Source organism: Nonomuraea marmarensis (genome assembly GCF_043197025.1).
Classification (GTDB): Bacteria; Actinomycetota; Actinomycetes; order Streptosporangiales; family Streptosporangiaceae; genus Nonomuraea; species Nonomuraea marmarensis.
Genome location: NZ_JBICRM010000021.1, coordinates 110,459 through 167,058, shown reverse-complemented (window position 1 = coordinate 167,058; position 56,600 = coordinate 110,459). Strand labels below are relative to the sequence as shown.

50 protein-coding genes and 1 riboswitch (2 of these 51 running past the window's edge) are annotated in these 56,600 nt (G+C 69.3%); of the genes, 23 read left to right on the top strand and 27 right to left on the bottom strand.

Annotated elements, in window-relative coordinates; genetic code table 11:
• Positions 1 to 380 carry the 5' end (the start) of a PhzF family phenazine biosynthesis protein gene (locus ACFLIM_RS30730; RefSeq protein WP_393171377.1) on the bottom strand. The gene continues 385 nt to the left of window position 1, outside the view, so only the first 380 of its 765 coding nucleotides appear in the window; its start codon is at positions 378 to 380; the stop codon falls past the left edge of the window.
• A gap of 168 nt (positions 381 to 548) precedes the next feature.
• Between ACFLIM_RS30730 and ACFLIM_RS30725 the strand changes: the two genes are divergently transcribed.
• On the top strand, positions 549 to 932 hold the full coding sequence (locus ACFLIM_RS30725) for a cell division protein SepF (protein ID WP_393171375.1): 384 nt from the start codon (positions 549 to 551) through the stop codon (positions 930 to 932).
• Positions 933 to 957: 25 nt separating this feature from the next.
• On the opposite strand, the gene ACFLIM_RS30720 is transcribed toward ACFLIM_RS30725, so the two are convergent.
• From ACFLIM_RS30720 to ACFLIM_RS30700, 5 genes are all read right to left on the bottom strand, one after another.
• Entirely contained in the window at positions 958 to 2,289 is a 1,332-nt protein-coding gene (locus tag ACFLIM_RS30720) for a hypothetical protein (protein ID WP_393171373.1), read from the bottom strand.
• A 120-nt stretch (positions 2,290 to 2,409) separates the two neighbouring features.
• Positions 2,410 to 4,134, bottom strand: a complete 1,725-nt coding sequence (gene argS / locus ACFLIM_RS30715; protein ID WP_393171371.1) for an arginine--tRNA ligase — start codon at positions 4,132 to 4,134, stop codon at positions 2,410 to 2,412.
• Positions 4,131 to 6,434, bottom strand: coding sequence for an HAD-IC family P-type ATPase (locus tag ACFLIM_RS30710; RefSeq protein ID WP_393171370.1), 2,304 nt, complete (start codon positions 6,432 to 6,434; stop codon positions 4,131 to 4,133). The genes argS and ACFLIM_RS30710 overlap by 4 nt, the downstream gene beginning before the upstream one ends.
• A 41-nt stretch (positions 6,435 to 6,475) precedes the next feature.
• The gene (gene plsX, locus ACFLIM_RS30705; protein ID WP_393171368.1) at positions 6,476 to 7,495 is read right to left on the bottom strand and encodes a phosphate acyltransferase PlsX; all 1,020 of its coding nucleotides are present in this window, start codon (positions 7,493 to 7,495) and stop codon (positions 6,476 to 6,478) included.
• Between the two features lie 173 nt (positions 7,496 to 7,668).
• On the bottom strand, positions 7,669 to 8,226 hold the full coding sequence (locus tag ACFLIM_RS30700) for a DUF1707 SHOCT-like domain-containing protein (protein ID WP_393171366.1): 558 nt from the start codon (positions 8,224 to 8,226) through the stop codon (positions 7,669 to 7,671).
• 179 nt (positions 8,227 to 8,405) lie between these two features.
• Between ACFLIM_RS30700 and ACFLIM_RS30695 the strand changes: the two genes are divergently transcribed.
• Positions 8,406 to 9,722, top strand: a complete 1,317-nt coding sequence (locus ACFLIM_RS30695; protein WP_393171365.1) for a KamA family radical SAM protein — start codon at positions 8,406 to 8,408, stop codon at positions 9,720 to 9,722.
• A 391-nt stretch (positions 9,723 to 10,113) separates the two neighbouring features.
• Entirely contained in the window at positions 10,114 to 11,091 is a 978-nt protein-coding gene (locus tag ACFLIM_RS30690; RefSeq protein WP_393171363.1) for a hypothetical protein, read from the top strand.
• Between the two features lie 593 nt (positions 11,092 to 11,684).
• On the opposite strand, the gene ACFLIM_RS30685 is transcribed toward ACFLIM_RS30690, so the two are convergent.
• From ACFLIM_RS30685 to ACFLIM_RS30675, 3 genes are all read right to left on the bottom strand, one after another.
• Positions 11,685 to 11,840 (bottom strand): hypothetical protein, encoded by a 156-nt coding sequence (locus ACFLIM_RS30685; protein WP_393171361.1) that lies wholly within the window; start codon positions 11,838 to 11,840, stop codon positions 11,685 to 11,687.
• Between the two features lie 368 nt (positions 11,841 to 12,208).
• The gene (locus tag ACFLIM_RS30680) at positions 12,209 to 13,075 is read right to left on the bottom strand and encodes an ABC transporter ATP-binding protein (RefSeq protein ID WP_393171359.1); all 867 of its coding nucleotides are present in this window, start codon (positions 13,073 to 13,075) and stop codon (positions 12,209 to 12,211) included.
• Positions 13,068 to 14,003, bottom strand: coding sequence for an ABC transporter permease (locus tag ACFLIM_RS30675; RefSeq protein WP_393171357.1), 936 nt, complete (start codon positions 14,001 to 14,003; stop codon positions 13,068 to 13,070). Before ACFLIM_RS30675 ends, ACFLIM_RS30680 begins: the two co-directional genes overlap by 8 nt.
• Positions 14,004 to 14,476: 473 nt before the next feature.
• On the opposite strand from ACFLIM_RS30675, the gene ACFLIM_RS30670 reads away from it, so the two are divergent.
• The 5 genes from ACFLIM_RS30670 (at position 14,477) to ACFLIM_RS30650 (ending at position 20,199) form a co-directional block, all read left to right on the top strand.
• Positions 14,477 to 16,114, top strand: coding sequence for a peptide ABC transporter substrate-binding protein (locus ACFLIM_RS30670; protein ID WP_393171355.1), 1,638 nt, complete (start codon positions 14,477 to 14,479; stop codon positions 16,112 to 16,114).
• A 125-nt stretch (positions 16,115 to 16,239) separates the two neighbouring features.
• Entirely contained in the window at positions 16,240 to 17,184 is a 945-nt protein-coding gene (locus ACFLIM_RS30665) for an ABC transporter permease (RefSeq protein ID WP_393171353.1), read from the top strand.
• Positions 17,177 to 18,151 carry an ABC transporter permease gene (locus tag ACFLIM_RS30660; RefSeq protein WP_393171351.1) on the top strand — a complete coding sequence of 325 codons (975 nt, stop codon included), beginning with the start codon at positions 17,177 to 17,179 and terminating at the stop codon, positions 18,149 to 18,151. Before ACFLIM_RS30665 ends, ACFLIM_RS30660 begins: the two co-directional genes overlap by 8 nt.
• Before the next feature lie 13 nt (positions 18,152 to 18,164).
• Positions 18,165 to 19,193 carry an ABC transporter ATP-binding protein gene (locus tag ACFLIM_RS30655; protein WP_393171349.1) on the top strand — a complete coding sequence of 343 codons (1,029 nt, stop codon included), beginning with the start codon at positions 18,165 to 18,167 and terminating at the stop codon, positions 19,191 to 19,193.
• Positions 19,186 to 20,199: an ABC transporter ATP-binding protein gene (locus tag ACFLIM_RS30650; protein ID WP_393171348.1), complete on the top strand. Its 1,014-nt coding sequence runs from the start codon at positions 19,186 to 19,188 to the stop codon at positions 20,197 to 20,199. The genes ACFLIM_RS30655 and ACFLIM_RS30650 overlap by 8 nt, the downstream gene beginning before the upstream one ends.
• A 33-nt stretch (positions 20,200 to 20,232) precedes the next feature.
• Here the strand turns inward: ACFLIM_RS30650 and ACFLIM_RS30645 are convergent, their stop codons facing one another.
• The 4 genes from ACFLIM_RS30645 to ACFLIM_RS30630 form a co-directional block, all read right to left on the bottom strand.
• Positions 20,233 to 21,417, bottom strand: a complete 1,185-nt coding sequence (locus ACFLIM_RS30645) for a lipid-transfer protein (RefSeq protein WP_393171346.1) — start codon at positions 21,415 to 21,417, stop codon at positions 20,233 to 20,235.
• Entirely contained in the window at positions 21,414 to 21,818 is a 405-nt protein-coding gene (locus ACFLIM_RS30640) for a Zn-ribbon domain-containing OB-fold protein (RefSeq protein WP_393171344.1), read from the bottom strand. Before ACFLIM_RS30640 ends, ACFLIM_RS30645 begins: the two co-directional genes overlap by 4 nt.
• 26 nt (positions 21,819 to 21,844) lie before the next feature.
• Complete coding sequence (locus tag ACFLIM_RS30635; protein ID WP_393171342.1) at positions 21,845 to 22,978, bottom strand: S8 family serine peptidase; 1,134 nt, start codon at positions 22,976 to 22,978, stop codon at positions 21,845 to 21,847.
• 276 nt (positions 22,979 to 23,254) lie between these two features.
• Positions 23,255 to 24,061 carry an SAM hydrolase/SAM-dependent halogenase family protein gene (locus tag ACFLIM_RS30630; RefSeq protein ID WP_393171340.1) on the bottom strand — a complete coding sequence of 269 codons (807 nt, stop codon included), beginning with the start codon at positions 24,059 to 24,061 and terminating at the stop codon, positions 23,255 to 23,257.
• A 116-nt stretch (positions 24,062 to 24,177) separates the two neighbouring features.
• Here ACFLIM_RS30630 and ACFLIM_RS30625 point away from each other — a divergent pair, with 116 nt between their 5' ends.
• Genes ACFLIM_RS30625 through ACFLIM_RS30615 form a run of 3 tightly spaced genes read left to right on the top strand, consistent with a single transcriptional unit; the run spans position 24,178 to position 25,898 of the window.
• On the top strand, positions 24,178 to 24,477 hold the full coding sequence (locus ACFLIM_RS30625; RefSeq protein WP_393171338.1) for a DUF3263 domain-containing protein: 300 nt from the start codon (positions 24,178 to 24,180) through the stop codon (positions 24,475 to 24,477).
• Between the two features lie 39 nt (positions 24,478 to 24,516).
• Entirely contained in the window at positions 24,517 to 25,287 is a 771-nt protein-coding gene (gene otsB / locus ACFLIM_RS30620; protein WP_393171336.1) for a trehalose-phosphatase, read from the top strand.
• A 35-nt stretch (positions 25,288 to 25,322) separates the two neighbouring features.
• Complete coding sequence (locus ACFLIM_RS30615; RefSeq protein WP_393171334.1) at positions 25,323 to 25,898, top strand: hypothetical protein; 576 nt, start codon at positions 25,323 to 25,325, stop codon at positions 25,896 to 25,898.
• A 6-nt stretch (positions 25,899 to 25,904) separates the two neighbouring features.
• Here the strand turns inward: ACFLIM_RS30615 and ACFLIM_RS30610 are convergent, their stop codons facing one another.
• Positions 25,905 to 27,329, bottom strand: coding sequence for an alpha,alpha-trehalose-phosphate synthase (UDP-forming) (locus ACFLIM_RS30610; protein ID WP_393171332.1), 1,425 nt, complete (start codon positions 27,327 to 27,329; stop codon positions 25,905 to 25,907).
• A gap of 31 nt (positions 27,330 to 27,360) precedes the next feature.
• Here ACFLIM_RS30610 and ACFLIM_RS30605 point away from each other — a divergent pair, with 31 nt between their 5' ends.
• From ACFLIM_RS30605 to groL, 5 genes are all read left to right on the top strand, one after another.
• Positions 27,361 to 27,915 carry an RNA polymerase sigma factor gene (locus tag ACFLIM_RS30605; RefSeq protein WP_393171330.1) on the top strand — a complete coding sequence of 185 codons (555 nt, stop codon included), beginning with the start codon at positions 27,361 to 27,363 and terminating at the stop codon, positions 27,913 to 27,915.
• A gap of 79 nt (positions 27,916 to 27,994) precedes the next feature.
• Positions 27,995 to 28,136: riboswitch (SAM riboswitch) on the top strand.
• 13 nt (positions 28,137 to 28,149) lie between these two features.
• Positions 28,150 to 29,382: a threonine synthase gene (thrC, locus tag ACFLIM_RS30600; protein WP_393171328.1), complete on the top strand. Its 1,233-nt coding sequence runs from the start codon at positions 28,150 to 28,152 to the stop codon at positions 29,380 to 29,382.
• Positions 29,383 to 29,405: 23 nt separating this feature from the next.
• Complete coding sequence (locus tag ACFLIM_RS30595; protein WP_185068974.1) at positions 29,406 to 29,681, top strand: MoaD/ThiS family protein; 276 nt, start codon at positions 29,406 to 29,408, stop codon at positions 29,679 to 29,681.
• 244 nt (positions 29,682 to 29,925) lie between these two features.
• Complete coding sequence (locus tag ACFLIM_RS30590) at positions 29,926 to 30,126, top strand: cold-shock protein (RefSeq protein WP_068927743.1); 201 nt, start codon at positions 29,926 to 29,928, stop codon at positions 30,124 to 30,126.
• Between the two features lie 352 nt (positions 30,127 to 30,478).
• Entirely contained in the window at positions 30,479 to 32,104 is a 1,626-nt protein-coding gene (groL, locus tag ACFLIM_RS30585) for a chaperonin GroEL (RefSeq protein ID WP_393171325.1), read from the top strand.
• Between the two features lie 126 nt (positions 32,105 to 32,230).
• Here the strand turns inward: groL and ACFLIM_RS30580 are convergent, their stop codons facing one another.
• Positions 32,231 to 32,761, bottom strand: coding sequence for a YbhB/YbcL family Raf kinase inhibitor-like protein (locus ACFLIM_RS30580; RefSeq protein WP_393171323.1), 531 nt, complete (start codon positions 32,759 to 32,761; stop codon positions 32,231 to 32,233).
• Positions 32,762 to 32,847: 86 nt separating this feature from the next.
• Entirely contained in the window at positions 32,848 to 34,920 is a 2,073-nt protein-coding gene (locus tag ACFLIM_RS30575) for a HelD family protein (RefSeq protein WP_393171322.1), read from the bottom strand.
• A 111-nt stretch (positions 34,921 to 35,031) separates the two neighbouring features.
• Here ACFLIM_RS30575 and ACFLIM_RS30570 point away from each other — a divergent pair, with 111 nt between their 5' ends.
• Positions 35,032 to 35,367, top strand: a complete 336-nt coding sequence (locus ACFLIM_RS30570; RefSeq protein ID WP_393171321.1) for a hypothetical protein — start codon at positions 35,032 to 35,034, stop codon at positions 35,365 to 35,367.
• 204 nt (positions 35,368 to 35,571) lie between these two features.
• Here the strand turns inward: ACFLIM_RS30570 and ACFLIM_RS30565 are convergent, their stop codons facing one another.
• The 3 genes from ACFLIM_RS30565 to ACFLIM_RS30555 form a co-directional block, all read right to left on the bottom strand.
• A complete protein-coding gene (locus tag ACFLIM_RS30565) occupies positions 35,572 to 37,224 on the bottom strand; it encodes a DNA repair helicase XPB (RefSeq protein WP_393171319.1) in 1,653 nt (550 codons plus the stop codon).
• Between the two features lie 126 nt (positions 37,225 to 37,350).
• A complete protein-coding gene (locus ACFLIM_RS30560; RefSeq protein ID WP_393171317.1) occupies positions 37,351 to 37,707 on the bottom strand; it encodes a hypothetical protein in 357 nt (118 codons plus the stop codon).
• Between the two features lie 83 nt (positions 37,708 to 37,790).
• Positions 37,791 to 39,269 (bottom strand): class I adenylate-forming enzyme family protein, encoded by a 1,479-nt coding sequence (locus ACFLIM_RS30555; RefSeq protein WP_393171315.1) that lies wholly within the window; start codon positions 39,267 to 39,269, stop codon positions 37,791 to 37,793.
• Positions 39,270 to 39,617: 348 nt separating this feature from the next.
• Between ACFLIM_RS30555 and ACFLIM_RS30550 the strand changes: the two genes are divergently transcribed.
• The gene (locus tag ACFLIM_RS30550) at positions 39,618 to 40,964 is read left to right on the top strand and encodes a hypothetical protein (RefSeq protein WP_393171313.1); all 1,347 of its coding nucleotides are present in this window, start codon (positions 39,618 to 39,620) and stop codon (positions 40,962 to 40,964) included.
• A 6-nt stretch (positions 40,965 to 40,970) separates the two neighbouring features.
• On the opposite strand, the gene ACFLIM_RS30545 is transcribed toward ACFLIM_RS30550, so the two are convergent.
• Positions 40,971 to 43,355 carry a helicase-associated domain-containing protein gene (locus ACFLIM_RS30545; RefSeq protein WP_393171311.1) on the bottom strand — a complete coding sequence of 795 codons (2,385 nt, stop codon included), beginning with the start codon at positions 43,353 to 43,355 and terminating at the stop codon, positions 40,971 to 40,973.
• A gap of 45 nt (positions 43,356 to 43,400) precedes the next feature.
• Between ACFLIM_RS30545 and ACFLIM_RS30540 the strand changes: the two genes are divergently transcribed.
• On the top strand, positions 43,401 to 44,261 hold the full coding sequence (locus tag ACFLIM_RS30540; RefSeq protein ID WP_393171309.1) for a hypothetical protein: 861 nt from the start codon (positions 43,401 to 43,403) through the stop codon (positions 44,259 to 44,261).
• Here ACFLIM_RS30540 and ACFLIM_RS30535 read toward each other — a convergent pair.
• Positions 44,254 to 44,871, bottom strand: a complete 618-nt coding sequence (locus ACFLIM_RS30535) for a TetR/AcrR family transcriptional regulator (RefSeq protein WP_393171308.1) — start codon at positions 44,869 to 44,871, stop codon at positions 44,254 to 44,256. The two genes, ACFLIM_RS30540 and ACFLIM_RS30535, sit on opposite strands and share 8 nt — an antisense overlap.
• Positions 44,872 to 44,905: 34 nt before the next feature.
• Positions 44,906 to 45,301, bottom strand: coding sequence for a hypothetical protein (locus ACFLIM_RS30530; RefSeq protein ID WP_393171306.1), 396 nt, complete (start codon positions 45,299 to 45,301; stop codon positions 44,906 to 44,908).
• Positions 45,302 to 45,400: 99 nt separating this feature from the next.
• Between ACFLIM_RS30530 and ACFLIM_RS30525 the strand changes: the two genes are divergently transcribed.
• On the top strand, positions 45,401 to 46,021 hold the full coding sequence (locus ACFLIM_RS30525; protein WP_393171304.1) for an HAD family hydrolase: 621 nt from the start codon (positions 45,401 to 45,403) through the stop codon (positions 46,019 to 46,021).
• A 93-nt stretch (positions 46,022 to 46,114) separates the two neighbouring features.
• A complete protein-coding gene (locus ACFLIM_RS30520) occupies positions 46,115 to 46,510 on the top strand; it encodes a cold-shock protein (protein ID WP_393171302.1) in 396 nt (131 codons plus the stop codon).
• A 31-nt stretch (positions 46,511 to 46,541) separates the two neighbouring features.
• Here ACFLIM_RS30520 and ACFLIM_RS30515 read toward each other — a convergent pair whose 3' ends face one another.
• Positions 46,542 to 48,059, bottom strand: coding sequence for an MFS transporter (locus ACFLIM_RS30515; protein ID WP_393171301.1), 1,518 nt, complete (start codon positions 48,057 to 48,059; stop codon positions 46,542 to 46,544).
• A 125-nt stretch (positions 48,060 to 48,184) separates the two neighbouring features.
• Between ACFLIM_RS30515 and ACFLIM_RS30510 the strand changes: the two genes are divergently transcribed.
• Together ACFLIM_RS30510 and ACFLIM_RS30505 are read left to right on the top strand one after the other, a co-directional pair.
• A complete protein-coding gene (locus tag ACFLIM_RS30510; protein WP_393171299.1) occupies positions 48,185 to 48,985 on the top strand; it encodes a DUF3027 domain-containing protein in 801 nt (266 codons plus the stop codon).
• Between the two features lie 65 nt (positions 48,986 to 49,050).
• Complete coding sequence (locus tag ACFLIM_RS30505) at positions 49,051 to 52,083, top strand: sacsin N-terminal ATP-binding-like domain-containing protein (protein ID WP_393171297.1); 3,033 nt, start codon at positions 49,051 to 49,053, stop codon at positions 52,081 to 52,083.
• A 79-nt stretch (positions 52,084 to 52,162) separates the two neighbouring features.
• On the opposite strand, the gene ACFLIM_RS30500 is transcribed toward ACFLIM_RS30505, so the two are convergent.
• The 4 genes in view from ACFLIM_RS30500 to ACFLIM_RS30485 are tightly spaced (at most 6 nt apart) and all read right to left on the bottom strand, a layout consistent with a single transcriptional unit that may run on beyond the window.
• Positions 52,163 to 54,367, bottom strand: coding sequence for a glycosyl hydrolase family 28-related protein (locus ACFLIM_RS30500; protein WP_393171295.1), 2,205 nt, complete (start codon positions 54,365 to 54,367; stop codon positions 52,163 to 52,165).
• 6 nt (positions 54,368 to 54,373) lie between these two features.
• Positions 54,374 to 55,192 (bottom strand): carbohydrate ABC transporter permease, encoded by an 819-nt coding sequence (locus ACFLIM_RS30495; RefSeq protein ID WP_393171293.1) that lies wholly within the window; start codon positions 55,190 to 55,192, stop codon positions 54,374 to 54,376.
• Entirely contained in the window at positions 55,182 to 56,099 is a 918-nt protein-coding gene (locus ACFLIM_RS30490; RefSeq protein WP_393171291.1) for a carbohydrate ABC transporter permease, read from the bottom strand. Before ACFLIM_RS30490 ends, ACFLIM_RS30495 begins: the two co-directional genes overlap by 11 nt.
• A gap of 2 nt (positions 56,100 to 56,101) precedes the next feature.
• Positions 56,102 to 56,600: the final stretch of an ABC transporter substrate-binding protein gene (locus ACFLIM_RS30485; RefSeq protein ID WP_393171289.1), read on the bottom strand. The gene runs 719 nt beyond the window's last position; the window shows 499 of its 1,218 coding nt (coding positions 720-1,218); its start codon lies off the right edge, out of view — the gene reads right to left on this strand; it ends in the stop codon at positions 56,102 to 56,104.

Below are 56,600 nucleotides of genomic sequence, written 5' to 3'. Positions count from 1 at the left end.
AGTGCTTTCTCCAAGCCGTCGGGAACGGGGGCGGGGGTCACCTCCTTGGCCGGGAAATCCATTGTGATCATGCCGTCCGGCCGGCGATTCACGGTAAGCGTGCCGCTGGCGGTGGAGAATTCCAGCGGGCCGGTCGCGGCGCCGGTGGAATAGAGCACGTGAGCCGTCGCCAACGTGGCGTGACCACAGAGAGTGACCTCTACCGCCGGGGTGAACCAGCGAAGGGAATCTCCGAGCAGGAAGGCGGTCTCGGAGAGGTTCATCTCGGCGGCTACGCTCTGCATCCATCGGTCAGTAACTGGAGAGTCCAGCAGGCAGACCGCTGCGGGATTACCCTTGAAAGCTGTGTCGGTGAAGGCGTCAACGGTGAAGAGGCGCATGTGGCCGATGCTATACGGGGGGCGGAAATCCAGCTGCAAGCGGGCTGCAAGCCGTACAAAATGGAATTAGGGCTGGGCGTGTCGCGTGGCGAATGCGGAATCGTCGGTTACCGTCCAATGGGTAGGGACGTGCCGATTACGGTGAGTTCCTGAGGAAAGGACAAGCCGATGGGGGCAGTGCGCAAGGTGGTGAGCTACCTTGGCCTGGGCGGGATCGACCAATACGACGAGGGCTACGACGACGACGGGCACTACGAGGACGAGTACGTCCCTGCCACTGAGCGGGCCGCCAAGCGGTGGCGCCCGAACGTTGATTCGTCACGCATCGTGATGGTCCAGCCGCTCAAGTACAACGACGCGCCGTTGATCGGTCAGCACTTCCGTGACGGGCAGACGGTGATCATGGACGTTACGGGCATGCCGATGCCCGAGGCCACGCGGATGGTCGACTTCGCCGCTGGGCTGGCCTTCGGGTGCGAGGGGCGGATCGAGCGCATCGCCGACCGCGTCTTCCTGCTCGCGCCGGCTCACGTAGAGATCGAGACGACCTAACGCGAGATCGGGCCCGTCAGGTCATTCAAGCAGCGCGCGGGCCGCGACGGATCAGCCGGGTCAGCTCGGCTGCGTCGTCAGCGGCCTGCTTCGCGCGTGTGTCCGCTTCGCGGGCATACGCGTGCAGGGCCCACACCGCCCCCTCAGCCAGCTCCTTCAGCTCGTTGACCTGGGCGGCCACGTAGCGGGCGTCGGCTTCGACGAGCTTGCGGCGCTGCCAGAGCTGCCAGCAGGACAGGCCGATCATGGCTATTCCCGCCGCCGCGAGCAGGCTGTCGACCAGCGCCGCGCCGATGAGGCAGGCCACCCCCGCCACGATCAGCACCATGGCGGCCCACGGGCGGGCGCGCGGCACGACTCCGTCGGTGACGATCGCGTCCTCGGCCGTGGCGAGCGAAGACTGTTCAGGGCCCTCGGGTCGCAGGTGGATGCGGTGGCCGAGAAGCGGGACGGTCAGCGTGGCGGGCGGCTCCAGGCGGCTGTCGGCCTCGAGCTCCTCGGCCACGCCACGCAGGATCGGCGCCGCCACGTGCAGGGCGATCGCCGCCAGGTGCGGGTCCGCGCCCGGCCGCAGGTCATCGAGCAGGTACGAGCTGAGCGAAGCCATCGGCCCGGCCGGCCCGCCCTGGCCGATCAGCGAGCGCAGTACGGCGAGCGGCTCATCCTCGGCCCAGGCCACAGCCGGGCTGCCCGAGTTGTTGACGAGCGGGGCGGAGGAGTCGTGCTCGGCCTGCCGTGCCGAGGTGATCTCCGCGCAGCGGCCGCGTAGCCTGGCCAGCCGGGCGGCGGCCACGGCAGGTCTGGCCAGCTCCGGAATTTCGGCCATTTCCGGAAAGTCGACCAGTGACGGTGGCACCACGACCGACGGCTCGCCCGGCACGAGTGCCTGCACCCACTGCTCGGGATCGGCGTGCTCCTGCACGGCCAGCGCATCGAGCTTGCGCAGCACGAAAATCTTGCCGGCGGGGCCGTATGCGCCCCTGGCGGCGGCCAGCCAGAGCGAGCGTTGCCCGTGGGAGACCGGCCGGTCGAGCGACAGGTCGCCGAAGGCGGTGCCGAGCCAGGAGGCGTGAATGCGGCTGCCCTGCCCGGACACCGCGAGTGCCAGGCAGAGAAAGAGCGCGGTCTGCTGCTGGTCGCGACCCGCGGCCTTGCTCAGCGGCTCGAGAGGGTCCTCGCCGGCGAGGATGGCGACCAGCGCTTCGACCGCCGGGGGCAACCAGTAGCCGGGCATGTCGCGGAAGCCCGGCGGGGCGGGAGGTGCGCTGCCGTTGGCGGCGAGGTGCGCCAGCAGTGCTTCGGCGTAGCGATGCAACTCCGTCGCTGCAGGGGGGCTCGCAGTCAGGTCCGTGCTCAAGGCAGAGAACTCCCCCATTTCGGCCTCAGTTCATGACCGCGTAAAGCCTAACCGTTTGGGCGCGCCAACGAGGTGGAGGCGCGCCCACGACGGATCGGGGCTCTTTGAGCTAACTGCCTGTTACATGCGCTCGGGGACAGGGACGCCCAGAAGGTCGAGCCCGGTCTCCAGCACGCGCAGCGTCAGGGCGCAGAGGGCCAGGCGGTAGGCTCTGGTCTCTGGGTCGGGCGCCTTGATCACCGGACATTCCTCGTAGAACGTGCTGTACAGGCTGGCGGTCTGGAAGAGGAAGGCGCACAGTCGGTGGGGCTCGGACTCGGCGGTCACCTGCGAGGTCAGCTCGCCGAAGCCCAGCAGGTGGAGGCCCAGCGCGCGCTCGGCGGGCGCGGCCAGCACGATGGGAGCCGTCGCGTCGGCCGGGTCGACCCCGGCCTTGCGGAAGATGGAGCGGATCCGGGCCGTCGCGTACTGCATGTAAGGGCCGGTGTTGCCGGTGAAGCCGAGCATGCGGTCGAAGTCGAAGACGTACTCGCTGTCGTGGCTGACCGACAAATCGGCATATTTCACCGCACCCATGCCGACGGCATGTGCGATCTCCTTCCGGGTGGTCTCGTCGTACCCCCGGTCGGCGATCGCGGCCGTGGCCCGGTCGATGGCCTCCTGGAGCAGGTCCATCAGCTTGACGGACTCGCCAGAACGCGTCTTGAACCTGCGCCCGTCCTTGCCCAGCATCATGCCGATCTGGACGTGCTCGGCCGAGACCGTGTCGGGCAGCCAGCCCGCCAGCTGCGCCGAGGCGAACACCATCCGGAAGTGCAGCGCCTGGTCGGAGCCTACGACGTAGAGGATGCGGTCGGCCTTGAGATCGTGGACCCGGTAGCGGATGGCGGCCATGTCCGTGGACGCGTAGCCGTAGCCGCCGTCGCTCTTTCTGATGATGAGCGGCAGCGGCTTGTCGTCGGAGCCGGTGAAACCCGGCGGGAACAGGCAGAGCGCGCCCTCGCTCATCACCGCGGCCCCGGACGCCTCCAGGTCGTCGCACGTCTTTTCGAGCATGGGGTTGTACATGCTCTCGCCGGCGAGGTCGGCGTCGGTCAGCGTGACGCCGAGCAGGGTGTAGAGCTTGTTGAAGTAGCGGACGGTGGCGTCCATGAACACGTGCCAGAGCCGCATGGTGTCGGGATCGCCCGACTGCAGCGTGGTCACCCGCACGCGCGCGCGCAGCTTGAACGTGTCGTCGCTCTCGAACTTGGCCCGCGCCGCCTGGTAGAACTCCGTGCCCATGCCGGCTTCGAGCTGGGCGACCGCGGTCTCCTCGCCGATGTCGAGCAGGTGCTCGATGAGCATGCCGAACGGCGTGCCCCAGTCGCCCAGGTGGTTTTGCCTGATCACGGTGTTGCCGAGGTGCTCGTGCAGGCGGGCCAGCGAGTCGCCGACGATCGTGGTGCGCAGGTGGCCGACGTGCATCTCCTTGGCCGCGTTCGGCGCGGAGTAGTCGATCACCACGGTCTGCGACGGCGTGATCGTGCCGACGCCGAGCCGCGGGTCGGTCAGCATGCGCCGGGCCTCGGACTCGATCCAGGAGTCGTCGAGGGTGATGTTGAGGAAGCCGGGGCCGCTGACCTCGACCGTGCCGGGAAAGTCCGACAACTCCGCCTTGATCGCCTCCGCGACCTCCCGCGGTGCCCGTCGCAGGCGCTTGGCCAGGCTCATCGCGACGTTCGCCTGGAAGTCGGCGAACTGGGACGGCCGGATCAGCGGGTCTGCGTCGGCGTGCTCCGTACCGAACGCGTGTGCCAGCGCCTGCTGGACGCGCTCGGTGAGCACTATCTGCGGGTCGGTCATGTTCTAAGGGTACCGGCGACCTTGACCGCGATGCTGATCGCCGCGGCAGCCACGATCGAGATGCCGACGGCGGTCAGGTCGTTGCTGATGTCGCCCGGTTCGAGCGCGAAGAACCGCCTGACGAAGGGCAGCGTCAGGCCGATCGCGAACACCACCGCCATCGACCCGACCAGCGCCACCCGCCACCAGTTCAGCGGCCTGGCGATCAGCACGAGCACCCACCACGTGGTGAGGAAGAGCGTGATCACCGCCGACGTCTGGTCCTCGACGAGGGTGGAGGTGCCCTTGTGCGCGGCCCAGAACGACAGCAGCACCGCCGCCGCGCACAACACCCCGGCGGGTACGGCGAAACGCAGCACCCGGCGTACGAACCCGGGCTTGGAGCGCTCGAGCGTGGGCGCGAGCGCGAGGAAGAACGCCGGGATGCCGATGGTCAGGGCGTTCGTCAGGGTCGAGTGGCGGGGCGCGAACGGGAACATCACCCCGGCCACCCCCACCAGCAGCGACAACACGATCGCGTAGAAGGTCTTGGTGAGGAACAGGTTGGAGACCCGTTCGATGTTGGCCAGCACCCGCCGGCCTTCGCCCACGACGTGCGGCAGTGTGGCGAACTTGTTGTCCAGCAGCACCACCTGCGCGACCGCCTTGGTCGCCGGGCTGCCCGCGCCCATCGCGATGCCCAGGTCGGCGTCCTTCAGCGCGAGCACGTCGTTGACGCCGTCGCCGGTCATGGCCACGGTGTGGCCTCGGGCCTGCAGCGCCGCGACGAACTCCCGCTTCTGCCGCGGGCTGACCCGGCCGAAGACGGCGTGGGAGTCCAGCAGCTCGCCCAGCTTTTGCGGGTCGTCATGGGGGAGGGTTCTGGCGTCCACCGAACGGTCGCCGTCCGGGATCTCCAGGCCGGTCGCGATGGCGGAGACGGCCGTCGGGTTGTCGCCCGAGATGATCTTGACCGTCACGCCCTGCTCGGCGAAGTAGCGCAGGGTCTGGTGCGCGTCGGGTCTGATGCGCTGCTTGAACGTGACGAGCGCGACCGGCTCCACGATCTCCGTGGTGGCGAGGTTGTCCGTACGGCAGAGCGCCAGCACACGCGTCCCGGTCGCGGCCAGCTCGGCGGCCCTGACGTAGCCGTCGCCCCCGTCGAGCAGCACGTCGGGAGCCCCCAGCACCCAGGCGCCCCGCTCGCCGAAGTCCGCCCCGCTCCACTTGCGCGCCGAGGAGAACGGCACCGTCTCGGTGGCCGACCACCCCTCCTGGGCCTGCGGGTAGCGGGCCTGGATGGCCTGGGCGGTGGCGTTCGGCTGGTAGTCGAGGTGGGCCAGGGCGGCCAGCGCGTCGTCGACCGGCTGGTCGTCACGCAGCGGGAGCACCTGGTCGAGGTCCATGCCGCCGGCGGTGAGAGTGCCCGTCTTGTCCAGGCAGAGCACGTCCACCCTGGCCAGGCCCTCGATCGCGGGCAACTCCTGGACCAGGCATTCGCGGCGGCCCAGGCGTACGACACCGACGGCGAACGCGATCGAGGTCATCAGCACCAGGCCCTCGGGGATCATGGTGACGATGCCCGCGACCGCGCCGGTGATCGCGGTGCCGAGGTCGGCCGAGTTGACGAGCTGGCTGACGATCAGCAGGGCGCCGATGGGGATGACCAGCCAGGTGAGGTACTTGATGAACCTCGCCACGCCGTCGCGCAGCTCAGAATGGGCGAGGTGGAACTTGCTGGCCTCTTCCGCGAGCTTCACCGCGTACGCGTCGGTGCCGACCTTCGTGGCCACGAACGAGCCGGAGCCCGCCACCGCGAAGCTGCCCGACAGGACATGGTCGCCCGGCTGCTTGTGCACGGGGTCGGCCTCGCCGGTCAGCAGCGACTCGTCCACCTCCAGCCCGCGGGACTCGACCACCTCGCCGTCCACCAGCAGGCGGTCGCCGGAGCCGAGCAGGATCAGGTCGCCCAGCACCACCTGGCGGGGCTCGATCAGCCGCTCCCCGCCGTCGCGCCGCACCCTGACCGGGGCCTCGTTGATCACCGCGAGTTTGTCGAGCGTACGCTTGGCGCGTACCTCCTGGATGATGCCGATTAACGCGTTGGCCACGATGACGAGCCCGAACAGGCTGTCCTGCCACTCGCCGAAGATCAGGATCAGCGCCCAGAGCACGCCGATGACGAGGTTGAACAGGGTGAAGACGTTCGCCCTGAGGATCGCGCTCAGCGACCTGCTCGACCGGCGCGGGACGTCGTTGGTCTTCGCGCCCGCCACCTGTGCCGAAGTGAGCCCGTGCGCCACCGAGGTGAGCCCGTCCACATAACCCCCCGTTTCTGTGGATCGGGTCTCACCCTAAGGGTTTACCAGAGCCTGTGGGAGCGCCCCGTGGCGGCTATCCTGTCGCCGATTCTGGCCACGATTCCCTCCGCCGACAGGTCGGCCGCGAGCTGGCAGGCGGCGCTGATCCCCTGCGCCTTGGACGAGCCGTGGGCGATGACGACGGTGCCGTTCAGGCCGAGCAGCACGGCTCCGCCGTACGCCTCCGCGTCCAGGCGGCGGCGCAGCTCGCGGATGCGGGAACGTTGCATGAAGGCGCCCAGCCTGGCCGGCCTGCTGCCGCTGATGGCCTCCCTGAGCTCGGTGAACGCGTATCGTACGGTGCCTTCCATGGTCTTCAGGGCCACGTTGCCGGTGAAGCCGTCCGTGGTGATCACGTCTACCTTGCCGGTCAGGAGATCGTGGCCTTCGACGTTGCCGGCGAACTGGAGGCCGGGGGAGCCCTGCAGGAGCTCGTAGGCGCGTTTGACCAGTTTGTTGCCCTTTTCCGCCTCGCTGCCGATCGTGAGCAGGCCGACGCGGGGGTCCTCGATGTCGTAGGCCAGCTCGGCGTACGCCGCTCCCAGGTGGGCGAACTGCACCAGCATTTCCGGCTTCGCCTCGGCGTTGGCGCCGGCGTCGAGGAGCAGGGTCGGCTTGGGGCGCGTGGGCAGGGCCACGGCGATGGCCGGTCGGAGCACGCCCTGCTGGGCCTTGAGCCGCAGCCTGCCGGTGGCCACGATTCCCGCCGTCGAGCCCGCGGACACGATCGCGCCGGCGTCGCCTCGGCGTACGAGGTGGCAGGCGACCGCGATGCTGGAACGGGGACGGCGCAGGCTCGCCAGCGCGCCTTCGTCCATCGCCAGGGCCTCCTCGGCCCGTACGATCGGGACCTCCTTGGTGGCGTCGTGGTCGGTCAGCGCCTCGTACAGCACTCGCGGGGAGCCGACGAGCACGACTTGCAGGCCGCGCTCCCGCACGGCATGCACCGCTCCCGCCACGATTTCGTGCGGTGCATGGTCACCGCCCATGGCGTCGAGCGCGATGGGCCTGGTTTCGGACAATTATCACCTCGTACGGCATCGAGCCCGCCGTCACGGTGTGTCCGCATCACAGGCATGGCACGTGCCAGGTTAAACCGGCGGGTAGGCCCTGTTGGTTCCCGCCCGGCCGCGTTCCAGTCCTGCCCCGGCCGCGCGCTGTCCGGTGGCGCGGTGCCGGTGGGGTGGGGCTGGGGTCAGTGGAGGTTCCAGTCGTCCATTCCGCGGGACACGATCACCTTCGAGAACTTCGACTTCCCCGTCACCCGGATCAGCGGTCCGTCCGCCTGGGAGCCGCCCGTCACGTTACGCTTGCCGAACATCGAGCCGCCTTCGTCGATCACATGCGCGTTGTCCGGCACGCGAACGATCAGCTTGCTGAACCACGCGTTCGTCTCAATGGTGATCTCGCGCCCAGGCAGGACCGCTTCCGACAGGTCGATGATGAGCGCCCCGAACCGGGCGGACAGCCGGGTGTGGCGGGAGGCCACCCAGCGGCCCTTGCGGACGATCTTGCTGAACTTCGAATCTATGACCTGCTGTTCGACGGCGACAGGTAGGTTGGAAACGGACACTTCGGGCAGGTCCCGAGTGATGGGTACGAGTTCGCCGACTGTCTTCGCCGTGTAGGCGACCTCGAGCCGGTCGGCGTGCTCGACGCTGGTGAGTCTTCCGGTGGCGAGCGCCTCGCCCAGCACCGCGGCCACGCGGTCCCGGTCGGCGTCTGAGGCGCGCAGGTCTGGATCGTCGGTCACGATATATGAGTGTATGCCTGTTCGCGATATGTCGCGAGTGTCCGTGAAACCTCAAGGAAAACTTGGAGCCCAGCGGAACCAGTGACGTGGCGGGACGCGTCCGGGTATTAAGAACCGTAGACGCGCGACAGGGTCGTGAGGTTTACACCCGTTCGAACAAAAAAGATGGGAAAGGCCTAGTGATCTTGAACCAAGCAGGCACCCGACGCTTCAAGGCGTACACGTCCAAGCACCTCGACGAGCTCCTGCAGCGTGCGGGGCTCGGCGACGAAGAGCGGCTGAAGGTCCGTGCCGTCGCCACGGTGCTGCCGTTCCGGACGAACGCCTACGTCGTGGATGAACTCATAGATTGGTCGGCTGCGCCCGACGACCCCATCTACCGGCTCGTCTTCCCGCAGGAGGACATGCTTCCCGCGGCCGACGTCGCCCGGCTGGCCGACCTGCTGAAAGCCGAGGCGCCCAACGCGGAGATCCAGGCCGAGGCGAATCGGGTGCGCGCACAGCTCAACCCACATCCGGCGGGCCAGAAGGAGCTCAACGTCCCGAAGATGGACGAGGAGCCGGTCCCTGGCATGCAGCACAAATATCCGGAGACTGTGCTGTTCTTCCCCAAGCAGGGGCAGACCTGTCATGCGTACTGCACCTACTGCTTCAGATGGGCGCAGTTCGTCGGTGATGCGGACCTGAAGTTCGCCTCCGACGACATCGACCAGATGGTGTCCTACATTCGGCAGCATCCCGAGGTCACCAGCGTCCTGATCACCGGGGGCGACGCGATGATCATGGGCGAGCCGGTGATCAGGCGGTATATCGGGCCGCTGCTGGAGCTGGAGCAGCTCGAGTCCATCAGGATCGGCACCAAGGCGCTGGCCTACTGGCCGCAGCGCTTCACCACCGATCCCGACGCCGACGCCACGCTCGGGTTGTTCGAGGAGGTGGTCGGCGCGGGCAAGAACCTCGCGTTCATGGCCCACTTCTCGCATCCGCACGAGCTGGAGTCGCCGCTGGTCGAGTCGGCCGTCAAACGCATACTCGGCAGCGGGGCCACGATCAGGACCCAGGCGCCGCTGATCAGGTCCATCAACGACGATCCCGCGGTGTGGTCACGCATGTGGCGGCGGCAGCACAGGATGGGGATGATTCCCTATTACATGTTCGTCGAGCGGGACACCGGGCCACAGGACTACTTCGCGGTGCCGCTGGCTCGCGCGTACGAGATCTTCAGGGACGCCTACTCGTCGGTCTCGGGGCTGTGCCGTACAGTCCGCGGGCCGTCGATGTCGGCCACACCCGGCAAGGTGTGCGTCGACGGCGTCACGGAAATCGCGGGGGAGCAGGTGTTCATGCTCCACTTCATCCAGGCCCGCGACCCGTCGCTCGTGGGGCGGCCGTTCTTCGCGCGCTACGACCCGGCCGCGGTCTGGCTGACGGATCTGCGCCCGGCCTTCGCCGAACGTTTTCCGTTCGAGCCCGCGGAAGCTCTCTTGCCCGTCTGAGCCGGTCGCGCGCGTCCATCGCGACCGGAAAATCCGCCTCCCCGGCCCGTGACAATTGTTTTCGCGACCCTTTGTTCACGGGTCGCCGGGGCGCACCTACGCGTGCCAAGCGGGTGCCGCGCAATATCGGAAACAAGACCCTCCTATTACCCGTTTTGTCTTCCCGCTCAACGCTCCCCCTTTACTCGGTAACCGGGCTGCAAACCCCTGCTACATGGGCTTTCATGCGCCTGCGGCCGATCACAACCAGTGATAGAACTGCTTGCGTAGCTCAGCCGTGACGGCACGCTTCGTGTGGTGCCCATAGCGCGCCCGCCACGGCATTCGGGGGTCATCGATTCGCATTTCCACTGCATTCGAGAGCGATCGATCACGAGCCGGGAAGGCAACCATGAATCGAGTAGTCAAGACGGCGGTCGCCGTCACAGCATTCGGCTTGGCGGCGGCTTTGGCCGTGCCGGCGCAAGCGGAAGTTCAATACAACACCGCCAGGTACGCTCCCATCGACGCACCGAGCGGCGGCACCACCGCGGGCGCCAGCCCGATCGGCGGCCTGCTGGGCGGCCTGGTCGGCGGCGGCCTGCTCAACGGCCTGCTGGGCGGCGGCGCCAAGGCCAAGTCGGGCGGCCAGATGACCGACGTCCAGCGCGACATCGCCGCGGAGAACCGGCAGCAGGCCGAAACCACCACGGCCAACGCCGCAGAGGACGTCACCCGCCACGGAGGCCCGCTGCCCGAGCTGTCGCCGATCGTAGGCGGGATCCCGCTCGGCGGGGGCGGCCTGACCGAGTCGCTGCCCGTGCTGGGCGGTGCGGCCCGCATGGCACAGCCGTCGGTCAAGGCAGGCAAGCAGAGCCAGGACCAGGCCGTCACCCAGGACGCCACCGTGCGCGGCGCAATGGGTGCGACGTCCGGCCTGCTGGACTCGTCCGTCGGGAACGCGATGGGCAAGGTGACCGGCACCAACCTGCTGCCGGGCGGCGGCACCAGCGTCACGGACATCAGCGGCGCCACGGCCAAGACCCTGAACAGCGCCACCACGGGCGTCGAGGCCCTGTCCGCCGACACCGTCCTGGCCGGGCTCACCCAGGCCGCCAGGCGCGCGCTGCCGCACGCCGCGAGCGGCGAGCTGTCCCCGATGGTCGGCCAGGTGGCACCCGCCGAGGTGGCGCCGGTCGTCGAGGCGCTGCCTGGCACCACCCAGGCCGCCTCCGTGGACGAGCTCACCCCGCTCGTCGAGGACACCTCGGGCTTCGTCACGTCCAACGGGACCAAGGCCGCCGGTTCGTACAGCGGCGTGGTGGCCGCACTGGGATGGACCACCGACGCGCTGACGAGCTCGGTGCGGGACTCCTGGATTCGCGACTAGCCGCGATGGAGGCGCTGACGAACGTGGCCTCGCCGAGGACCTGCATGACGGTTCGCGGGCGTCCTAGGTGCCGACGCCCGGGCACCGGCCGTGGCGGCGACGAGGCGGGACCGTTCGCGCGCCCCAGCTGTTCCCTGACGGCGACATTCCCCTTGACCGGGACGCCGTCACACTGACGCGCCAGGCCGATCAGGGTGCTCACAGGTGCCGAGCGCCCGGGGGCACTGGCGCGCGTGGGTTGCGAGCCCCCGCACTGGCGGGCGGCTCATGACGGGCCTGGGCGGACGCGCCCACGCCCGGGGAGCGCTCGCGCACCGCGCCGCCACTGCAGGGCAGCGGCGCCGCACGAGCCCCCCACCGCCGGCCCCGATCTCTTTTGGGGCCGGCGGTCCTATTCAAAAGCCCATCTTGTACGGCAGAGCCAAGTGAGCCGCCACCCGCCGCACGTGGCCGGTGGCCTCCAGGAAGACGCTCGCTGACCGCCACATGGCCGGGCGCCGTAACGCCGCAGTCTTGACCGTCTAAGGCTGACCTGTCACCCGCTGAGCCACCCCCGCGTGGCACCCCCGCGCCAGGCGTATGCCGTTGGACCCTCAGGGAAGGCGGACGCCGGTGCGGCGGCCTATTTGGGCCTGGAGGCGGGCCATCTGCCAGTGCAGCTCCAGGAGCTGTTCGGCGAGCTGCATCCGCGGGATCTCCGACACGTCCTCGGTGGCCAGGTGGTCAATCGCGGCCGAAAGCTCTCCCATCGCGCGCCCCCACTCCATCACCGTTCCTCAGATCGAATTGGCGTTCGAATCCTATCGGAACGGGAGGCTCGCTGTCAGTCTTTTGCCCCTCAGGTAGCTCTGGTTTCGCACACAAGATCGAAATGCTGGAAGGCCGAGCGAAACCACGGAGCCGGCCAGCGTGGGCTCGCGTAACGGCGGCCCGCCACTGAAGGGTCAGAGGCCGTTTCCTGGAGGGCCGGCAACTGTCTACGGCGGGTGGCCGACCACGGCGACGCGTAAAAGATCGAAAAGGTGTTGGGTCAGAGGCCGTTTCCTGGAGGGCCATCAGCCGAAGTGCGGCGGGTGGCAGGCCACGGCAACGCGTAAAATATGAGGATTTTGAGGGATCAGCCCTTGTTATAGGCGGCGATGACTTCCTTCGGGTCGCCGTCCATCTTGATCTTGCCCTTGTGCAGCCAGATGACGCGGTTGCAGGTCTCCTCGATGACCTTGAGGTCGTGGGCCACGAGGAACACCGTGCCGGCCGACTCGCGGATCTGGCGGATGCGCTCCTCGCTCTTCTTGCGGAACTCGCGGTCGCCCGTCGCCAGGGCCTCGTCGATGAGCAGGACGTCATGCGTCTTGGCGGAGGAGATGGCGAAGCGCAGGCGGGCGCCCATGCCGGAGGAGTAGGTGGACATCGGCAGTTGAACGAACTCATCGATGCCGGAGAAGTCGACGATCTCCTGGTATTTGTCGCGGACCTCGGCGGGCGTCATGCCCATGGCGTAACAGCCGAGGACGATGTTGCGCTCGCCGGTCAGCTCGCGCATGAGGGCCGCGTTGACGCCGAGCAGCGAGGGCTGGCCGTCGGTGTAGACGGCGCCCTCGTGCGGCGGCAGCAGGCCCGCGATGGCCCTTAGCAGCGTGGACTTGCCCGAGCCGTTGCGCCCCACGATGCCGATTGCGTCGCCGTGGTAGGCCACGAAGGTCACGCCCTTGACGGCGTGCACCTCCTTCATCTGCGGGCGGCCCTGGCGCTTGAGAATGCGCGTGAGGGCGTTGACCGCGTTGCCCTTCTCCGTGTCGCTGGCCGCACCGTAGACGCGGTAGACGATGTGGAGGTCGTCGACGATGACGGTAGGAGTGCCCGTGGGGACGTCGAGGGGCCGTTTGCCCTGAGGCTCCGGGTCGGGATGCACTCTCACATCCTCGCCGGGGACGGCGGGCTTCTCGCCCATCACCTGTGACAGCTCCTTGGTCAGTTCAGCCACGCCCGTACCTCTCCTCGGACCGCCAGAAGTACCAGAAGCCGAAGCCGAGTGCGAACACCGCCCAGAATACGCAAGACATCCACACCATCGGCGGGGGCTGGTGGCCGAACTGCGGGTTGTGCGACTTGATGAGGATCTCGCGCATCCACTCGATGAAGGATGCGGCCGGGTTGAGGTACATCACGTTCGCGACCCACTGCGGCAGGCCCGCGGAGCCGACCACCTTGTCCTGGATGGAGAAGAAGACGCCGGAGGCGTAGAGCCAGGTGCGCGTGATGAACGGCAGCAACTGGTTGAGGTCGCGCATCGTGGCCCCGAGCCTGGCGATCACCAGGCCGGCGCCGATGTTGAACATCGTCTGCAGCAGCAGCACGACGGGGATCATGAGCCAGAACCAGTTGGGCCATTCCTTGGTGGCGACCACCAGGGTGAGCAGCACGCCCATGGAGATGGCGAGCTGCTGGAGCTCCTGGATCGTGTAGGCCAGCGGCAGCGACGCCCTGGGGAAGTGCAGCGCCCTGATGAGCGACAGGTTGCCCGAGATCGACTTGGCGCCCGCGGTGACCGTGCGCTGCGTGAAGGTGAAGATGAACATCCCAGTCAGCAGGAACGCCGGGTAGTTGACGATGTTCTTGCTGCCGCCCAGGATGACCCCGAACATCAGGAAGTAGATCGCGGCGTTGAGCAGGGGGGTCAGCACCTGCCAGAGCTGGCCGAGTGCCGAGTTGGAGTATTTCGAGACGTTGCGCGAGGTGGCGTACGTCAGGATGAAGTGCCGCCGCTCCAACAGCTGGCGCATGTAGACAGGAAACCTCGGCCGCGCGATGGCACGGCGAAGTCCGTATCTCTGGGCGAGCTTGGCCAGCGGCTCCTGCCCGCTTCGGCCGCCCGCCTGGGCGTCCGCGACAGCGGATTCCGGCTGGCTCATGGCAAGGACTCTATTGGATCCCGGTCGGTGGGGTGCCTGCCGCACACGGTTGGCGGCAGTCAGTTGGACGGAGTCTTACGCCGCCGGGTTCCAAGGCGCCGTCAAGACCTGCTCAACCGTAGCCCAGCGGGCCGGGGCGCGGCGGCAAGGGCGCGAGCACAGTCGTGTAGAGGGTAGTTTTCACCGACTGTTCACGTCCAGACCCTACCTATTGGGGTCGATTTGCCGTGTTTGATGCTCATAGGGCTAAATGTCTGTGACGCTGGATAGGCGTACGTGTGACCGAACTGCAACGCGCCAGAGACTCCCTGGTGGCAAGTAGTAAGGGATAGTCGCGATCGACTGGCAGGGCGTCGGCTGGTTTGACCATGTCAGCCAAACCCGGGGGGATACCAGGACCCCTCCGTCAGGCTGCTCACGATCATCGCAGCTCAGTGCTTACGCCCACCTGTAGAGGGAGGAATTCTTTCACCATGCGTGTTACTAAGGGCGCACAGATCGTCGCCGGTACCGCGCTGCTCGCCCTCGCGGTTGCCGCGTGTGGCGGCGGTGCCTCGGAATCCGGTGGCACTGCCGCGGGCGGCGGAGAGACGCCGGTCCGCATGGAAATCGGCGAGCCGCAGGAGCTCCTGAACCCGCAGAACACAACCGAGACCGAGGGTTCCGAGGTTCTCGCGGCGGTGTTCGAGCCGTTGGTCAGCTACAACGAGAACAAGGAGCCGGTCGAGGCGGCCGCCGAGTCGGTCACCACGACGGACAGCAAGGTCTGGACGATCAAGCTGAAGTCCGGCTACACGTGGCAGGACGGCACCGCCGTGACCGCCGCGGACTACGCCCGCGCGTGGAACTACGCCGCCCTCCAGGACAACGCCATGGGCTCGTCCTACTTCTTCGGTCGCGTCGACGGTTACAACGACGTGCACCCGGGTGAGGGCAAGACGCCGACGGCCAAGGAGATGAAGGGTCTCAAGGTCGTCGACGACCTCACGCTCGAGGTCACGCTCTCGGCGCCGTTCTCGCAGTTCAAGACGATGCTCGGCTACACCGCCTTCTATCCGATGCCGAAGTCGGCCATCGGCCCCGACGGCAAGGTGACCCAGGCCTACGGCGAGCAGCCGATCGGGCAGGGCCTGTTCAAGCTGGACAAGCCCTACAAGAAGGGCACCGACCAGGCCATCGACCTGACGGTGTACGACAAGTTCCCCGGCGCCAAGCCGAAGGGCTGGACCAAGCTGCAGTTCAAGGTCTACGTGAGCTCCGAGACGGCGTTCAACGACCTGCAGGCCGAGAACCTCGACATCCACGACTCCCTCCCGCCCTCGACGATCGCCACGGCCAAGGCCGCACTCGGTGACCGCTACCATGACGAGCCCGACGCCGCGGTCGGCTACATCGGCGTGCCGCTGAAGTACAACCCGGACTTCAAGAACCCGGACGTCCGCAAGGCCATCTCGCTGGCCATCGACAGGAAGACCATCGCCGAGACGGTCTTCTCCGGCACCCGCGCCCCCGCCGACGACTTCATCAACCCCGCCATCCCCGGTTACCGGCAGGGCGCCTGCGCGGCCTGCACCTACAACCCGGCCGAGGCCAAGAAGCTGTACGACGCCGCGGGCGGTCCCAAGTCCATCGAGCTCGGCTACAACGCCGACGGTGGCCACAAGGAGTGGATCGAGGCGGTTGCCAACGGCCTGCGGTCCAACCTGGGCATCGATGTCACGCCGAAGCCGTTCGAGAAGTTCCAGGGCATCCTGGACGCTCTGGACGCCAAGGAGTACAAGGGCCTGTTCCGCATGGGCTGGGCCATCGACTACCCGTCGGCGGAGAACTACCTGACCCCGATCTTCAGCACCGGCGCCATCGAGACCGGCTCCAACTACGGCGGCTACTCCAACAAGGAGTTCGACGACCTGGTCGCCAAGGGTGACCAGGCCACCGACGCCGCCGAGGGGCTGAAGTTCTACCAGCAGGCCGACGACATCCTGATCAAGGACCTCCCGTACATCCCGGTTTACTTCTACCGGAGTAACTTCGGGTACTCCTCGAAGGTCAATAACGTCAAGCTCAACCTGCTCAACCAGGTTGAGTGGGCCGACGTCACGAAGTCCTGACGTCGTTCGCCGGGTGGGCGGCGCTTGCCGTCCACCCGGCGGAGGGCTGAGCTTGGAGGCAGTCATTCGGCCGGGAAATCACGGACTCCGAGGGGCTGCCTCCAGGTGTGTACCGGAGGGCTTTAATGGGCCGTTATGTCATTAGGCGTCTGATCCAGGCGATACCCGTCCTGCTCGGCGCCACGCTACTCATCTTCCTCATCGTCTTCGCTCTGCCTGGGGACCCCGTCGCGGCACTGTTCGGAGACAAGCGTCCCGACCCCGCGGTGGCCGAGGTGCTGCGTGAGCAGTACCACCTCAATGATCCGCTGCTGCTGCAGTACTGGTACTACATCAGCGGCGTGCTCTTCCGCGGCGACTTCGGCGTGAACTTCGCCGACGTGCCGGTGTCGGAGATCATGCAGGGCAAGTTCCAGACCACCCTGAACCTCGCCCTGACCGCACTGGTCATGGAGGCTCTCATCGGTGTCGGCCTGGGCCTGTGGGCGGCGCTGCGCCGCGGCAAGGCCATCGACACCATGATCCTGGCCTCGACGCTGCTGCTGATCTCGGTGCCCACGCTGGTGACCGGCTTCGTGCTGCAGCTCATCCTGGGCGTGAAGCTCAAGCAGTGGACCGGGTTGGACATCTTCCCCGTCGCGGGCACGTCCGACGGCTGGCGCAGCTACCTGGTGCCCGGCTTCGTGCTCGCGGGAACGTCGATCGCCTACCTGACCAGGCTCACCAGGACCAGCCTCGCGGAGACCCTGAGGGCCGACTACATCCGCACGGCCACGGCCAAGGGCCTGTCCAGACGCCGCGTCATCGGCAGGCACGGGTTGCGCAACGCGCTGATCCCGCTGATCACCTATCTCGGCGCCGACCTCGGCAACCTGATGGGCGGCGCGGTGATCACAGAGACGATCTTCAATCTCCAGGGAATTGGCAATCAGCTCTTCACGTCGGTTTACTTGCGAGAACAGCCGGTTGTCGTGGGTATCGTCACCGTCCTGGTGCTGATCTACATCCTGGCCAACCTGGTCGTCGACTTGTTGTACGCCGTGCTCGACCCGAGGATCCGCTATGAGTAACCCAATCCCGCCGGTCGGGCCAGGACTCCCTGAGACGCGGACACTGGTTACGGACACGGTGACCGCTCCGGCGCCGGCGCGGCACCGCAGAAAGGTCAAGGGCGACAGGCCCGCGAGCCTGTGGACCGACGCCTGGTACGACCTCAGGCGCCGGCCGATGTTCATCCTGTCGGTGATCATCATTGTGGTGCTGCTGGTCATGTCGTTCTGGCCGTCGTTGTTCACCGCGATCGACCCGTTCAACGCCAGGACCTGCGACCTGTCCACGGCGCGGCAGGGGTCCAGCGCCGGCCACCTGTTCGGCAAGGACAACCTGGGCTGCGACGTCTACGCCAGGACGATCTACGGCGCCCGCAACTCGATCGTGATCGGTGTGCTCACCACGATCATCACGACGCTCGTCGGCGGCCTGCTCGGCATCGTCGCCGGCTATCTGAGCGGCGCGGTGGACGCGGTGTCCTCACGGGTCACCGAGATCTTCTTCGCCATCCCCCCGATTCTCGGCGCGCTGCTGATCGCGGCCACGTTCCGCGGCCGGGCCAACAGCATCATGCTGGTCATTCTCGCGCTGGCGGTGCTCGGCTGGCCGATGACGTTCCGCATCATGCGGGCCGCCGTGATCACTTCGAAGAGCCAGGACTTCGTGGTCGCGGCCAGGGCCCTGGGAGCGGGAGCGGGCCGGATCATGTTCCGCCACCTGCTGCCCAACTCGCTGGCCCCGGTGATCGTCGTGGCCACGATCAACCTGGGCGGCTTCATCGCGGCCGAGGCGGCGCTGTCGTTCCTGGGCGTCGGCGTGCAGTCGCCGGACATCTCCTGGGGCCTGATGATCTCCGACGCGCGCAACAGGTTCCTGGAGGCACCGCTGCCGCTGGTGTTCCCGGCCATTTTCCTGAGCATCACCGTGCTCGCGTTCATCATGATGGGCGACGCCGTGCGCGACGCGCTCGACCCGAAGCTCAGGTAGAAGGGGGGATCAAGTGAAGAGAACGTCGGCAGATGTGTTGCCCGCCGAAGGCGAGCTGGGCCACCATCCGCTGCTCGCGGTCGACAACCTGCACGTGGAGTTCCGCACCCGGGCGGGCGCCGTACGAGCGGTGAACGGCGTGAGCTACTCGGTCAGCCCCGGAGAGACGCTCGCGGTGCTGGGCGAGTCGGGTTCCGGCAAGTCCGTGACCGCCCAGGCGATCATGGGCATCCTGGACATGCCTCCGGCGGTCATCCCCAAGGGGGAGATCCGCTTCAAGGGCACCGACCTGCTCAAGCTGTCAGAAGAGGCCCGTACGCAGGTACGCGGCCAGCGGATCGCGATGATCTTCCAGGACGCGCTCTCCGCGCTCAACCCGGTGTTCACCGTGGGCTGGCAGATCAGCGAGATGTTCCGGGTGCACCGCGGCATGTCCAAGCGCGAAGGCATGCAGAAGGCCATCGAGCTGATGGACCGGGTCCGCATCCCGGCCGCCAGGCAGCGCGTCAACGACTACCCGCACCAGTTCTCCGGCGGCATGCGGCAGCGCATCATGATCGCGATGTCGATCGCGCTGGACCCTGAGGTGCTGATCGCGGACGAGCCGACCACGGCGCTCGACGTGACCGTCCAGGCCCAGATCATGGAACTGCTGGCCGAGCTGCAGCGCGAGAGCCAGATGGGCCTGATCCTGATCACGCACGACCTGGGCGTGGTCGCGGACGTGGCCGACAAGATCGCCGTCATGTACGCGGGGCGCATCGTGGAGAACGCCCCCGTGCACGACATCTACAAGGGGCCCGCGCACCCGTACACGAAGGGGCTGCTGGAGTCGATCCCCCGGGTCGACCTCAAGGGCCAGGACCTGTACGCCATCAAGGGCCTGCCGCCCAACCTGCTCGACCTGCCGACGGGCTGCGCGTTCCATCCCCGGTGCCCGTACCGGCAGGACGACTGCGTGACCGACGTCCCCCCGCTCCACGAGATCAGCGGCGTGCGAGGTAGCGCCTGCCACTACTGGAGGGAGGTCCTCGATGGCTAGCGGTGAGCGCATCCTCGAGGTACGCGACCTGGTCAAGCACTTCCCGCTGACCCAGGGGATCGTGGTCAAGAAGCAGATCGGCGCGATCAAGGCCGTCGACGGCGTGTCGTTCGACCTGAACAGGGGCGAGACGCTGGGCATCGTGGGCGAGTCGGGCTGCGGCAAGTCCACCCTCGCCAAGGTGCTGATGGCGCTGGAGCGGCCCACCTCGGGCTCCGTGCTGATCAACGGCCGCGACATCGGCAAGGCCAGGGGCGGCGAGCTCAAGCGGATGCGCCGCAACATCCAGATGGTGATGCAGGACCCGTACACCTCGCTGAATCCCCGGATGACCGTCGGGGACATCATCGGGGAGCCGTACGAGATCCACACCGAGGTGGCGCCGAAGGGCGACCGGCGCAAGAAGGTGCAGGAGCTGCTGGAGGTCGTCGGGCTCAACCCCGACCACATCAACCGCTACCCGCACCAGTTCTCAGGTGGGCAGCGGCAGCGCATCGGCATCGCCCGGGGATTGGCGCTCCAGCCTGAGATCATCGTGTGTGACGAGCCCGTGTCGGCCCTCGACGTGTCGATCCAGGCGCAGGTGATCAACCTGCTGGATCGGCTGCAGGACGAGTTCAACCTGGCCTACATCTTCATCGCCCATGACCTGTCGGTGGTGCGCCACATCTCCGACCGGGTGGGGGTGATGTACCTGGGCAAGTTCGTGGAGCTGGGCAAGGACACCGAGATCTACGATCGGCCGGCGCATCCGTACACGCAGGCGTTGTTGTCGGCGGTGCCGGTGCCGGATCCGGAGGGGCGGGAGCAGCGGGAGCGGATCATCCTGCAGGGTGATCCGCCGTCGCCGGCCAACCCGCCGTCGGGATGCCGGTTCCGTACGCGGTGCTGGAAGGCGCAGGAGATCTGCGCAGAAGAGGAGCCGTTGTTGCAGATCAGGACGGGGACCGGGCACGAGAGCGCGTGCCACTTCGCCGAGACGCACGACGTGGTCCACATCGGCTGATCCCAGGCCCCCGGGGGATTCCCCGGGGGCCTGTTACATGGTCGCGATGATGGCGGAGCCGTGGCCGAAGAGGCCCTGGTTGACGGCCAGGCCGACGCGGGCCGAAGGCACCTGGCGCGGGCCCGCGCGGGCGCGCAGTTGCGTGGTCAGCTCGCACAGCTGGGCGATCGCCTGGGCCGGGATGGCCTCGCCGAACGAGGCCAGTCCGCCCGATGGGTTGATCGGCACCCGGCCCCCCAGCGCCGTCTCTCCCTCGCGGAGGAGCTTGTCCGCCTCCCCGTACGCGCACAACCCGACGTCCTCCATCCAGTCCAGCTCCAGAGCCGTCGAGAGGTCGTACACCTCCGCCAGCGAGACCTCCTCCGGCCCGATCCCCGCCTCCTCGTAGGCCGCGTGCGCGATCGCCGCCCTGAACGGCCGCTCAGGCGCCGGTACGGCGGCGGAGGAGTCCGTGGCGAAGTTCGGCAGGTCGAGGATCGTGTTGGGGAAGGTCGGGGTGACCGTGGAGACGGCGGCCAGGCGTACCGAGCCGGTGATCCCGCGGCGGCGGGCGTAGTCCTCCGAGGCCAGGACCACCGCGGCGGCCCCGTCCGAGGTGGCGCAGATGTCCATCAGACGCAGCGGGTCCGCGACCATGGGCGAGGCCAGCACCTCCTCCGCGGTCACCTGCTTGCGGTAGCGGGCCATGGGGTTGAGGGATCCGGCCAGGGCGTTCTTGACCTTGACGGCGGCGAAGTCGGCGGGGGTGGAGCCGTAGAGGGACATCCTTCTGCGGGCGTATAAGGCGAAATATGCGGGATTTGTGGCACCCAGGAGGCGGAAACGTTGCCAGTCCGGGTCGTCCGGCCTGTCGCCGCCCACCGGCTTGAAGAAGCCCTTGGGCGTAGAGTCCGCCCCCACCACGAGGGCCACCTCGCACAAGCCCGCCAGGATGCGGGTACGTGCGATGTCCACGGCCTGGGCGCCCGACGCGCAGGCCGCGTAACAGGACGCCACCCTGGCGCCCGACCAGCCCAGGGCCTGGGCATAGGCGGCTCCCGCGACGAAGCCTGGGTAGCCGTTCCTGATCGTGTCAGCCCCGACCACGTACTGCACGTCGGTCCAGGACACGCCCGCGTCGCGCAGGGCCGCGCGGGCCGCCGCCACGCCGTACTCCAGGAAGGGGCGGCCCCACTTCCCCCACGGATGCATTCCGGCGCCTAACACCACCACGCTCATGAGGCCCGCCCCCACATCCACACCAGCGGCCCGTCCGCCAGGGGACCCGAGGTGAGCTCCAGCTTCATGCCCACTTCCAGATCCGCCACCGTCAGTCCCCGGACCTGCCCGAGCACCACGATCCCCACCTCGTCGAGCTGCACCGCGGCCAGGGTCGCCGGCTCGTACGGCTCCGCCGCCACGTACGGCGCCGGCGGCGGGTAGCAGGCGTTGGTGTACGACCAGACCCGCCCGCGCCGGGGCAGCCGGACCTCCTCCATCTCCGAACCCTCGCAGGCCGGATTCGGGCAGAACCCCTGCCGAGGCGGAAAACAGACGGTGCCGCAGGCCGTGCACCTGGTGCCGAGCAGGCAGGCGCCGTCCCCGTCGATGGCGAACCAGCCCTCGATCGCGAAGGTCATAGCCAGCAGTATCACACAAGCGCTTGCTAGGTAGAATCCCTCGCGCGCCGGCGATGCCGGACGATCACCCGCGCCGACATCGCCGCCACCAGCACCAGCATGCCCACCACCACGGGCACCCTGGAGCCGGGCGGCGGCCCGTCGCCGAAGCCGAAGTACGCCCCTGGCCGCGGGAGCGCGGCGGCGGGCGCGCCCAGCCGGTCGGCCGCCCGCAGGGCCAGCAGCGCGTTGGCCACCCCGTGTCCGTACGCGCGGCTGTGTCCGTCCGCCGGCCGCTTCCTGGTGCCCAGCTCGATGGCCCTGCGCACGAGATAAGGCGACATGTCCGGATGCGCCGCCCTGACCAGGGCCGCGATGCCCGCCACCATGGCCGCCGCCGAGCTGGTGCCGTCGCCGACCACGTACGAGTCGCTCCCGTCGGCCGTGACGATCTCCGTGCCGGGGGCGACCACCGAGAGGTAGTCCTGCCTGTTGGAGAACCTCGCCACCTTGAGCCCCCGGTCCACCGCCCCAACGGCGATCACGCCGGGATAGGCGGCGGGGAAGTTCTTCCTGTTGGCCGTGTCGCCGTCGTTGCCCGACGAGGCCACCAGCACGGCGCCCTTGCCGATCGCGTACTGGACGGCCTCCTCCTCCGGCGCCGAACCCTCCCACGAGCCGCTGCCGCCGCCCAGCGACATGCTGATGACGTCGGCGCCGTGGTCGACCGCGTACCGGATGCCCTTGGCCAGCGCATCGCCCGCGCCAGAACGCTGCTTCTCGCGCAGCGGGTCGCCGTTCTCCAGCGTGACCCTGACGGACAGCACCTCGGCCTCGGGGGCCACCCCGATGACGCCGCGGCCGTCGCCGTGCCCGCGCCCGGCGATCAGGCTGGCCATGGCGGTGCCGTGCTGCCCCCACAGGCTCCTGGCGGTCCCGGTCAGGTCGGGTCCCTGGATCACGGTGCCCTCCAGGTCGGGGTGGCGGGAGTTCACGCCGGTGTCGAGCACGGCCACGAGCACGCCCGCGCCCCGGCTCAGGCGCCACGCCTCGGGCAGCCGCAACACGCCGACCTGCCACTGCCCGGCCCGTGCGATCTCGCCCATGTCGTCGGAGACGCTCGGCGCCGCGATCCCGACGACGAGGACGGCCAGCAGCGCGGGGACGATGAGCCTGCTCATCGGGCCGGCACCCGGTGCGGCGCCGTCGCGAACCGCCCGGCGGGCTCGCCGGGAAAGCGCTCGGGTACGAGCGGCTCCGGCGAGGGCCGGACCCCGAACCTCATTGGGGACATCATGGACAGCAGCACAACGGTCAGGTGGTACACGTTGACCTCGAACGGGAGGGGAGGGGGCGCCCGATCTGCCCGTGCATTCTGGCACGCGACCGCCGTTGCAATCCGACGCTTCGGTAAACAGACCGATACGCGGAGTAATTCCGTTCTGCGGCCTTCCTCCCTACGGAGTCGGAGAAAGTCGGACATGCGCACCGGGCGGGAGCCCCAGCCGCTGCGCCGCGTCACCCGAATTGACCGCGATCGCGATCAGCCCCGCCGAGTCCGCGAACGCCACCAGCTCACCCGGCGGCACCGCCGCGAACGTCTCCCGGTACGGCAGCGCCAGTTGCCGCCGCCCCAGCCACACTCCGAGCGTGTCACCCACCCGCACGCCCAGCGTGTGCAGGTCCCCGGCCGCGATCGACAGCTGGGTGTTGCCGTAGCGGTCGACGGAGACGACCTCGCCCTCCACCGAGCCCTCACGCAGCAACGAGGTCGGCTCGGGCAACGAGACCAGCCGGCCCAGCGGCACCCGCGGCCCCAGGTCAGCCGGCGCCAGCCCGCCGCACAACCGCCCCGCGACCGGCGAGAACACGTCCCGCCCCGGAAAGGTCGCCGAGACGGGCCGCAGGAAGTGGTCCTCGTTGCTGATCTCGTACGCCGCCAGTGCCCCGCCGCTGGCATGCACGGCCCACGACAGCAGCCCGTTGTCGGGGCCGATGAACACCCGGCCGCCCGCCTCGACGGCCACCGCCCGCCTGGCGCCGCCCGCCCCGGGATCGACCGCGCCGATGTGGATGCCGAGGGGCAGGTACGGGATGGTCTGGGCGAGAACCGCCGCGCCTCGCCGTACGTCCCCCGAAGGGATCAGGTGGCACACGTCGATCACCCGGGCCTGCGGGGCGATCCCGGCAATCACTCCATGACAGGCCGCCACATAGCCGTCTTCGAGCCCGTAGTCGGTGAGGAGTGTGATTACTGAGCTCACATTTGGTGACTGTACGTCTCCCAATCCGCCGTGAACAGCCGCACTCCGCACATTACGATTGGCACGGGCCGCGTGCGTGCGACGTGATCGTCGTCCGCCCCTTTCGAGGAGGACACATGGGAGCACCGCTCAGCGGTGACAATGCTGCCCAGGAAACGTCCCGCCAACCACTCTCAGAACGCGATCTCGAGCTCCTCGCCTTCGAACGCCACTGGTGGCGTCACGCGGGCGCGAAGGAGCAGGCCATCAAGGAGACCTTCGGGTTCTCCGCCACGCGCTACTACCAGTTGCTCGGCGAGTTGATCGACCGGCCCGAGGCGCTGGAGCAGGATCCGATGCTGGTCAAGCGGCTACGCAGGTTACGCTCCACCCGCCAGCGTGACCGCGCGGCCAGAAGGCTTGGCATGCGTCCCTGACCGGCTGGGTACGGCAGCCGCGTGAGGAACATCCCTGGAATGGAAGCGATCTTGAGTGATCCGGCAGGCGCCGTGATCGGGCTCGACTTCGACGGCACCTTGTCGCCGATCGTGCCCGATCCCGCCACGGCCGTGATCCATCCGAAGGCGCCCGCCGTTCTCGCCGAGCTGGGCGCCCACGTCCTCGCGGTGGCCATCGTGACCGGCAGGCCGCCGGCCACCGCCCTGGAGCTCGGGCCCGGCCTGGCCGACGTGCCGGGGCTGGTCGTGCTCGGCCACTACGGCTTCGAACGCTGGGAGGGCGGGCGGATCTCCGCGCCGCCGCCCATTCCGGGCGTGCCGCGGGCCGAGGCCGAGCTGCCGCTGCTGCTCGACTCGCTCGGCCTGCAGGGCGTGTGGGTCGAGGACAAGGGCCGTGCCGTGGCGGTGCACACCAGGCGCTGCGCCGACCCCGAGGCCGCGCTCGCCCTGCTGCGCGAGCCGCTGGCCAAGCTGGCCGAGAAGCACGGCCTGGTGGTCGAGCCGGGGCGCATGGTGCTGGAGCTGCGGCCGCCCGGCATGGACAAGGGGCACGCGCTCAGCCTGTTCCTGGCGGAGCGGGCCGCGAGGTCCGTGCTGTTCGCCGGTGACGATCTCGGCGACCTGGCCGCGTTCGACGCCGTACGCGCCTCGGGGCTGCCCGGCGTGACCGTGTGCAGCGGGTCCGCCGAGGTAACGGCGCTGGCCGAGCGGGCCGACATCGTGGTGGACGGGCCCGACGGCGTGATGGCGCTGCTCGGCGAACTTGCGTCGGCTTTCAGCCGTTCCTGATCGGTTTGCAAGTCACACCCCCTACGGTCGTTCGCATGCCCAAGCGATACCTCGCCGTCGCGGCCGTGGCCGCGGCCACCCTCCTCGCCGCCCCGCTGCCCGCGAACGCCGCGCCCGCGCAGCCGCTCAAGCTCAGGGGCGGTCTCACGCTCTACATCCCGATCAAGTGGAAGGTCTACCGCCTCAGCTCCGACTGGATCCGCGTGGTCACCGGCAAGTGCGCCAAGCCCAAGGGCGGGTACGGCACCCCCGAATGCGACAGCTTCTGGGTGCTCGGGCCCAAGGCCATCAAGGAGGGCAACGAGCTCTTCCAGCCCTACACCGGCAAGAAGCCCTTCTACCCGGCCACCGACGTGCAGCTCTGCCCGCACAACCACAAGTGGGGCCAGGTCGTCGGCTCGGCCAGGGCCAAGGGCCTGCGCCAGGTCGGCCCCGGGCACAAGGCCGCCTACAGCGAGTGGAAGGCCAGGTGCATCTCCTATTCGGGCGGCCAGACGAAGTCCCGTTACGTGCAGCGCGAGTGGTATCTGCCGAAGACCAAGATCCTGGTCGTCGACGTGTGGAACACGCCGGGCCTGGCCGACGCGCTCAAGCACGCCGACTGGAACTGACCACCCTCAGGCGAGGGCGTCGAGCTGGGCCGCGAGCCACTTCTGCGGCGGCAGGGCGGTGGCCGCCGCGTGCAGCTTGTCGCGGCGCATCCGCCGCTCGTCCTCGGGCATGACCAGCGCCTCGTACAGCGCGGCGGCGGTGCCGCTGACGTCGTAGGGGTTGACCAGGAGCGCGTGCGGGCCCAGCTCGGCCGCCGCCCCCGCCTCGCGCGAGAGCACCAGCGCGCACCGCTCCGACAGGACGGGGCCCTCCTTGGCGACCAGGTTCATGCCGTCGCGGATGGGGTTGACCAGCAACACGTCGGCCATCCGGTACGCGGCCAGCGAACGCGGATAGTTGTCGTTGACGTTGAGGATCACCGGGTCCCAGTCCTCGGTGGCGTACTCGTCCTCGATCTCCTGGGCGCAGCGTTGCACCGACGCGGTGTATTCGCGGTATTCGGGCAGGTCGTGCCGGCTCGGATAGGCGAACGCCAGGTGCACCACCCGCCCGTGCCACTCGGGGTGCGCGTCGAGGAACTCGCGGTAGGCCACCAGGCCGCGCACGATGTTCTTCGACAACTCGGTGCGGTCGATGCGGACGATCAGGCTGCGGTCCCCCACCTGCTCCCTGAGCGCGGTCATGTGCGACTCGACGTCGGGCTCGCAGGCCCGCTGCCACAACGCCGCGCCGTCCACGCCGAGGCTGTGCACGCCGATGCGGGTCGTCCTGCCCTCGTACGTGACGCTGCGACCGACGCGGTCGACCTCAGCGCCCAGCAGCGACTCGCAGCAGTCCATGAACGCCTGCGCCCACCGGTCGGCCAGGAACCCGGCGTGATCGGCTCCCAGGACGCCCTCCAGGACCTCTCCGGCCACCTCGTCGGGCAGCAGGGAGAAGTATTCGGGCGGCGCCCACGGGGTGTGGCTGAAGTGCGCGATGCGCAGGTCGGGCCGCTCGGCGCGGAGCATCGCCGGGGTCAGCGTCAGGTGGTAGTCCTGCACCATCACGCGGGCGCCGTGCCCGGCCTCCTCGGCCAGCGCCAGCGCGAACGCGCCGTTGTAGTCGCGGTAGGACTCCCACTCGCGCGCGAACCTGGTGCCGAAGCTGGGCGCGTTGGGGATGTCGTAGAGCAGGTGGTTGACGAACCACAGGGTGGAGTTGGCCACCGCGTTGTAGGCGCGGTGGAAGGTGGCCGGCGGGATGTCGAGCATCCGCAGCGGGCCCGTGTCATAGCCGGCGTGGTCGATCCGGCCGCCGGGCACCAGGCGCACGGCGCTGCGGTCGCCGTCGGACAACGCCGCGCACACCCACAGGACGCCGTCTTTCTTGGCCACTCCGGACAGACCGGACACCAGGCCGCCACCTCCCCGCTTCATGGTCAGCTCGCCGTCGTCGGAGACGGTGAAGGAGACGGGCCCTCTGTTGGAGGCCACCAGGACGCTGTTCATCTACGCTCCCTTCGACCATAGGATCCCAGCTATGGCGCTTGATGAGCTAACCGAGGAACTCGCCCGCTCCGCCGCTGTCGGAGATCATCGCGCACTTGGCGAGCTTCTGGCGCGGATCGAGCCCGATGTGATGCGTCACTGCGCCCGGATCCTGCCCTACCGCCAGGACGCGGAGGAGGCCTCGCAGGACACGCTGCTGGCCGTGGCGCGCAACATCGGGCGGTTCGAGGGGCGGGCCAGGTTCAGCACGTGGCTGCACATCGTGACGGCCAACTGCGCGCGGACCACGTACAGGTCGCTCAAGCGCAGGGCGGCCGAGCAGAGCTCGGACGAGCTGCCGATGCAGAAGCCCGACGCGCGGCGGGTCAGCGTGATCGCGGGCTCGCGGCTCGACCTGCTCGACGCGATGGAGGCGCTGGAGGCCGACAAGCCCGATCTGGCGCAGGCGCTGGTGTTGCGCGACATCGTCCAGCTCGACTACAACGAGGTGGCCGAGCAGCTCGGCATCCCGCTCGGCACCGCCAAGTCCCGCATCCACCAGGCGCGGAAATACGTGCAGGGCGTGCTGGGAGACGACTACCGCTGAGACTCGGCGTCTCGTATGCTGAGACGGGTGGCTGTTTCGGCCACTTGGACGGGTAGAGTCCTTTTCAACAACTGAATATTGCTCATCCAGAGGGGCGGAGGGACCGGCCCTGCGAAGCCCCGGCAACCCTCCCGGCTTGTGACTCGCGACCTGGCGAGGCCGACCGGGACAAGGTGCCAATTCCGGTTCGCGGTCAAGGTGGCCGCGGGCGAAGATGAGGGAAGGCCTCGCTTCATGTCGCTCGACTTTGGTCCTGCAGTCGCTCTGTCCTGCCGTGAGTGCGGCACGCGTTACCCCCTGGGTCCCAGCTTCGCCTGTCAGGAGTGTTTCGGGCCGCTGGAGGCGGCCTACTCTTTCGGCGACGTGACCCGGGCGGACATCGAGTCGGGTCCCGCAAACATCTGGCGTTACCGGTCGTTGTTGCCCGTCCCGGCCGACGTCGCCAGTAAGCCCAACATGAACCCGGGCTGGACCAAACTGGTCAAGGCGGGCAATCTCGGGCGGGCGCTCGGCATCAAGTCCCTGTACGTGAAGGACGACTCGGGCAACCCCACTCATTCCTTCAAGGACCGGGTCGTCGCCATGGCGGTGGAGGCGGCGCGTAACTTCGGCTTCCACACCCTTTCCTGCTCCTCCACCGGCAACCTCGCGGGCGCGGTCACGGCCGCGGCGGCGCGGGCGGGGCTGGAGGCGTGCGTGTTCATCCCGGCCAACCTCGAACAGGCCAAGATCGCCATGGCCCGGGTGTTCGGGGGCAAGCTGATCGGCATCGAGGGCACCTATGACGACGTCAACAGGTTCTGCTCCGAGCTGATCGGTGACCCGCTGGGCGACAAGTGGGGTTTCACCAACATCAACCTGCGGCCCTACTACGCCGAGGGCTCCAAGACGCTCGCGTACGAGATCGCCGAGCAACTCGGGTGGCGGCTGCCCGAGCAGATCATCATTCCCATCGCCTCCGGCTCCCAGCTCACGAAGATCGACAAGGGCTTCAAGGAACTGGTGACGCTGGGGCTGGTCGAGGACACGCCGTACAAGATCTTCGGGGCGCAGGCGGCCGGGTGCTCGCCGGTCTCGACCGCCTACAAGGCCGGGCACGACGTCGTCCAGCCGGTCAAGCCCGACACCATCGCCAAGTCGCTGGCCATCGGCAATCCCGCTGATGGGCCGTACGTGCTGGACATCGCCCGGCGGACCGGAGGGGGCGTCGAGGACGTCACCGACGCCGAGATCGTGGCGGCGATCAGGCTGCTGGCGGCCACCGAGGGCGTCTTCGCCGAGACCGCGGGCGGGGTGACCGTGGGCGTGCTCAAGAAGCTCGTCGAGACGGGACAGCTCGACCCCGAGGCCGAGACCGTGGTGCTGAACACCGGCGACGGGCTCAAGACGCTCGACGCGATCAGCGACGGCGCCACGCCCACCGCCGTGATCCGGCCCTCTCTCGACGCGTTCCGCGCGACTGTCTGACAACCAGGAAAGGCGAGTTAAACATGAGCGTTTCTGTGCGGATTCCCACCATTCTGCGCACCTACACCGGCGGTAACGCGGAAGTCAGTGGCGAGGGTGCGACTCTTCGTGACGTGCTTGCCAAGCTCGACTCCGACTACCCGGGGATCGGCGCGAGAATTCTGGATGAATCGGGCAAGATTCGTCGTTTTGTCAACGTTTATGTGGGGGAAGAGGACGTCCGTTTCGCCGACGGGCTCGACACTCCAGCACCTGAAGGCACTCAGATCTCCATCATCCCGGCGGTTGCCGGCGGCTGAGTGCCACCCATCACATCTTGAAGGCGCCCCTTGCGGGCGCCTTCTGCTTTTCCCAGGCAATTCAACGTTGAACGACCTCGGTTGCGAAGAAATACGTAGTTTGCGGATTGACTCTGTTGCCAAACCCCGTGCCACAGGTATGGTCGAGGGCGATCGTCTGGCCTGATTTTCCGTTAAGTCATACGATTACCGGGTCTCGCGGAGGAATGGGCGGGATCTGAGGGCCCAGTAAGAGGAGTCGGAAGTGGCGCAGGGCACCGTCAAGTGGTTCAACGCGGACAAGGGCTACGGCTTCATCGCGGTAGACGGTGGTAAGGATGTATTCGTCCATTACTCAGCGATCATGATGGACGGGTATCGATCTCTCGAACAGGGCCAGCGCGTCGAGTTCGAGATCACGCAGGGCCAGAAGGGGCCGCAGGCGGAGTCCGTCCGCGCGGTCTGAAACACCGCACTGGTATGCACCGGCGGGATCGCACGGCAGCGCAGTCCGTGCGTGCCTGCCACACATCCTTTCGTCGACTTGGGTATGGCGGGCCGCGTCCAGCGGTCCGCCGCGCACCTATGGGGCGGCTCGCCGGACAGACTGACTGACCTGGGCTTGGACACTGGGCAGGGTGGCGTTCGCTTGCACTCGGCAGGGTAGAGTGCTAAACAGTTCGTTGGCACTCTGTGCAGCAGAGTGCCAACACTCGGATCGAGACGATGGGGTCTGCCGAAGGAGAGGCTGACCCATGCCGTCGCGGGCGTCGGCTCGGTCCACGACAAGCCACCCTGTATCTGGGAGGTCTAGCCTTATGGCAGCCAAGATGATCGCGTTTGACGAGGACGCCCGGCGCGGTCTCGAGCGCGGTATGAACCAGCTCGCCGACGCCGTCAAGGTGACCTTGGGTCCCAAGGGGCGCAACGTCGTGCTGGAGAAGAAGTGGGGCGCTCCCACGATCACCAACGACGGTGTGTCCATCGCCAAGGAGATCGAGCTCGAGGACCCCTGGGAGAAGATCGGCGCCGAGCTGGTCAAGGAAGTCGCCAAGAAGACCGACGACGTCGCGGGTGACGGCACCACCACCGCCACCGTGCTCGCCCAGGCGCTGGTGCGCGAGGGCCTGCGCAATGTGGCCGCCGGCGCCAACCCGATGGCTCTGAAGAAGGGCATCGAGGCGGCCGTCGAGCGGGTCAGCGAGGAGCTCTCGAAGCTGGCCAAGGATGTGGAGACCAAGGAGCAGATCGCCTCCACCGCCTCCATCTCCGCCGCCGACCCCGAGATCGGCTCGCTCATCGCCGAGGCGATGGACAAGGTCGGCAAGGAAGGCGTCATCACCGTCGAGGAGAGCAACACCTTCGGCCTCGAGCTCGAGCTCACCGAGGGCATGCGCTTCGACAAGGGCATGACGTCGATGTACTTCGTCACCGACTCCGACCGCATGGAGGCCGTGCTCGAGGACCCGTACATCCTGATCGTCAACAGCAAGGTCTCCGCCAACAAGGACCTGCTGCCGCTGCTCGACAAGGTCGTGCAGTCCGGCAAGCCGCTGCTGATCATCGCTGAGGACGTCGAGGGCGAGGCCCTGGCCACCCTGGTCGTCAACAAGATCCGCGGCCTGTTCCGCTCCGTGGCCGTCAAGGCCCCGGGCTTCGGCGACCGCCGCAAGGCCATGCTCGCCGACATCGCCATCCTGACCGGTGGCCAGGTCGTCGCCGAGGAGGTCGGCCTCAAGCTCGAGACCGCCACTCTCGACCTGCTGGGCCGTGCTCGCAAGATCGTGGTGACCAAGGACGAGACCACGATCGTGGACGGCGCCGGTGACGCCGAGCAGATCTCCGGCCGGGTCAACGAGATCCGCGCCGAGATCGAGCGGACCGACTCCGACTACGACCGCGAGAAGCTCCAGGAGCGGCTCGCCAAGCTGGCTGGCGGCGTGGCCGTCATCAAGGCCGGCGCGGCGACCGAGGTCGAGCTGAAGGAGCGCAAGCACCGCATCGAGGACGCCGTGCGCAACGCGAAGGCGGCCGTCGAGGAGGGCATCGTGCCCGGCGGTGGCGTGGCGCTGCTGCAGGCGGGCGCCAAGGCGTTCGACAAGCTCGAGCTCAATGGCGACGAGGCCACCGGTGCGGCGATCGTGAAGAAGGCGCTCGAGGAGCCGCTGAAGCAGATCGCCGTCAACGCCGGCCTCGAAGGCGGCGTCGTGGTGGAGAAGGTTCGTAACCTCACCCCGGGTGAGGGCCTGAACGCCGCCACCGGCGAATACGTCAACATGTTCGAAGCCGGGATCCTCGACCCGGCCAAGGTGACGCGCTCCGCGCTACAGAACGCCGCCTCCATCGCGGCGCTCTTCCTCACCACCGAGGCCGTCATCGCCGAGAAGCCCGAGAAGAACCCTGCCGCTCCGGCCATGCCGGGCGGCGGCGACATGGACTTCTAGGTCTTTCTCCGCCGTTGACACCAAGGGCGGTCCGGGTTTTCCGGGCCGCCCTTGTTTTCGTTTCCCAGCCGGGTGGGGCGCCCGCGCAGGGCGTGCCCTTTGCCCGCCCTGCGCGTCGCCTGATCGTCAGACGCCGTAGAGGGCGATGATGTGGCCGCGGGCCAGGGTGTTGGCGGTGATGTTGAAGCCGACCACCGCCGGGCTGGCGTCGCTGTCCACGCCCAGTTCGTCGACGCCCAGCGCGTGGACCGTGAAGACGTAGCGGTGCGGAGCGCCGGGCGGTGGAGCCGAGCCGCCGTAGGCCTTGATGCCGTAGTCGTTGCGGGCGTGCGTGGCGCCCTCCGGCAGGCCCTTGAACTCCGGGGCGGTGCCCACGCCCGTGGGGAGCTCCGTCACCGAGGCCGGGAGGTCGAACAGGACCCAGTGCCAGAAGCCACTGCCCGTGGGGGCGTCCGGGTCGTAGCAGGTGACGGCGTAGCCGCGGGTTTCCGCGGGGGCGCCGGACCAGCGGAGGTGGGGGGAGAGGTTCTGGCCCGTCATGCCCCAGTCGTTGAAGACGTGGAGGTCGTTGAGCCGCTCCCCGTCCTGGATGTCGTCGCTCTCGACCACGAGCGCGGGGACCGACGGCAGGTATTCATGTGGCAGCGGTGCTGGCACGGCATCCTCCTAGGTTGAGAGCATCCTGCTCGCCATCCTAGAAGTGGCCGTGCCCGCCGCCGATCAGGCCGTCCGCCCGGCGCGGATCAGGTCGCCAGCTCGGGTGGCAGTGCCTTGTCGTGCAGGACCGTGAGGGAGGTCACCGCCCTGGTCAGGACCACGTAGAGCCGGGCCAGGCCCCTGGGCTCGGCGGCGACGATGTCCGCTGGCTCCACGACCACCACGTGGTCGTACTCCAGGCCCTTGGCCAGGGTCGCGGGGACGATCAGCAGGCGGTGTTCCGCCACCGAGTCCGGGTCCAGGACCGCGTGCGGGAGGTCCGCCAGCGAACCGGAGACTTCGCCGACCATCGCGTCCGGGGCGATGATCCCGATCGAGCCCTCCTTGGCCAGGGCCTCGCCGGCGGCCTGGGCGATCGAGCCGCCCCGGCGCACCGTGAGCGAGCCCAGGCCGGGGCGGAGGGACCGCGGGGCGGCCAGGTCGGGGGCGATCGAGGGGAGCAGGCGGGCCGCGAAGTCCAGAACCTCTCTCGGTACGCGGAAGCCGAGCGTCAGCTCGGTGACCTCGCCCTCGCGCTGGCCCAGATGTTCGAGCACGGACTCCCACGAGCTGGTCGACCACGGGGTGGTGCCCTGGGCCAGGTCGCCGAGCACGGTGGCCGAGCCGTTGCGGCAGCGGCGGCCGAGGGCTCTGAGCTGCATTTCGGAGAGGTCCTGGGCCTCGTCCACCACCAGGTGGCCCAGGGACGGGGTGCGTTCCATCAGGTCGCGGAGCTCGTCGAGGAGGGCGGCGTCCGCGGGGGTCCACTTGGCGGACTTCCAGCCCCGGTACGGCTTCCGCCATAGGAGCATTTCTTGCTCGTCGGGCGACAAATCGGATTTGGAGGCTTTAGTGAGGAATTCTGCATCTGCGAGGAGCCGGAACAACACCTGTTCCGGCGTCAGTTTCGGCCAGACCGTGTCCACGAGTTGCTTGACCGGCTTCGATCTGGCCACGGCGTCCTGGACGCGGTCGTCGGGCGACTCGCCGCGTTGCTCCATGCGTACCAGCACCAGGTGGGCCAGCCGTTGCGCCAGCGCCGCGCGCCCCGGGTTGTACCGCGTGGTGCCGCGCAACGAGGCCACGATCTCGCGCACCTCGTAGTCGGCCACCCGGTGGCGGTAGACCCCCTTGGTGAACACCACGCCCTCCTCCGGCTTGACGATGTGCAGCCAGAGCGCGCGTTCGAGCACCGCTGCCATCCTGGCATCGCCCTTCACCGCCGCGACCATCGGATCCTCGGCGGCGGGGTAGTCGCCGAGCAGCCCCGCCACCGTGGTCTGGTCGACCTTGATCTCGCCGAGCGCGGGCAGGACCGAGGAGATGTAGGACAGGAACGCCCGGTTGGGGCCGACGATCATCACGCCGGACCTGGCCAGCCGCTCGCGGTGGGTGAACAGCAGGTAGGCGGCCCGGTGCAGGCCGACCGCGGTCTTCCCGGTGCCGGGCGCGCCCTGCACGCACACCGTCTGGGCCAGCGTCGAACGGACGATCTCGTCCTGGTCCGGTTGGATGGTGGCGACGATGTCACGCATCGGGCCGGTACGCGGGCGTTCGATCTCGTCGGTGAGGATCCTGGAGGGGCCGATCTCCCCGCCTTCTGCGAGCGGCTCGTCCTCGAACGCGGTGAGCGCGCCGCCGTGGTAGCCGAAGCGGCGCCGGCGTACCAATCCCATCGGGTCTGTGGGGCTGGCCTGGTAGAACGCGCGGGACACCGGCGCGCGCCAGTCGATGACCAGCGGCCGGCTGCGGCCGTCGTGCACGTGGCGGCGGCCTACGTAGATCGTGCCGGGCAGGTCGTCCTGCTCATGGTCGCGACCGCTTCGCTCCTCGTCGGCTCCTTCGTCGCTCTCTTGTCGCGAGCTCCTTCGCTCGGGGGCCGAGCGGTCGAGGCGGCCGAAGAACAGCGGCGTGTCCGGATGGTCGGCCAGCGCGGCCACGCGCTGGTCGAGCAGCGCCTGCAGGATCTGCTGCGACACCCAGTCACCCGCCGCGTCCGATGACAACGACTGGGCGTGGGCGCGCATGGCCTTGAGCGCGGCTCTGGACTCGGCCAGGTGGGCCTGCTCGGCGGCCAGTACGTCGGAGGGTATGTCGGGGGCCAGCTGGTGTGCGGGCATGCGGAAGTGCCTCCCTGGTGGGTGGACGGAGGTGGTCAAGGCAGCGAATCGACCAGTTTAGCGACGACTCCCGCGGGCTTCCAAAGTATTTACTCGGGGTACGGATAGGTGGTGGCGCGCGTACAGCTGCGGTTTTCGCCGATCATCCCCACGATCGCGAGCTTCCTGCTCGCGGCGCTGTGGGGGTTGTCGGTGTTCGCGGGGTGGGGGCTGGAGGCGTTCTGCGAGGGCGGCGAGTCCGCTTCGACGTGCTCGCAGCGACTTGGTACGGTCTCCACGGTGTCGGGGCTGTTCGCCGCACTGGCCGCCTGCTGCACGGCGGCCGCCTGGCTGCTCCCGTGGAGCAGGCGCGACCCGCGCACGTTCGCGCGCCTCATGGGCGCCGGCGTGCTCGCCTGGATCCTCGCGGAGGGCGTGCTGTTCCTCGGGGGGATGCTCGTGCGATGACAAACCCGACAGAGCCCACCATCCTGGGAATACCGAAAAATTCGGGCATATCAGGTGGGTTTGTCGGATCATGAGGGTATGTCGCAGGCGGCGTGATAGTACGCAGGTGAGGGGGGTGGTTCGATTGTCTTCGGCCCGCGGAGTCTCGTGGACGTGACAACACGCTGATGCCTGGCCGCTCAGGAGAGCGGCCGGGCATTACACCTACACTTCGCCGTGCACGTCGTCGGCGTCGATGATCTGGTACGCGTACCCCTGCTCGGCCAGGAACCGCTGCCGGTGCGCCGCGAACTCCTGGTCGATCGTGTCCCTGCTGACCACCGTGTAGAACCGGGCGCCACCGCCGTCAGCCTTGGGCCGCAACACCCGCCCGAGCCGCTGGGCCTCCTCCTGGCGCGAGCCGAACGTGCCCGACACCTGGATCGCGATGGCCGCCTCCGGCAGGTCGATGGAGAAGTTGGCCACCTTCGACACCACCAGCACCTGGATCTCCTTGTCGCGGAACGCCTGGTAGAGGCGCTCGCGCTCCTTGACCTTGGTCTCGCCCTTGATGACCGGCGCGTTGAGGTGCTCGCCGAGCTCGTCGAGCTGGTCGATGTACTGGCCGATGACCAGCACCTGCTCGCCCAGGTGCCGCCGGACCAGGGCCTCGGTCACCTGAGTCTTGGACGGCGTGGTGGCGCAGAAGCGGTAGCGCTCCTCGGCCTCGGCCATCGCGTACGCCAGCCGCTCCTCGTCCGTCAGCGTGACCCGCACCTCCACGCAGTCGGCGGGCGCGATCCAGCCCTGGTTCTCCATCTCCTTCCACGGCGCGTCGTAGCGCTTGGGACCGATCAGCGAGAACACGTCGCCCTCGCGCCCGTCCTCGCGCACCAGCGTCGCGGTCAGCCCGACCCGCCTGCGGGCCTGCAGGTCGGCCGTCATCCGGAAGATCGGCGCGGGCAGCAGATGCACCTCGTCGTAGACGATCAGGCCCCAGTCGCGGGCGTCGAACAGCTCCAGATGGCTGTAGACGCCCTTCCGCCGGGTGGTCATCACCTGGTAGGTGGCGATGGTGACCGGGCGGATCTCCTTCTTCGAGCCGGAGTATTCGCCGATCTCGTCCTCGGTCAGCGACGTGCGTTTGAGCAACTCGGTCTTCCACTGGTGGGCGCTGACCGTGTTGGTGACCATGATCAGCGTGGTGGCCTGGGCGTGGGCCATGGCGGCGGCGCCGACGATGGTCTTGCCCGCGCCGCACGGCAGCACGACCACGCCGGAGCCGCCGTGCCAGAAGGCGTCGGCGGCCTCCTGCTGGTAGCCGCGCAGCGACCAGCCCTCCTGGAGCAGCTTGATCGGGTGTTGCTCGCCGTCCACGTAGCCGGCCAGGTCCTCGGCCGGCCAGCCCAGCTTGAGCAGGGCCTGCTTGACGTTGCCGCGGTCGCTCGGGTGCACGACGACCGAGTCGGGGCCGAGCCGATCGCCCAGCATCGGCTGGATCTTCTTGGACCGCAGCACCTCTTCGAGCACCGCCCGGTCGGTGGAGGTCAGCACCAGGCCGTTGCCCGGGTCCTTCTCCAGCCGCAGCCGGCCGTATCTCGCCATGGTCTCGGCGACGTCCACGAGCAGCGCGTGCGGCACCGGGTAGCGGCTGAAGCCGATCAGCGCGTCGATGACCTGCTCGGCGTCGTGTCCGGCGGCGCGGGCGTTCCACAGCGCCAGCGGGGTGACGCGGTAGGTGTGCACGTGTTCTGGGGCGCGCTCGAGCTCGGCGAACGGCGCGATCGCCTTACGGCACGCGTTGGCCTGGTCGTGGTCGACCTCGAGCAGCAGCGTCTTGTCCGACTGGACGATCAGCGGTCCATCGCTCACTGGCATGTCTCCATGGGGTTGGGGCTTGGGCGCTACAGGACCATCGTCTCCCGATCCCGGCTCCGCCGCTCCGAGACTCAACAACCTGGGCGCCCGGATTAGTCCGCGGGCCCCGGTCGTATCACCTGAGGTCTAGTCGTCCAGGTAGCCGTTGAGGCCCAGGAAGAGAATGGTGCCGATCCCGAGCACGAATCCGAGCCCGAACAGGACCCAGCTCCAGATCACCATGATCTTGGCGGTCTGCGGGTCGGTGCGGGCCCTGCCCAGCGCCAGACCCGCCAGGATCGCCCCAGGCAGGCCCAGGATGTTGCAGCAGGAGACGAGCGCGAGGAGGTTGAGCACGAGCGAGACGATGGCGTTGGCGCTCGGCCCTTCGTTGCGCGGGGGCGGCGGATAGCCGTAGCCATAGCCGTACTGTGGGGGTGGTTGCTCACCGTAGGGCGCGCCATAAGGTTGGTACGGATACCCCGACGGATCTTCCTGACTCATGTTCACCTCCAGACAGGTCAACACTTATCACGGAATCGGGACGCGGCTGACCGAGAGTGCGATCTCGCGATGGATCCGGGGCCTCAGCCGAGCCTGGCCCGCAGCGCCTTCCTGTCGAGCTTGAGCACGCTCGTTACCGGCACCGAGTCCACGAACCTCACCTCGCGCGGATACTTCACCCGGCCGACCCGGTCGCGGGCCCACTCGATCAGCTCCTCGGCCGTCGCCGTCGCACCTGCCCCGAGCTGCACGAACGCCACGACCTCCTCCCCGACGCGCGGGTCGGGCCGGCCCACGACGCCGGAGATCACCACGTCGGGGTGCTGGTTGAGCGCGTCCTCGACGTCACGCGGGAACACGTTGAAGCCGCCGCGGATGATCAGGTCCTTCTTCCGGTCCACGATGTAGAGGTAGCCGTCGTCGTCCACGCACCCGATGTCCCCGGTATGCAGCTCCGCGCCGACCAGCGCGGTGCCTTCGGGATCGGGCTCGTGCTCGCCCCAGTAGCCGAGCATCAGCGACTCACCCGAGACGCAGATCTCTCCGACGTCCCCGATCTCCACCGCCTCGCCGTCGCCGTCGCGGATGGTGATCGTGTAGCCGGGCAGCGGCAGGCCGACGCTGCCGATCCGGCGCCGGCCCGGCGGGTTGAACGTGGTGACGGCGCTGGTCTCGGTCAGCCCGTAGCCTTCCAGGACCTGCACGCCCGGCATCCTGCGCTCGAACTCCTCCAGCACCTCCCGGCCCAGTGGCGCCGCGCCGCAGGTGAGGTAGGCGAGGTCGGGCAGCGGGTGCGACTCGAGCGGCTCGGCGAGCAGCAGCTGGAGCATGGCGGGCACGACGGTGCCGTACTGGACGTGCTGCTCGGCGGCCAGCTGGAGGAACGCCTTCGGCTCGAACCAGCGCATCAGCACCGCCTGCTGCGGCTCCGTGGCGTGCATCGCGGCGACCGAGATGATCAGCCCGTACGCATGCGACAGCGGTACGGGCACCAGCGCCCGATTCTTCCCCTCCTGGTGGGACATCTCGTAGGCGTCCTTGGCCACCCGCCAGAGGCCGCGGTGGCTCAGCATGACGCCCTTGGCCGTGCCCGTGGTGCCGCCGGTGTACATGAGGGCGGCCAGGTCTGCAGGGTCCCTGCTGACGCGTCCGTGCTCGGGTGCCCGTTCGAGCTTGGCCGTATCCACATATATTGGGATATCGACTGCGGTGGCCCGTACGGTGTCGACGAGTTCGGGGGACGTGACGACGGCGGCGGCGCCGCTGTTGGTGAGGATGTGCCGCAGCTCCTCGGTCCCCACCAGGAACACCACCGGCGTCACCACCGCGCCCGCGGCCCACAGCGCCTGGTAGATCAGCGGTACCTCGGGCGAGGTCGCCATCATCACCACCACCCGGTCACCGGGCCCGATCCCCGCCTCCACGAACCCGCCGCACATCCTGCGCGCCCGCTCGGCGAGCGCGTGGCTGCGGTGCCAGACCCCTTCGTAGAACACCGAATCGTGGTCGTCGAAGCGGTTCCATGACTCCTCGGCCAACTGGCCCAGCGTTTGCTCGGTCACATGCCCAACCTGATGCGATCGAGGATGTGCCGTCAAGCCCGTCCGCCCTTGACTAGTCATTGTGGACGGTACCCGCATACCCCGTAAATGGACATAAATCTCCCTCTCTGAACATTCGTGTTTTCTTGTTGGCCTAGATCGTGTAATGCTGGTGGATCTAGTGGCTGTGGGCCTGCCGAGCGCATGATCGACACGTCCGCGTCGGCGGGCCAGGCGGCTGGTATCACGCAAAACACCTGGTCAGCACGGCAAGGTGACGCTACGTAAGGCCTCTGTATAAACGAAGAAACTCGTTAGTCAACGATATTTTCTGTAGAAAACTTTCCCCGTTAATCCCGAGGTGACTTCGTGACCGACACGCCTGAACCGGGCGAGATCGACCTCGAAAACATAACGCTCAGTCAGAGCCTCATAACCGTCAAGGACCACGTGCGCGCCGTGGCCGCCCCGGTCACCAGAGACCTGAACCGGCGGGAGGCCGACACCCTCCTGCGCTCCTACCTGGAGCCCGCCTGCTTCCCCGAGGCGGTGCGCCGGCTTTCCATCCGCCACCTGCTGGTGCTCGTGGGCGGGGAGGAGACGGGCAAACGATTAGGCGCGATCGCGCTGCTGTCGCGCATGTCGCTGGCGGAAGGCAGGATCACCGTCCTGTCCCCGGCCGGCACCGCCCCCGAGCTGCTGTCCAGGACCGAGTACGAGCCCGGGAGGGCGTACCTGCTGCACGACTGGATCGCCGAGAGCACCGACCGGATCGAGCTGGTCAACCTGGCTCGCAAGCTGGCCGAGCTGGGCTCGTACCTGGTCATCACCAGAAACGGCGGGCCCTCCCAGGCGTTCGAGGTGGAGCAGCCGTGGGCCGCGCCCGATCCCGGGGAGCTGTTCGACCTGTGCCTCAGCACGTTCGACCTGCGGGCGGGCAGGAGTCCGGAGGAGCTCATCCGCGCCAGGGACCGGGCGCTGACGTCGCGGTCGCCCGCCGAGGTCGTGCGCCTGGCGGCCAGGTCGGTGGCGCCGGGGGACGAGGTGGCCACCTGGTTCGACACCAAGCCGCTGCTGCGGGAGGTGCGGGAGGCGGCCGCGGTGGCGTTCCTGCACGGGCTGGCCGAGCCGGACTTCGAGCGCCAGTTCGCCAGGCTGGAACGCATCTGGCAGGCGCACGAGAAACGCGGGCCCCAGCCGATCGGCGGCCCCCATCCCTTGCTCGCCACGCCCGAGGGCCGGGTCTCCTTCCGCGGACCGCACCACCGCGAGCACGTGCTGGCCGAGCTGGTCGGCCGGTACGGGTTCTGGTTGTGGCAGCCGCTGCGCGAATGGCTCCGGTCGCTGGCGGGGCAGGAACCGCAGGTCCGGGTACGGGTCGCGGAAGGGGTGGCGGCGCTGGCGGCGTACTCGTTCACGGAGGTCCGGCAGGAGATCCTGGAGGTGTGGGCGCGGGGGACGGCTGACGAGCGGGTGGCGGCGGCGATCGTGTTGTCGTACATGTGCGCCGACGACACCCTGGCGCCCGAGGCGCTCAGGCTCGCGCTGGCCTGGGCGGCCGATCCCGGGCAGATCACGGCCACGACGGCGGCCGTGGCGCTGGGCGGCGGGTTGTCCGTCAGGTATCCGGGCGACGCGGTGCGGCAACTGCGGCGGCTGGCGGCCGGCGAAGGTCCCGCGGCCGTCGTGGCCAGGCAGTCGCTGGCGCTGCTCTAGCCGGGGTTACAGCCCGGCCACGCCGGTGATGCGGTGGAGGGCGAAGCGGTGGACGGCGGCCCTGGTCTCGTCGTAGGCCGTCAGGTAGCCGCCCTCCATCCTGGCCGGCTCCAGGATGCGCGAGGTCGCGTTGCCCTGCGAGTCGAGGTAGCCGATCCACACGCGTACGCCCTGCTTGATCGCCTCCTGCAGGGCCGAGATCGTGGTCGTCGCGGGCCCGCGCGGCACGTGGCCGTCGGGTGCGTCGACGGGCTCGCGGCGCGCCAGGTGCGCCGCGTCACCGGCGCGCAGCGCGCGCACGGCCGCCGCCGCGACCCCCGGGTCCAGGCCGTTGGCCGACGATATGGTGCGGGCCGGCGCCAGCCCCTCGGTACGGCGGCTCTCGAGCTGGGAGATGATCACGTCGCCGTCGAGCGACTCGGCGACGGGGGCGTACCCCATCGCCCGCAGCGAGTCGACCAGCGCCGCCCGCGACGAGCGCGACGCGATGACGGTCGGGGCGAGCCGGCGCAGCCGCAGCGCGGCGGAGCGCCGGTCGGCGGTGATCTGGTCGAGGAGTGCGGGGTCGTCGCAGCGGATGTACGCGCTGGCGGTGCCCACGCGGATGCGGCCGTGCCGCCTGGCCACGTCGGTCACCAGGTAGGACAGCGCCTGCGGCATCGGCGTGGCCGAGTGGCGGGCCAGCATCGACACCAGCTCCTCGCCCCCGTGCCCCGCGTCGAGCGCGCGCCGGATCGAGCCTTCGCTGAACCGGTATACCGTGGCCCCGCCCTTCGACTCGACGTCCGCGGTGAGCGTCATCCAGCGGTTGAGCTCGCTCGTGAGCGGCCCCGGCGCGACGGCGGTGAGGTCGGCCTGGAGCAGCACGTGATCGACGGGCTCCGGCAGCAGCGGCGCGAGCGCCTGCGCCGGGTCGGCGCCGTCGAGCAGCGCCCGCCCGTGCGCGGACAGCGCGCCCAGCCCGGTGACGCCGATCTGCTCGGCCTCGCGTAGCGCGAACTCGGTGAGCTGCTCGCGCAACGGTCCCCGGCGGCGGGGCTGCTCCCACGCCAGCCGTTCGAGCACGGAGTCGCGGGTCGGCGCGAGGCCGGGCGCCGCGGCGAGCACGCTCAGGGTGGCCGCCCGCACTCCCGGCGCGGACGCGCGGCGCAGGTCGGTGTGCAGGGCGTTGAGCGGCCTGTCACGCTCGTCCCGCTCGCCGACCAGTCCGGGCACGCGGTCCATCTGCAACCAGGTGGCCGCCAGCGTCACCCACCGGGCGGCGGTGTCCCTGACCCGCCACAGGTCGTAGCCGGAGGTCGGCAGCCACTCGCCGTCCACGCCGCCGCCCGCCGCGACCAGCCCGGCCGCGTGCGCCACCTCGACGACCAGCGCCGCCACCCACTCGGGCAGGTCCAGCTCGGCCGTCGTGCGCTTGAGATCGCGCACGCCCAGCCCGCCGGTACGCAGCACGCCCGGCGGCTCGACGCTCCACCGCTCGCACAACTCCTCGACCGACCTGACGAACGAGAACGCCTGCCCCGCCGCCGTGCGATCGGCCAGCTCGCGGTCGCGCGCGGACCCTTCGAGCGGCGGCGGCACGGCGAGCAGGTCGCGGTGCACCCGGCCGCCGCGCAGGTAGAGGCCGACCTCGCGGGGCAGCGTCACGCTCTCCTCGCCCGTCGCCGCCAGCAGGCCGCGGGCGAGCAGTTCCTCGATGGGCGAACGGGCCGAGGCCACGCGTACCTCGCGCCTGGCGTTGGGCACCCGGCCGGTCGGCGGGCCCCAGACGAGCTGGTCTAGCGCGCCCCTGGCCTCGGCTGAGACGGACTCGACCAGCGCGGCGGGCTCGGCCAGCGCGGCCGTCAGCCGTTCCTTGCCCGACCCCGGGGTGCCCGGGGCGATGTCGTCGGCCAGCTCGTCGAGCTGCTCGGGCGCGTGATGCCGGAACACGTCCACCACCCTGGGCCCGAGCCCGGCCGGGTCCTCCAGCACCTTGCGCACGCCCGGGCCGAGGTCGAGCGCGTCGTCGGGCCCGTAGACCAGCGCCAGGTCCCGCAGCCGGTCGAGCGCCGCCGACAACGCGGGCTCGGGATCGGCACTGGGCGGCCCGGTCTCGGCGTCGCCGGCCGCCAGGGCGCGCTCGGCGTCGCCGCTCGCCAGGGCCGCGCCGATGAGGTCGCGTAGCGCGTCCTTCGTCACCGGCCCGCTCTGCACTGCCAGCGTCTCGACGACGGCGAGCGTGAAACGGTCGAGCCGGTCGAGCGCCCTGCCGATCGCCGAAGGGCTGCCTGCCCGCGACGCCAGGCCCTCCAGATGCGCGGGCACCGGAGTGATCAGCTCGGGGCGCGCGGAGACGAGCGCCCGTAGCTGTTCGTCGGTGCGCCCCCTGATCCACTCCGTGAACTCCATCGATGCCATGGTATGTCCCCCCTGATTGGGGCAGCATTGCTAGACGTGATAGAGCGCGCGGACCAACTGGTGCTGAACTACGTCTCCAAGGCGGCGGACGCGGCCCACGGCGTGCTCAGGGCCGACCAGCGGCTCGACTTCGCCAAGCGGCTGCGGGCCAGGATCGAGGCCGAGCGGCAGGGCAGCCAGAACGCCCGCGAGGTGTCGAAGGTGCTGGCCAGGTTCGGCGATCCGGTGGCGCTGGTCGAGCGCGAGGTCCGCCGGCTGGCCGAGGCGGGCGCCGCCACCAAGCGCGACCCCGCCACGGGCGGTGATCCCGCTGCTTCCAGCGGCAGGCCGCAAGTAGGCGCGGCACCTGGGACACTGCGGTTCCCGGCCATCGTGGACGACCGTGACGTGCCTCCGGGCGTCCAGGCGTACCGGCGGATTGCCCAGGAAAGCCTCGGCGGGCAGGAGGGGCGGGGGCTGCCGTTCGCGGGGTTGCGCAGGGCGGCCATGTCCAGCGCCAACCCGATGGCCACCGGCGGCAGGGACGCCAGGACCATCGTCAAGGACCATCCGCGCGACACCGCCGCGATGGTGATCCTGGTGGTGGCGGCGCTGCTGGTGCCGTTCGACCTGCCGCCGCTGGCGATCTTCGAGATTCCGGTGGTGGTGTGGGCGGTCGGCGCCGTCCTCGTGTTGTTCAGCGAGAGCTGGAATATGCGTGACAGGATCGTCGGGGTCGGCGCGCCGCTGCTCGGCTACTCGGTGGGCGGGGTGCTCATCGGGGGCCTGCGGGTGGGGAGCGAGCCGGGCGTACAGGCGTTCTTCACGCAGTTTTTCGACGTCAGCGGCACGATGTTCATGATCGGGACCGGGCTCGGCGTGGTCTGGCTGGCCTACCGGCTGCTGGACGTCACCTGACGGGTGCCGGGCTGGGGAGCAGGCCGACCGCGAGGCGTACCCAGGCGGCGACGAACTGGTCCTTCTCCGCGTGTCCCGGCAACTCGCCCACGGTCTCCTGGAACAGCCGGTAGTGCACCACCGCGCCCCCGAGCACCGCCGCGATGCCCGCCCAGTCGAGCTTGGCGTCGTCGTACTCGGGCTGCGCCTGGAACCAGGTGACGATCGCGTCGAACATGGGCTGCAGCAGCCCCTCCCGCACCACCGCGACCAGCTCGGGGAACTGGCTCAGGTCGCGGAAGAACACCCGGGTCAGCTCGGATTCCTCGCGCACCTTGGCCAGCCCGGCGCGGCACAGGTGGGACAGCCGCTCCTCCAGATCCACCGCGCCTTCCATGCTGCCCAGCTCGGCCAGGCTCACGGCCACCTGGCTCCGGGTACGGCTGGCGTGCTCGTTGATGGCCGCGGAGAGCACCTCGTACTTGGACTTGAAGTGCCTGTAGAGCCCTCCGGCGCCGGGAGAGAGCCCTGAGGCGGCCTCGATCTCGGCCACGGAAGTGGCGGAGTAGCCCCGCTCGGCGAACAGCCGCAGGGCCTCATCGATGATCCGCTCACGGGTCGATCTGGTCATGTCTGTGCTGATACCTCCATAAGGAGAGTAGTCGTTAGGGAGCGGCGCGCCGGATCAGGCTCGCCAGAGCGGAGCCGAAGATCAGCCAGACGACCGCGGCGAGGCCGTAGTTGACCAGCGTCGTCCACCGCGGGTCCGCGAGCTGGAACAGGTTCGACAGGCCCAGGGACGACCACGAGGCGAGCGACTCGACGAACTGGTACCAGACGTTCGCGGGATTGGCCTTGAACACCGTGAAGACCGCGTACAGCAGCACCACCAGCGCCGCCACCCTGGAGGCGACCTTCACCACGTAGGCCACGGACGCCACGATCCGGCGCCACGCCGTCACCGGTGCGCCGCCCGGCCTGGCGGGCCTGTGCGGGCGGGGCGGGACGGAGGAGGCGACGAGCTGGTCTCCGGCCTGCGGCGGTTTGGGGGTATCGGTCACAGCCGCTCCTCTCCGATAAGTAATTCCTTTCTTCCATTCCTATGCTCCCAGAACAAGGGCCGTTACGCGGGGTAGAGCCGGGTTTGGCATCCTGCACATGTGACAACTTCGGTGGGATTCGACCTTGACATGACATTGGCGGACACGCGGGCGGGCATCGCGGCTGTTTACGAGGAGCTGTCGGTTCGATTGGGAGTGGCCATGGACAGCGAGAAGATCGTCAGCCGGCTGGGGCCGCCGCTGGAGGTCGAGCTGGCCAACTGGCTGCCGGCCGAGGAGATTACGGCGGCCGCCGATCTATATAGGGAGATATATCCGGAAATGGGAGTTCCGGTGCACACGGCCATGGCGGGCGCGCACGACGCGGTCGAGGCCGTACACGCTCGCGGCGGCCGGGTCATCGTGGTGACGGCCAAGAACCTCCGGGACGCGATCGGCACGGTCAAGGTGCTCGGGCTCGGCGTGGACGAGGTGGTCGGCTCGGTTTTCGGTGCCGGCAAGGGTTCGGCACTCGCGCGGTTCGGCGCGGCGGCTTATGTTGGTGACCATGTCGCGGACATCGAGGCGGCACGCGCGGGCGGCGCCGTGAGCGTGACAGTCGCTACCGGCCCCTACACGGTGGGAGAGCTGCGTGATCACGGTGCGGATGTGGCGTTGGGCGACCTGACCGAATTCGCCGCCTGGTTCGCCGGTTGGCGCAAGCATGATGAACTCCGGTAAATGCCCGGCATTTACCCGGTCGCCCTGGCGCGTCGCGGGGCATAACCTACATCCATCCATCCTTCTTTTCGACTGTTTGAACGAGGTCCTCCTGTGCCGAGTGGCAAGGTCAAGTGGTACGACGCCGACAAGGGATTCGGCTTCCTCACCCGCGACGACGGCGGTGAGGTCTTCGTGCATTCATCCGCGCTGCCCACCGGCGCAGGCCCGCTCAAGCCCGGCCAGAAGGTCGAGTTCGGCGTGGCCGAGGGGCGTCGCGGCCAGCAGGCGCTCTCGGTCAGGATCCTGGAGCAGCCGCCCACGCTGGCCAAGCCCAAGCCCAAGGCCAAGCGCAAGAAGCCGGACGAGATGGTGGTCATCGTCGAAGACCTGATCAAGCTGCTCGACGACGTCTCGACCTCCTACCAGCGGGGCAAGCACCCGGACCCGGTGCACGCCAAGAAGATCGCGCAGGTGCTCAGGGCCGTCGCCGACGACCTCGACGCGTAGTCGAAGCCCAGTCGTCGGCTCAGCCGTCCGCTCAGCCGTTCGGGTTGGTCAGGGGTTTGGTCGGGTCGAGCGTGTCCGTCCGCTGCTGGTCGGCGGCGTGCTCGGCTCGTTCCCTGCGCAGCCTGGCCTTGTTCGCGCGCACGCGCCTCCTCCTGGAGACGAGCAGCCAGCCGAGCGCGGCGGTCAGCGCCACGGCCAGTGTGACCAGCCCGGCCACGCTGCTCTGGCTCAGCGACAGCACCAGCCCGACCAGCCCGCCGAACACCCAGGCGAGCTGGAGCACCGCCTCGACCACGCCGAACGTGGACGAGCGCACCTCCTCGCCGATCTCCCGCTGCACGATCGCGTCCAGCGCCAGCTTGCCCAGCTCCTGCGCGAAGGCCGTGATCAGCGAGATCGCCAGCGCGGTCCACAGGCCGAAGAGGATCGCGGTCACGATCCCGGTCACGACGGTCACGGCCAGCGTGACCAGGACGATCAGCTGCGGCGCGTGGTTACGCGTCCAGTTCGCGACCACGGCGCCGACCAGGCCGCCCAGCCCGGCCGCGAGCGCGAGCAGCGCGATGGTCTTGGGGATGTCGAAGAACGGGTCCTGCGCCCACGGCTGCGTCACCGCCAGCCACGGCACCGCCTTGTCCTGCACCAGGAAAAGCAGGAAGAACAGCAGGAAACCGGAGAAGACGCGGATGGCCACGTTCGCCCAGACGGCCTCGGCGACCGCGGGGCCCACCTTGAACAGGGTGCGCCAGCGGGGGGCACCGTCCTCCTCCTCCAGGTCAGGGGAGTCGACGTGCCGCGGCAGGCGTACCGCGACGACGCCGAGCAGCAGGAAGGCCAGCATCGCGATGCGCAGCACCGCCGCGCTGCCCAGCCACGCGGTCAGCCCCGCGCCGACCGGCACCGCCACCCCGGCGGAGATCAGCGTGAACAGCGCCACCCGCGCGTTCGCGGACACCAGGCCGATGTCGGCGGGCAACACGTTCGGCATGATCGCGGCCCGCGACACGTTGTGCGCCTTCGACAACACCAGCACGCCCAGCGCCCCGATGAACAACGTCGGCAGGTCGCCGGGCCCCACGGCGGCGGCCATCGCGAAGCACAGCAGCCCCCGCCCGAACAGCGTGCCCGCCATCACGTAGCGGCGCCCCGACCTGAACTTGTCGAGTATCGGCCCCACGAACGGCGCCAGCAGCGCGAACGGCACCATCGTGATGACCAGGTAGAGAGCCACCGAGCCGCGCGCCTCGCCGACGGGCACGCCGAAGAACACCGTGCTCGCCAGCGCCACCGTGACCATCGCGTCGCTCGCGCTGTTGCCCGCGGACAACTCGATCAGGCGGCCGAGCCCGGTGCGGCCCGCGCCGTTGGCGTACGTGAGCCGGCGGGTCGCTTTGCCGACTTTTTGCGCACCTTTGGCGGTGGCCTTGCTCGCCCGCGCGGTCCCGCTCGCCGTGGCCTTACTGGCGCGCGCTGTCGCGCGGCCCGCGTCGGCGACTCCGCGCCCTACGCGCCGCGAGATCTCGCGTGCTCGCTCCCAGCCACCCTCCACGCTTACCAGTCTTACCCGATTCGGCCGCAGTCTTTGAGCCGGATCCCGGGTTGTGGGCCGTCCAGGTCCGGCCATGGGTGAGAATGAAGTGTGAGCGAACAGCACCTTTCGGCGGAGGCGGCCCGATGAGCCGCACCAGGACCCGCGTCTCCGCTCCCGACCAGGCCTGTGTCGCCGCGGTCGATCTGGCGCGCGCCGCGGCGGAGGAGCTGGCGCGGCCGGGCGAGCCCGGCGAGCACCTCGGCTACGAGGGCGAGGGCGATCGGATCGTCACCCACTACTTCGCCTGCCTCGACCGCGCCTACCGCGGCTGGCGCTGGGCCGTCACCGTCACCCGCGCCTCGCGGGCGAAGAAGGTCACGGTCAGCGAGGCCGTCCTGCTGCCGGGTTCGGGAGCGCTGCTGGCGCCCGAGTGGCTGCCGTGGAGCGAGCGGCTGCGCCCCGGCGACCTCGGCGTGGGCGACCTGCTGCCGACCTCGGAAGACGACGACAGGCTGGCGCCCGGTTTCACCGAGACCGACGACGACACCGACCGCCAGATGGTTTTCGAATACGGCCTGGGCCGAGCCCGTGTGCTCTCGGCCATCGGCAGAGACCGGGCTGCCAGGCGCTGGCACTCGGGCGAGCACGGGCCGCACACTCCGATCGCACACGCCGCGCCCGCGCAGTGCTCCACCTGCGGCTTCTACTGGTTGCTGTCAGGTGAGCTGCGACTGTCGTTCGGGGTCTGCACCAACGAATACGCCCCTGACGACGGCAAGGTCGTCGCCGCCGACCACGGTTGCGGTGCCCATTCGGAGGCCGCGGTCCTGCCGCCACCCGTGGAGCAGGCCATCCCGATCCTCGACGACCTGGGTTACGACCTGATCGAGGAGGAGGCGGGCTCGGTCGACGAATCCGCCTCCGAGGAGCTCGGCCATTCCTGAGTCCGGGTGTCGGTGCGGGCCGCTACCCTACGGTGGCCCCCTACCCTCGACCAGGATCGTGATCGATGACCGCTAGCTTTGGCTGTGACCGGATGCGAGCCGCCGTGCTCGCCGCGTGGACGGCCTCGCCCGCCAGGTTCCGCGAGGACGCCAACGCCGAGGAGGACTTCGCGCTCGGCGGCTACCGCGACCGGCTGATCGTCGAGATCGCGCAGAACGCGGCCGACGCGGCGCTGCGCGCGGGCGTGCCCGGCAAGTTGCGGCTGACGCTCCAGGGCGACGTGCTGACGGCCGCCAACACCGGCGCCCCGCTCGACGCCACGGGCGTGGAGGGCCTGTCGACGCTGCGTGTTTCCGGTAAGCGTGACGAGGTCGGGGCGGCGGGCCGGTTCGGCGTCGGGTTCGCGGCGGTGGTCTCCGTCTGCGACGAGCCCGCCGTCGGCTCGCGTGGGAGCGGCTCGGCGCGATGGTCGCGCGCGGAGACCACGGCGGCGGTGGCCGGCATCCCGGCGCTCGCGGGCGAGCTCGCCGAGCGTTCGGGGCACGTACCGCTGCTCAGGCTGCCGTTCGACGGGCCGCCGCTGGACGTGCCCGCGGGTTTCGACACGCTCGTACGCCTGCCGCTGCGCGACCGGGCCGCCGTCGAGGCGGTCCGGCGGATGCTGGCCGACACCAGCCCCGCGCTGCTGCTCGGCATGCCGGCGCTGGAGACCATCGAGATCGAGCTCGACGGGGCGGCCCGCACCGTGGTCGCCGACGGCTGGCACGTGGTGTCGGAGTCAGGCGTGTTCACGGCCGAGGAAGTGAGCCGGCTCTTCGCCGACCGGCCCACCGAGGAGCGCGCCCGTCCCTTCTGGTCGCTGCGCTGGGCGGTGCCAATGACCGGCACGGGCGAGCCGGGGCCCTTGCCCGAGACCGTGCCGCCCGTCGTGCACGCGCCCACGCCCAGCGACGAGCCGCTCGACCTGCCCGCGCTGCTGATCGCGTCGTTCCCGATGGCCACCGACCGGCGCCATGTCGCCAAGGGGCCGCTGACCGACTTCCTGGTGGAGCGGGTGGCCGACGCCTACATCCGGCTGCTCCAAGAGCTGCCGCGCACGCCCAGGCTGCTCGACCTGGTGCCGTCCCTGATGGGCAAGGGCGAGCTCGACGCCCGGATCCGCCGGGCCGTGCTGGCCAGGCTGCCCGGCACGCCGCTGCTGCCGGCGTTGTCCGCGCCCGCGCCGGCCGTACAGACGCCGTCGTTCGCGGACGCGGAGGTCTACGAGCCCGACGCCGAGTGGCAGGTGGAGCACCCTGCGCGCGAGCCCGAGGGCGACGGCTGGGTGGTCGCGGGCCGGGAGGCGGCCGTGGTGGCCGCCGGTTCGGCGAAGCTGCTCGCGGCCATCGCCGACTTCGTGCCCGGGCTGCTGCCCGCCGGGTGGCCCGCCAGGCATCCCGCCATGGCCGCGCTGGGCGTGCGCAGGGTCGAGCTGGCCGACGTGGTCGATCTCCTGTCGGGCGAGGCCACGGAGGCCCGAGAGCCGTCGTGGTGGCGTTCGCTCTACGAGGTGCTGCCCGCCGACGATCCCGAGTCGCTGGGCGCCCTGCCGGTGCCGCTGACCGACGGCCGGGTGGTGCGCGGGCCGCGTGGCACGCTCATCCTGACCGACGGGGACGCCGGCCTGGACCTCACGCCGCTGGGGTTGCGCATCGTGCATCCGGAGGCGGCCCACCCCGCGCTGCTCAGGCTGGGCGCCGCCGAGGCCACGCCCAGGACGATCCTGGAAGACCCGCTGACCAAGGCCGCCGTCTCGCAGTCGCTCGACAGCTCGGATCCCGAGCCGGTCGCGGCGGCCGTGCTGTCGCTGGTGGGGGCGTCGGGGCTGGTGCCCGGCGAGGCCCCGTGGCTGGCCGAGCTGGCGCTGCGCGGCGCCGACGGCGAGCTCTACCCCGCCGGGGAGCTCATGCTGGCCGACGGGGCGCTGGCCGGGCTGCTGGAGCCGGACACGCACCTCGGGGTGGCCGCGTCGGAGCTGGAGGAGACCTACGGCTCGCGGGTGCTGGCCGCGGCGGGGGTGCTCGACGGGTTCGCGGTGGTGCACGAGTCCGACGTGCTGCTCGACCAGGACGACTGCGACCACGACCTCGACGGCGAGGACGAGTGGCTCGACCACGTGCTCGACCTGCTGCCGGAGCTCGACGTGCCGCCGCTGGTGGCCGAGTTCGCGGCGGTGCGGGACCTGGAGCTGGTGGCCGACTGGCCGGCCGCGCTGGCGCTGCTGACCCGGCCGCCGCTGCGGGCCGCCCTCCATCCGCTGCGCGTGGAGGGTTTGGAAGTGCCCTCCTACACGGCCTGGTGGCTGGCCAACCATCCGGTGCTCGGCGGCCGCAAGCCGCTGGAGCTGCGGCTGCCGGGGGCCGATCCGCTCCTGCAGGGCCTGTACGCCGACGCGCCCGCGGGCCTGGACGAGGCGGCCCTGTCGATGCTGGGTGTCCGCACGACCCTGCCCGAGCTCCTCACGTCCCACGGCGGGCCCGAGGAACTCCTGGACCTGATGGCCGATGCGTCGATCACGGTGGACCGGGCCCAGTTGCGTGCCCTGTGGATCGCCCTGGCCGCCGTGGACCCCTCCCGGGTGGCGCCGCCGTCCTCGGTGCGGGCGGTGCAGGAGGGCTCCATCGTGGTGGCCCCGGCCGACGACGTGGTCGTGGTCGAGGCGCCCGACCTGCTGCAACTGGTCACGGAGCGCCCGCTGGTGCTGGCTCCTTACGACCTGGCGGAGGCGTTGTCGGAGCTGCTGGATCTGCCGCTGGCCGGCGAGCTCGCCTCGGGTGAGGTCACGTCCCAGGGGGCGGTGCGGGAGGTGCCCGCCGAGGTCCGGTCCCTGCTGCCCACCGCGCCAGCGACGTATGTGGAGCACGAGAAGCTGCTGGTGGACGGGGTGGAGTGCGCGTGGCGCTTCTTCGAGGGGGCGGTGCACTGCACGGGGGTGGACGGGCTGGCCAGGGGGCTGGCCTGGGCTACCGGGCAGTGGAACGACCGCCTCGCGGTGGCCGCCCTGCTCCGTGACCCCGATGCGGTTCCCCTGTTGCTGGCGGAGGCCGACCTGACCTGACCCGCCGGGTCCGGCCGCGCTCAGGCGGCGGTTAGCGCCAGCATGCCGAGGCGACGCCTGCTGATCTCGGTCATCCGGCTCACCTGATCTCGACCAGGGTGAACTCGACCTCGGGCACGGTCCGCCCGGTGTCGTGGTCGAGGACGGCCGCGCCCCACTGGGTGAACTCGGGGGTCTTGTCGCGGTAGCCCCGGTTGCCGCGCAGCGTCACCCGCCGGGCGTCGCGCACGCTCACTCCGTACGGGTACGGGCCCAGGACCGTGGCCACGCGGAAGAGCACGGAGTTGGCGAGCAGGATGTCGCGGCTGCGCTCGATCTCGACGGCCTGCGACCGCCAGCCGTAGATGTGGTCCTCGGTCTGCAGGCCCAGGAACCGCCAGCCCGACACCCGGCGCAGCACGACCTCGCGGGTTTCGTGGTGCTCCACGGAGATCTCGTACAGGCGGGCGGGGACGTCGGTGTCCTCGACCAGCAGGCCGTTCTCGGCCCATCCGTTCATGCTCCACACGTTGGCGAACGTGCCGCCGCCGCCGCGTACCCAGATGCCGTACTTGTGCGCTCCCCGATAGGTGTAGCCGGGATCACCTGACGGGGCGTCCGCCGGATGCCACTTGACGAACTGGGTGGTGACGTCGGCCAGGTAGGAGCCCGAGGCGGACTGCCAGAGGAGGTTCACCGCGCCCGCCGTCTGCCGGGCGGTGTCGAAGCCGATGCCCGTGACGATGTTGCGGCCGCCGCGCGGAGTCGACACCAGCGCACGCGGGGAGTCCGGATCGGCGAAGTTGGGGTGCCCGTCGGCGCCGAGCAGCCAGGTCTGCCGCGGATGCAGGCCGATCAGGTTGGAGGCGCGCCGTAGCCGGAGTGTGTCGGTCAGCAGGTATTGTCCGATCGGGACGAAGACCGTGTCGTAGCGGTCCACGGCCGCCTGGAAGACCGCCAGGTCGTCCTCGCCCTTGCCGATGGTGCGGCCCATCCTGGCCGCGACGTCGGTGACGCTGACCCATTCCCGCGTCGGTGGCGGCGGGGGAGTGTCGGTGCTCAGGTTCGCGCGGGTCCGGCTGGTCGGCGCGCCCGGCGCGAGGTCGGCGTACACACCTTCTCGTCTGGACTCGTGGCTGGTCAGGGCCCGTTCGACGCGCAGGCCGTAGGTCAGCTCGCGAATGTGGGCCGACGGCGCCGGGCCGGGGGTGCGCGATCCGGTCTGCGTCAGCAGTAACAGGTCGCGGGTCGCCGAGGCCGTGCAGTTCAGCAGGGTGAGCTGGTTGCTGCGCCGGATCAGGTCGTCGTCCGCGCCGGGCAACTGCTCGCTGTCGTTGAGCACCACGGCGGCGTCGCGGAGGTCGTGGAAGTGGGAGTCCTGGACGTAGAGGTGCTGCCACTGTCCGGGCGCCGACTCGAACGCCCGTGGGGTGTGCGAGACGGCGGCTCTGACGACGACGAGCTTGGCGTCGTTGGACATCGCCACCGCCGCGCGGCGCTGGCCCTCGAACCGGCAGTCGAGCAGCGTGGTCTGCCAGCCGGCCGAGGCGGCGTAGGCGTTCAGGCCGACCTCGCCGCCGCGTACCCGCACGCGATGGATCAGGTTGGCATTGTGGTCGATGCCCGCGCGGCCGTCGCCGGCGTCGATGTCCAGGTCCTGCAGCAGGCAGAGCTGGGCGCCGCCGAACCGTACGGCCACCGCGTCGGGGTTGCCGGGCGCGATCGTGATGTCGAGGTTCACCAGCGCGGAGCCGAACGTGTCGTTGTTCGCGTAGGTGATCGGACCGCCGACCGGGCGCCGGACGAAGGCGAGCACGTCCCGTGCCGTCCCGGACGCGTAGCCGGGCGTGTTCTCACCCAGGACGAGGCGGGGCCGCCGCCGGCCGAAGCCGATCACGCGGACCGAGTCGTGCACCCTGACGGTGGCCGACAGCCGGTAGATGCCCTCCGGGACGAGAACCACGCCGCCGCCGTCACCGTGCGGGAAGTCACGGGCGCCGCCGAGGATGTCGCCGAGCTTGTTCGCGATGCCACGCCGGGAGGCCTCGTCGACGGCGGCCTGCAGCGCCGCCGTGTCGTCACCGACTCCGTCGGCGCGGGTCTCGAAGCCGGGTCCGCCGAGCACCACGGCCTGCGGGTCCGGCGGCGGGGAGGTGAACACCGAGGTGAAGGCCGTCGGGTCCCAGGCGCCCGGGCCGCCCGGCGCCGCCGTCGGGTCCCAGCCGTCAGCGGCGGCGACCTGCGGCAGCAGTGGTAAGGCGGCCACTCCGGCGGCCAGCGAGACGAAACCACGGCGGGAGTACATGGACGATCACCCCTTGAGCCCGGTGTGCGCCAGTCCCTCGATGAACTGGCGCTGGGCGAGGACGAAGACGATCAGGATCGGTACCGCGGTCATGGTGGCGGCGGCGAGCTGGACGTTCCACATGGGACCGCCGTAGGCGTCGACGAACTGGGTGAGCGCCTGCGGCAGTGTGAACATGTCGGGGGTCGACAGGTACACGATCGGCTCCAGGTAGAGGTTCCACGAGTGCAGGAAGGTGAAGATGGCCACCGCCCCGAGCGCCGGTCTGGCCAGCGGGAGAGCGACCTGGTAGAAGGTGCCGAAGCGGCCCAGGCCGTCCACCCTGGCGGCCTCCTCGAGCTCCCCGGGCAGCGTGATGAAGAACTGCCGCATGATGAACGTGGCCAGCACGCTGGGCGCGCCCAGGATCGGCACCACGATCAGCGGCCAGTGGGTGTTGATCAGGCCGAGCGTGTTGAACATCTGGAACAGCGGCACGATGGTCACCTCGCTCGGGATGAGCAGGCCCACCAGCACGACGACGAACAGCACGTTCTGGCCGGGGAAGCGGATGCGGGCGAAGGCGTAGCCGGCCATGGCGGCCACCGCCATCGTGCCGATCGTCACCACCACGGCGATGTAGAGGCTGTTGAAGTACTGCTGCCCGAACGGCTGCAGCGCGAAGACCTGCCGATAGGTGGACAGGTCCCAGGCTCGCGGGAGCAGGGAGAAGTCGAAGATCTCGTTGATCGGCTTCATCGACGTGGTGACCATCCACCAGGTCGGGAAGACGAACGGCACGCAGAGCACGCAGAGCAGCCCGTACAGGATGAGCTTAAGTCTCAAGGAAGACCCACCTCCTGCGCATGCGCCACTGGATGAGTGTCAGGGCCCCGACGATGAGGAACAGCAGCACGGAGATCGTCGCGCCGTAACCGAAGTGATGGAACGGGAAGGCCTGCTGGTAGAGGTAGTAGACCAGCACCGTGGTCGACGTGCCCGGACCGCCCTGGGTGAGCACGGCGATCTGGGCGAACACCTGCAGCGAGCCGACCACCGTGATGATCGAGGTGAGCAGGATCGTGGGGCTGATGAGCGGCACGGTGATCCGGCGGAACCTGGTCCACGCGCCCGCGCCGTCCAGCTGGGCGGCCTCGTAGAGCTGCTTGGGCACACCCTGCAGGGCGGCCAGGAAGAGCACCATGTTGAGGCCGACGTTCTTGATCACCTGGACCACGATCACGGACAACATGGCCGTCCCGGAGCCCCTGAGCCAGTTGGGGCCGCCCCCGAACAGCGCGTTGATGCCGCCGGACGGCTGGAGCAGGAACTGCCAGACGATCGTCCAGGCCACCAGCGACACCAGCACCGGGGAGAAGAACAGCGCCCGGAAGACGACGGTGCCGCGGAGCCGCTGGTTGAGGAGCACGGCGAGCAGCATCGCCAGCGAGAGGTTGAGCGCCACCAGGCCGACGGAGAAGATCGCGGTGGTGCTCAGCGAGTCCCTGAGCTGCTGATCGGCCAGCAGCTTGGCGTAGTTGTCCAGGCCGGTGAACTCGAACGTCCCGGCCAGGACGTTCCACTCGTTGAGGCTGAACCAGCCCACGAGAGCCAGCGGCAGCAGCACGAACAGCAGGCTGCCGACGAGCTGGGGCGCGATGAGCAGATAGCCGACCAGGTAGTCGCGGCGCCTGATGGTCCAGAACCCGGTGGCGGACCGGCGGCTCGCGACCCGCGCGGTGAGCGTGGCCATCCTCACGACCCCAGCAGCGGCTGGATCTTCGTGCACACGCCGTCCAGCACCGTCTTGACGTCCGCTCCGGCTTGCCACATCGGGTCGAGCGCGGCGCGCGCGGTCTGGATGAGCTCCTCCTGGCCCTTGTGGTTGGGCTTGACCACGCCCTTGGCGATGCCGTCGATCACCACCGACTGCAGCTGGTCGGGTTCGACCAGCGGATTGGACTTGGCCAGCGTTTCCACGTTGAGCAGGGAGGATCGGGCGGGCGGGAAGAACTGCGCGAGCTTTGCCGAGTTTGCCGAGTTCGTGAAATATCCGAGGAAGTCAGCCGCGAGGTCGGCCTGAGGTGACTTCTTCACCACGCCGATCCCGGCCTGGCCGATCACCGAATAGTCGCCCACCGGGCCGCTCGGCAGCGGCAGCAACCGCCAGCCGAACTTCGCGTCCTTCAGCAGGCTCGCCCGCGAGATCTGGGTGATGACCATCGCCGCGTCACCGGCGAAGAAGTCGACCGTC

Coding starts and splice junctions, on each gene's coding strand:
- ACFLIM_RS30645 (WP_393171346.1), bottom strand. CDS start 21,417: ATGAGCGTGGTGGTGTTAGGCGCCGGAATGCATCCGTGGGGGAAGTGG.
- ACFLIM_RS30635 (WP_393171342.1), bottom strand. CDS start 22,978: ATGAGCAGGCTCATCGTCCCCGCGCTGCTGGCCGTCCTCGTCGTCGGG.
- ACFLIM_RS30505 (WP_393171297.1), top strand. CDS start 49,051: ATGACCGCTAGCTTTGGCTGTGACCGGATGCGAGCCGCCGTGCTCGCC.
- ACFLIM_RS30725 (WP_393171375.1), top strand. CDS start 549: ATGGGGGCAGTGCGCAAGGTGGTGAGCTACCTTGGCCTGGGCGGGATC.
- ACFLIM_RS30665 (WP_393171353.1), top strand. CDS start 16,240: ATGGGCCGTTATGTCATTAGGCGTCTGATCCAGGCGATACCCGTCCTG.
- ACFLIM_RS30565 (WP_393171319.1), bottom strand. CDS start 37,224: ATGCCAGTGAGCGATGGACCGCTGATCGTCCAGTCGGACAAGACGCTG.
- ACFLIM_RS30490 (WP_393171291.1), bottom strand. CDS start 56,099: ATGGCCACGCTCACCGCGCGGGTCGCGAGCCGCCGGTCCGCCACCGGG.
- ACFLIM_RS30670 (WP_393171355.1), top strand. CDS start 14,477: ATGCGTGTTACTAAGGGCGCACAGATCGTCGCCGGTACCGCGCTGCTC.
- ACFLIM_RS30610 (WP_393171332.1), bottom strand. CDS start 27,329: ATGAACAGCGTCCTGGTGGCCTCCAACAGAGGGCCCGTCTCCTTCACC.
- ACFLIM_RS30500 (WP_393171295.1), bottom strand. CDS start 54,367: ATGTACTCCCGCCGTGGTTTCGTCTCGCTGGCCGCCGGAGTGGCCGCC.
- ACFLIM_RS30675 (WP_393171357.1), bottom strand. CDS start 14,003: ATGAGCCAGCCGGAATCCGCTGTCGCGGACGCCCAGGCGGGCGGCCGA.
- ACFLIM_RS30640 (WP_393171344.1), bottom strand. CDS start 21,818: ATGACCTTCGCGATCGAGGGCTGGTTCGCCATCGACGGGGACGGCGCC.
- thrC (WP_393171328.1), top strand. CDS start 28,150: ATGTCGCTCGACTTTGGTCCTGCAGTCGCTCTGTCCTGCCGTGAGTGC.
- ACFLIM_RS30660 (WP_393171351.1), top strand. CDS start 17,177: ATGAGTAACCCAATCCCGCCGGTCGGGCCAGGACTCCCTGAGACGCGG.
- ACFLIM_RS30605 (WP_393171330.1), top strand. CDS start 27,361: ATGGCGCTTGATGAGCTAACCGAGGAACTCGCCCGCTCCGCCGCTGTC.
- ACFLIM_RS30690 (WP_393171363.1), top strand. CDS start 10,114: ATGAATCGAGTAGTCAAGACGGCGGTCGCCGTCACAGCATTCGGCTTG.
- otsB (WP_393171336.1), top strand. CDS start 24,517: ATGGAAGCGATCTTGAGTGATCCGGCAGGCGCCGTGATCGGGCTCGAC.
- ACFLIM_RS30560 (WP_393171317.1), bottom strand. CDS start 37,707: ATGAGTCAGGAAGATCCGTCGGGGTATCCGTACCAACCTTATGGCGCG.
- ACFLIM_RS30575 (WP_393171322.1), bottom strand. CDS start 34,920: ATGCCCGCACACCAGCTGGCCCCCGACATACCCTCCGACGTACTGGCC.
- argS (WP_393171371.1), bottom strand. CDS start 4,134: ATGACCGACCCGCAGATAGTGCTCACCGAGCGCGTCCAGCAGGCGCTG.
- ACFLIM_RS30650 (WP_393171348.1), top strand. CDS start 19,186: ATGGCTAGCGGTGAGCGCATCCTCGAGGTACGCGACCTGGTCAAGCAC.
- groL (WP_393171325.1), top strand. CDS start 30,479: ATGGCAGCCAAGATGATCGCGTTTGACGAGGACGCCCGGCGCGGTCTC.
- ACFLIM_RS30625 (WP_393171338.1), top strand. CDS start 24,178: ATGGGAGCACCGCTCAGCGGTGACAATGCTGCCCAGGAAACGTCCCGC.
- ACFLIM_RS30510 (WP_393171299.1), top strand. CDS start 48,185: ATGAGCCGCACCAGGACCCGCGTCTCCGCTCCCGACCAGGCCTGTGTC.
- ACFLIM_RS30595 (WP_185068974.1), top strand. CDS start 29,406: ATGAGCGTTTCTGTGCGGATTCCCACCATTCTGCGCACCTACACCGGC.
- ACFLIM_RS30545 (WP_393171311.1), bottom strand. CDS start 43,355: ATGGAGTTCACGGAGTGGATCAGGGGGCGCACCGACGAACAGCTACGG.
- ACFLIM_RS30615 (WP_393171334.1), top strand. CDS start 25,323: ATGCCCAAGCGATACCTCGCCGTCGCGGCCGTGGCCGCGGCCACCCTC.
- ACFLIM_RS30685 (WP_393171361.1), bottom strand. CDS start 11,840: ATGGGAGAGCTTTCGGCCGCGATTGACCACCTGGCCACCGAGGACGTG.
- ACFLIM_RS30535 (WP_393171308.1), bottom strand. CDS start 44,871: ATGACCAGATCGACCCGTGAGCGGATCATCGATGAGGCCCTGCGGCTG.